Here is a 57671-nt window from a genome sequence, read left to right as displayed (position 1 = left end):
TCGGAGCACCGGCCAAACCGGTTGTCCGTCGCGGGGACAAAGTCAAGGTGGGCACACTGATTGCCGAAGCCGGAGGCTTTGTCTCTGCTCCCATCTACTCCTCGGTGTCGGGCACTGTGGCCAAAGTGGACATGGCCATAGATGCCACGGGGTATCGCCAACCGGCCATCTATGTCAACGTGGAGGGGGACGAGTGGGAGGAACGAATCGACCGTTCGGAGCGGCTGGAGACGCTGGCCGCCCATCCGGAGCTTACCCCAGAAGAGATCGTGGCCCGTATCAAGGAGGCCGGCGTTACGGGTATGGGCGGCGCCGGATTCCCTACCTTTATCAAGCTGACACCGCCGCCCGGCAGCAAGGCCAGTTGTGTCATCATCAATGGGGTGGAGTGCGAACCCTACATCACCTCGGACTATCGGCTGATGATGGAGCACGCCGGCGAGATCATGGTAGGCATACAGCTGCTGATGAAAGCCGTTGGCGTGGACCAAGGCTATATCGGCATTGAAGAGAACAAACCGCAAGCCATTCGGCTGCTCACGGAACGAGCACGCGAAGATGCTCGCATCCAGGTGGTGCCTTTGGCGCAAAAATATCCACAAGGAGGAGAAAAACAACTGGTGGATGCCGTGATACGCCGACAGGTTCCGGCCCCGCCGGCCATTCCAGTCAGTGTAGGTGCAGTGGTGCATAACGTGGGAACGGCCTTTGCCGTCTATCAAGCCGTGATGAAGAACAAGCCTCTTTTCGAGCGTTACACCACGGTGACAGGCAAGGGAATCGCCCGGCCGGGCAACTTCTTAGTGCGTATGGGCACCCCCTTTGGCCAGCTCATCGAAGCGTGTGGAGGCATGCCCGAAGGCGACAACAAGGTGTTGGCGGGTGGCCCCATGATGGGCAAGGCTGTCAGCAGTCTGGACGTGCCCGTGTGCAAAGGCACCAATTCGATTACCGTACTCACCGGGCAGGAGGCGCATCGCAAACCTGTGCAGCCCTGTATACGCTGCAGCAAGTGCGTTGCAGTGTGCCCCATGGGGCTGGAGCCTTACCTCATTGCAACACTGTCGGCCTTGCAGAAGTATGAGCGGCTCGAAGCCGAGGCGGTGACAAGCTGCATTTCCTGCGGCTCCTGCCAGTTCACTTGCCCGGCCCATCGTCCTTTGCTGGACAATATCCTGCAGGGCAAAGCTGCTGTCATGAACATTATCAAAGCGAGAAACAAGAAATAAAAGAAACATCAACGATTGCATACAATCGGATTTAAACATGAGTAAATTAGTCGTTTCACTATCGCCGCATGTCCATGGCACGGACAGCATCGAGGCGAATATGCGGGGAGTCATTCTTGCCCTTCTCCCAACGCTTTTGGTTTCCTTTTACTATTTCGGGCTCGGTTCCGTGGTCGTCTGCCTGACAAGTGTGGCCGCCTGCATGTTTTTTGAGTGGTCGATCACCAAATACCTGCTCCGCCGTCCCACCACGCTCACCGACTGCTCGGCCATGCTTACCGGCTTGCTGCTGGGTATGAACCTCCCCAGCAACTTCCCCATCTGGATGATTCTGGTTGGGGCACTTGTGGCCATAGGCGTGGGCAAAATGAGTTTTGGCGGGCTGGGCTGCAACATTTTCAATCCGGCATTGGTGGGCCGTTGTTTTTTGCTGGTCAGTTTTCCGGCGGCCATGACCAGCTGGCCCATAGGCGGACAGCAAGCTGCCTATACCGATGCCACGACGGGCGCCACCCCGTTGAGCCTCATGAAAGAGGCCATCAAAAGCGGCGATTCCAGTCTGCTCGACAAGGTGCCCAGTGCGATGGATATGTTGCTGGGCAATGCAGGAAATGGGCTCGGTGCAGGCACGTTGGGAGAAATATGTGCGCTGACCCTGTTGCTGGGACTGGGCTACATGCTCTGGAAACGCATTATCACATGGCACATCCCTGTAAGCATCATCCTCACCGTCTTCATATTCAGTGGGCTTCTGCATGCGGCCAACCCCATTTATGCCAATCCCATACAAGTGATTCTGAGCGGCGGACTCATGCTGGGAGCCATCTTTATGGCCACCGACTACGTATCGTCGCCCATGACCCACAGGGGACAGCTGATTTATGGAGTCGCCATTGGCTTCCTGACAGTGGTCATCCGCAACTGGGGCAGCTATCCGGAAGGCATGTCGTTTGCCATCTTGATGATGAACGCCTGCACCCCGCTTATCAATTTTTATGTGAAACCCAAGCGCTTTGGTGAAGTGCCGGCCAATAACAAGTAGGAGAAATGTCATGAAAAAAATCAGTTCTTCACTGCAAAACCTCATACTTGTGCTCGTGGGCTGTGCGCTAATCACGGGTGTGCTGCTGGCGTGGGTGAATCATATCACCGAAGGCCCGATTGCCGAAAAGGCTGAAAAAACGCTGGCCGACGGCATTCAGGAAGTCATGGGGACGACAGGACTCACCGTGACGGCCAACGATACGCTGAAACTATCCATGGATGGAAAGGAGGCTACTTTCGTTGTTCACCAAACTGCCGACCGAAACGGACGCCCTCTCGGCGCCGCTGTGGAAAGCACGACACTGGGCTTCGGCGGAGACCTCAGGGTGCTGGTGGGATTCAATCCGCAAGGTGCCATACTGGGCTATACCATTTTGCAGACATCGGAGACACCCGGCTTGGGAGCCAAGGCTCAAACTTGGTTCCAGAAAGGAGGCAAGGGCGACATCATTGGCATGCGTCCCAACGAGGCGCTCCTCTCCGTGAGCAAGGATGGCGGACAGGTGGATGCCATTACAGCCTCTACCATTACAAGCCGTGCTTTTCTCAAGGCTGTGAATCAGGCCTATGCAGCTTATAGCCAGTCGGTGAAGCATGAACATCGGACGGTCAATGCCAACAAGTAAAAGAAAGGGATAAAATCATGAATCATCTTCAAATCATAACCAACGGCCTGGTCAAGGAGAACCCCACCTTCGTCCTTTTGCTGGGCATGTGCCCCACGCTGGCCACGACGACAAGCACCGTCAACGGTCTGTCCATGGGACTGGCAACCATGCTGGTGCTGGTCTGCACCAACACCGTCATTTCGTGCATCAAAAGCGTCACCCCCGACAAAGTGCGCATTCCTGTCTTCATCGTGGTGATAGCAGCCTTTGTCACCATCCTGCAAATGTTCATGTCGGCTTATGCTCCCGACAGCATTAACAAGGCATTGGGCATCTACATCCCGCTGATCGTGGTCAACTGCATCATCCTCGGACGTGCCGAGAGCTTTGCCTGCAAGCACACACCCTTGGAGAGCTTTTGCGACGGTTTGGGGATTGGCCTTGGCTTCACGTTGGCACTGACGTTGCTGGGAGCCATGCGTGAGATTCTCGGAGCGGGCAGCCTCTTTGGCTTCCAGCTGCTGCCCGAGACCACCAACATACTCCTCTTCGTGCTGCCTCCAGGTGCATTTCTTTCACTGGGCTTTCTGGTAGCTATATTTAATAAGGTGAGAGCCAACTAACGTAGTACCCCTCAATCAATGACCAAATGGAATATCTCTTAATATTCATCAGCGCGATATTTGTCAACAATATCATTCTCAGCCAGTTCCTGGGCATCTGTCCGTTCCTTGGCGTCTCCCGCAAAATCGAGACCGCCATGGGCATGGGGGCTGCCGTGGCCTTTGTGCTGACACTATCCACTGTCGTCACCTGGCTGGTGCAAATCTATATACTCAACCCCTTGGGACTCCAATATTTGCAGACGCTGACTTTTATCCTCATCATCGCGGCCTTGGTACAGATGGTCGAGATCATCCTCAAAAAAGCAAGTCCGGCTCTTTATCAGGCCTTGGGCATCTTCCTGCCCCTCATCACCACCAACTGTGCCGTCTTGGGTGTAGCCATCCTTGTCATCCAGAAAGACTATGACCTGCTTCAGAGTGTGGCCTATGCTTTCTCAACGGCCCTGGGTTTTGCCCTTGCCCTGACGGTCTTTGCCGGCATTCGCGAGCAGTTGGAACTGGTCAGAATCCCCAAGGGCATGCAGGGCATGGCCATTGTTCTGGTCACGGCAGGTCTGCTGTCGCTGGCTTTCATGGGCTTCTCCGGCGTCGACGGCGGCCTGAAAGTATTGTTTGGTCTGGATTAGATTTAAATGCGACGGCACTTTGCCCGTATTGAGTTTTTTTCTTAACTTTGTGGCAGATTCATCAATTATTCCACATATACAATGAAACAAACCATTCTCGTTACCGGCGGAACCGGCTTCATCGGTTCCCATACCACGGTAGAGTTGCAACAGGCAGGTTACAAGGTTGTCATCGTCGACGACCTCTCCAATTCCAACATTCAGGTCTTGGATGGCATTGAACAGATTACCGGCGTCAGGCCGGCTTTCGAGCAGGTAGACCTTCGCGACAAGGCCGCTACGGAGGCTGTGTTCCAGAAGTACCCCGACATTGAAGGCATTATCCACTTTGCAGCCAGCAAGGCCGTGGGCGAGAGCGTGCAGAAGCCCCTGCTTTACTACCGCAACAACATCGTTTCTCTGGTCAACTTGCTGGAGCTTATGCCCAAATATCACGTCAAAGGCATCATCTTTTCATCCAGCTGCACGGTCTACGGCCAGCCCAAGCCCGAGAACCTTCCCGTCACCGAAGACGCCCCTCATCAGAAGGCAACCTCTCCCTATGGCAACACCAAGGAGATCAACGAGCAGATTATCTTTGACTATATCCACAGCGGTGCAGACATCAAGAGCATCGTATTGAGATATTTCAATCCTATCGGGGCCCACCCGACGGCCTTGATTGGCGAGCTGCCCAACGGCGTGCCGGCCAATCTGATTCCGTTCGTCACGCAGACGGCCATGGGCATTCGCAAGGAGCTGACTATCTTTGGGCACGATTACGATACGCCCGACGGCACCTGCATCCGCGACTACATCTATGTCGTCGACCTGGCCAAGGCGCACGTGGCAGCCATGGCCCGCACGCTGGACCAGGACACCGAGCCCATCGAATACTTCAATATTGGTACGGGAAACGGCAATTCCACCTTGGAAATTGTCGAGACTTTCGAGAAAGCCACCGGCGTAAAGCTCAACTGGAAATACGGTCCCCGTCGTGAGGGCGACATCGAAAAGATTTGGGGCGACTGCTCCAAAGCCAACCGAGTGCTTGGTTGGAGGGCAGACACGCCCTTGGAAGACGTGCTGCGCTCCGCATGGGACTGGCAGCTGAAACTGCGCGAACGGGGACTGATGTAAGCGGGGGCGGCCGGGTTTTGTCCTCGCGCATCCCCCGCTCTTTCCAACGAGAAGTGCAAACCCCAGCAGTGTTCGGGACTATGAAAACACTGCTGGGGTTTTTCTCGTGGCCATTCCCGGGAGCCTTTCGGGAGTTTCCGCAAGGCTCCCGGCCATCCTTTTGAAGCTTTCGGGTGTTCCCGCAAGGCTCCCAGCCATCCTTTTGAGGCCTTCGGGTGTTCCCGCAAGGCTCCCAGCGATCCTTTTGAGGCCTTCGGGAGTTCCCGCAAGGCTCCCAGCGTTTCCTTTGAAGCTTTCGGGGCTCCCGCAAGGCTCCCAGCGATCCTTTTGAGGCCTTCGGGAGTTCCCGCAAGGCTCCCAGCGTTCCCTTTGAAGCTTGCGGGGCTCCCGCAAGGCTCGCGGCGATCCTTTTGAGGCCTTCGGGTATTCCCGCAAGGCTCGCGGCGATCCTTTTGAGCCTTGCGGGAGCCCCGCAAGGCTCCCGGGCATTTCTTAAAAAAATGTAATCACCAACGGTTTACGGCTCCCCGGTCATGCGGTCAGAATAAAAAAGCGTACCTTTGCAGCCGCTACCACGAGTTGGTGGCATTAGTTCAAACCAAATAAAGTTATTTAAACAAATGGCAACAAAAATCAGATTACAGCGTGGCGGTCACAAGAATTACGCATTCTACAAAATCGTTATCGCTGACGTAAGAGCTCCACGTGATGGTAAATTTACAGAGAAGATTGGTACTTACAATCCCAATACCAATCCTGCAACCGTAGATTTGAACTTTGAGCGCGCCATGCACTGGGTAGAGTGCGGTGCACAGCCCACCGACACCGTGCGCAATATCCTCAAGTCCGAGGGTGTTTACATGATGAAGCATCTCAAAGGCGGTGTCAAGAAAGGTGCTTTCGACGAGGCAACCTGTCAGAAGAAGTTCGATGCTTGGAAAGCCGAGAAAGACCAGAAGGCCGCCGCTACACGCAATGCTGTAGCCAAGAGCCGTCAGGAGTCTGTGGCCAAGGAACTCGAGGCCGAGAAGAAAATCAACGAGGCCATTGCCAAGAAAGTGGCCGACAAGAAGGCCGCCGAGGCAGCTGCAAAGGCAGAGGCCGAAGCTGTAAAGGCTGCTGAAAATGCAACAGAGACTGAAGCACAGGCCGAGGCTCCTGTTGAAGCACAGACCGAGGTTCCCGTTGAAGCACAGGCCGAGGCTCCTGCCGAAGCACAGACTGAAGCTCCTGCCGAAGCACAGACTGAAGCTCCTGCTGAAGCATAAGGTGCACTTTTACAAGAAGATTCATCAAGCTGGATTCCTCATGGAGTCCAGCTTTTTTATGTTCCGATGCAAGACCTTGGCATGTATTTTGCTAAGAACAGGGTAGACTTATCACCATTATAAGGAGGACAGATTATGGCATTTATAGACTATTACAAGATACTGGGAGTGGATGCAAACATCCCACAGAAAGATGTGCGCGAGGCGTACCGCAAGCGTGCCAAGCAGTTCCATCCCGACCTGCACCCTGACGACCCCAAGGCGAAAGCCAAGTTTCAGGCACTCAACGAGGCATACGATGTCATTGGCGACCCGGAGAAACGAAAGAAATACGACCAGTTTGGGCAGAACTGGCGGGAGGCGGATGCTTTCCGCCAGGCGGGGCAGGGCGGGGGCTCCTATCAGGGAGCAGGCGCCGGTTCGCCCTTTGAGGGCTTCGATTTCTCGAATGCAGGTGGCGGAGACGGCATGTTCTCCAGCTTCTTTCAGGATCTGTTTGGCAACATGGGTGGCCGACGCGCATCCCGGCAGACTGGCAGTCGTATGAACAACGGCGAGATGAACCTCAAGGTCAACATCGATCTCTATACCGCATTGTTGGGTGGTGAGGTGATTCTTCAGCTTCGTAATAACAGTAAAATCAAGCTGAAAATCAAGCCCGAAACGCAAAACGACACCAAGGTTCGTCTGCGCGGCAAGGGCTACGACAGGGGCGACGGCACCTATGGCGACCTCATCATCACCTATCATGTCAAGCTCCCGACCAATCTCACCGCACATCAGAAAGAGCTTCTTCAGGAAATGCGTAAGGGTTAACTCCCTTACGCTTTTTTCTGCTTGCGCCAGAAAGCCTCCGCCCGTTCCAAATCGGCCGGAGTGTCTATGCCTATCGTCTCTACATGGGTCAGCCCCACCTTGATGCGATAACCCTGTTGCAGCCACCTCAGCTGCTCGAGGCTTTCGGCCAGTTCCAGTGGCGACTGGGGCAACCGCGTGATTTCACGCAACACCTCGCGCCGATAGGCGTAGATGCCCAAGTGTTTCAAATAAGGAAAATGTTTCAGCCATTCGTCGTGCACCTTGCCCCGCACGAAAGGAATGACCGACCGCGAGAAGTAAAGAGCAAAGCCCCTCACGTCCGTTACAATCTTCGGCGAATTGGGATTGTCCACAGCTTCCATCGTGTCGAAAGGCTTGCCCAAGGTGGCAATCTGGGTTTCGGCATCCTCAAACAGCTGGCATACCGTCCGGATTTGCGAAGCCTGCACAAACGGCTCGTCGCCCTGAATGTTGATGATGATGTCCGCATCGCTGCCTATCTTCTCTACAGCTTCCTCAATTCTGTCCGTCCCGCTCTGATGGTCTCGGCGCGTCATGACGACCTTGCCGCCGAAAGTCTCCACGGCATCCTTGATTCGCTCGTCATCGGTCGCAACCCACGTCTCCGGAACAACCCGGCTCACCTGTTCATACACATGCTCTATCACTGGCTTGCCACCCAGCAGGGCCAAGGGTTTGCCCGGGAAACGCGACGAAGCGTACCGGGCTGGAACAACAGCTGTTATCTTCATGCTCTTACGATTTTAAAGTGTGAAGCAAAGTTACAAAATAAAGAAGAATGGTGTCTATTTAATAATGTTAAATAGCCTCCCCGTTGTCATAAAAACCTCAACTGCCCTTTCCCGTTCCAATTATTATTGCTATCTTTGACCAAATTAAACGCTTGAATGGTGAGAAATAAGATATTCAATTTGTTACTATTGCTACTTCCTGTTTCCGGCATGGCGCAAAAAATTACGCTTGGCTCATGCACGATAGAAGAAATGGGCATTCACGGTACCTACAAGGGCGAGATGTCGTCGGGCAAGCCTCACGGCAAGGGGAGTGTGCTCTTTGAGAACGGCAACGTCTACGAGGGCGATTTTGTCAAAGGCAAACGTCAGGGCTTTGGCATCTATACCTTTTCAGACGGCGAGAAATACGAGGGCGAGTGGTTGCTGAACCAGCAGCATGGCCGCGGCATCTATTACTTCAACAACAACAACAAGTACGACGGGCTCTGGTTCCGTGACTATCAGCAGGGTCACGGCATTATGTATTATTTTAACGGTGACAAGTACAATGGCGACTGGTATCGTGACATACGCCAGGGTAAGGGCCGTTACACCTATGCCAGCGGAGCCTATTACGAAGGCCAGTGGAAAGCCGACAAGAAAGAGGGCAAAGGCTTCTTCGACTGGGGGGACGGCACCACTTATGAAGGCGAATGGGCCAACAACCAACGCTCGGGCTATGGCATCAACAAGTATGCCGACGGTGATGTCTACAAAGGGCAGTGGCGAGACGATATACAGCAAGGCCGCGGCATCTATCATTTCCAGAACGGCGACCAGTATGAGGGCGACTACGACCAGGGCGAGCGCACCGGAGAGGGCATCTTCAAATATGCCAATGGCGACCGCTACACCGGTCACTTTGTCGAGGGCAGCCGCAACGGGACTGGTACTTTTGTCTGGAACAGCGGCGACAAATACGAGGGTTCCTGGAAGAACGACCTGCAGAACGGGCATGGCAAACTCACCAAAAAGAACGGCGACATCTTCGAGGGCGACTTTGTCAAAGGCAAGATCGAGGGCGAGGTCATCATTCATTATGCCAACGGCACTCGCTTCAAAGGCACTTACCAAAACGGCATGCGCAACGGCAAGGCCATTGAAGAGGGCAAGGACGGCAAGCGCTTCGAGGGCACTTACATCAATGACATTCGAGACGGCCGGTTTGTAGAGAAAGACGGCAACGGCCGCGTCGTCTGCACCGGCCACTACGAAAGCGGCCGCCGATTCAACGACAACTAAGTCACTTTCCCCATTGTCCGCATCCCATTCATCCCATCAAGATATTACCGCTATGATTATCGACACGTTAGACTATTTGGAGAAGTATGCAGCCCTGAACCCGCTTTTCCCCGAAGTTGTCAAGTTTCTGAAACAGCATTCATTGGAACATTTGCCCGAGGGCAAGCATGCCATCTTGGAGCAGGACCTTTTTGTCAATGTACAGACGGCCCAAGGCAAGACCCGCGAAGCGGCCGTTTTGGAATGTCATCGCCGCATGATCGACATCCAGATTCCTCTCAGCGGCAGCGAGACCTACGGCTATACGCCCGTGGCTGCACTTCCTCCTGCCAGCTTCAATGAGGAGAAAGACATTGCCAAATACCCGGGGTCACCCTGTCAAACCTATGTCACTGTCCACCCCGGGCAGTTTGCCATCTTCTTCCCGCAGGACGGACATGCCCCTTGCATCACCGACCAGCCACAGCTTCTCAAGGCCATCTTCAAGGTCAAGGCATAGCCGTATGCCCATCCGTAACAGCCCTATCGACTAACTTTTATCATGATACCCTATGGCAACAAAGAACCCCAAACCATCCACGTCTGCCTCTAAGCCGGCAGCAGCCAAGACCACCAATCGCAGGTCTCCTCGCCACATCGGCATCGTTGCTCATGATTCCTATCTCGAACCTTATGAGTCGGCCATCCGTGGCCGTCACGACCATGCACAGTGGAAAATCAATCAATTGACGCAGAACGGCAAGTTGCCGCTTTCCGAATTTGCCAACGGCTACGAATATTTCGGACTGCACCGTAGCAGTCGCGGCGGCTGGGTTTTTCGCGAGTGGGCGCCCAATGCCACCGACATCTATCTTGTGGGCGACTTCAACGGATGGGCGGAAGACGAAAAATACCGCTGCAAACGCATCACCGACTCCGGCAATTGGGAATTGAAACTACCCGCCAAAGCCATGAAACACGGCGATCTTTACAAGATTCATGTCAAGTGGAATGGGGGAGAAGGCGAGCGCATTCCGGCCTGGGCCCAGCGCGTGGTGCAGGACGAGCAAACCAAGATATTCTCGGCTCAGGTATGGGCCCCACAGGAAGTCTACGTCTGGAAAAAGCCCAAGTTCCGTGCCCAGAAGAATCCTTTGCTCATCTACGAATGCCACATTGGCATGTCGCAGGATGCCGAAAAGGTGGGCACCTACACCGAATTCAAAGACAATATTCTGCCCCGCATAGCCCGGGACGGCTACAATTGCATTCAGGTCATGGCCATTCAGGAGCATCCTTACTACGGCAGTTTCGGCTATCACGTCAGCTCTTTCTTTGCTCCCTCCAGTCGTTTCGGCACGCCCGAAGAGCTCAAGGCCCTTATTGACGCTGCTCATGGGATGGGCATTGCCGTCATCATGGACATTGTCCACTCCCATGCCGTAAAGAACGAGGTCGAGGGGCTGGGCAATCTGGCCGGCGACCCCAATCAGTATTTCTATCCCGGCGACCGCCACGAGCATCCGGCTTGGGACAGTCTTTGCTTTGACTATGGCAAGGACGACGTCATTCATTTCCTGCTCTCCAACTGCAAATACTGGCTTTCAGAATACCACTTCGACGGTTTCCGCTTCGATGGTGTCACCTCCATGCTCTACTATAGTCACGGGCTGGGCGAGGCATTCACCAACTATGGTGACTATTTCAACGGTCACGAAGACGACAATGCCATCTGCTACCTCACACTGGCCAACTGTCTCATCCACGAAATCAACCCTTCGGCCATCACCATCGCCGAGGAAGTGAGCGGCATGCCGGGACTTGCCGCCAAGTTTGCCGACGGCGGTTACGGCTTCGACTATCGGCTGGCCATGAACATTCCCGACTATTGGATCAAGACCATCAAGGAGTTGCGCGACGAAGACTGGAAGCCCAGTAGCATCTTCTGGGAGGTCAAAAACCGACGCTCCGACGAGAAGACCATCTCCTATTGCGAGAGCCACGACCAGGCACTCGTGGGCGACAAGACCATCATCTTCCGTCTCATCGATGCCGACATGTACTGGCATTTCAAGAAAGGCGACGAGAACGATGTGGTACACCGCGGCATAGCCCTGCACAAGATGATACGCCTCGTCACGGCATCGGCCATCAACGGCGGTTACCTCAACTTTATGGGCAACGAGTTCGGCCATCCCGAGTGGATTGATTTTCCGCGCGAGGGCAACGGCTGGAGCTATAAGTATGCCCGCCGCCAGTGGAACCTCGTCGACAATCAAGAGCTTGACTATCACTATTTGGGCGACTTCGACCGCGAAATGCTGTCTGTCATCAAGAGCGAGAAGAACTTCAATACCACCCCCGTTCAGGAGATTTGGCACAACGACGGCGACCAGGTGCTGGCTTTCATGCGCGGCGATCTCGTGTTCGTTTTCAACTTTTCGCCCACCCGTTCGTTTGTCGACTATGGCTTCCTTGTGCCCACAGGCTCCTACAGCGTGGTGCTCAACACCGATGCCAAGGCCTTTGGCGGAAACGGACTGGCCGATGACAGCGTGACGCATCTCACCAACTACGACGAGCTCTACGCGAAGGATCACAAAGAGTGGCTCAAACTCTACATCCCTGCACGCTCGGCCGTGGTTCTCAGACGCAACTAAACTTTTCCGGGGGTGCCCGCGTTCAGGGCTCCCTCTTTCTTGTATAGACCAACCAATCAGACACGCAATGTTGTGGAACAGCAAAAATGGCGCAGTGGTCCAGCGACTCATCTGCGCCATTTTTTTCATTCTTTTTTCAGTTCTCTACCTCCAGAACTATCAGGACAGCATTCTGGCCGTCACCCAGCACGTGCTCTCTCACGGAGCCACCCACTACAACAGCATCGTCGGCACCGTGCTCATCACGCTGGTGCTGCAGCTTGTTCAGGTGGGCGTCTGCGCCGGCACCCGGCTCCATGGGCAGTTCCATGCACTCACCTATTTTCCCTCGCTCTTGTTGCTGGCCATGCTCACCGATGTTTCTCCCCATGTGGACATTGAGGGCTATCTGGGCCGTTGGCTGTGGCTGCTTCCCTTGCTCATCGTGATATTTGTCGTTGCGGTGTGGGTGTGTCATCAGTTCGACTTCCTCGAACAGGTGCCCAACAGCCGTTGCTCGCCTTTGCAAACGCTGTGGCTCAACATGCTCTTGATGCTTGTCATGACCTCTGCGACGAGTGCCGTCGGCTGTTCCGACAAGGTGTTTCACATGCGCATGCGCATGGAGAGCCACCTATTGGCCGGGCGTTTTGCCGCCGCCACGGGCGTAGGCGTCAAGGAGGCAGCTACCGACAGCAGCCTCACCATGCTCCGCATCTGGGCCCTCTCCGAGCAGCATGCCTTGGGCGAGCGTCTGTTCGAGTATCCCCTGACGGGCCGGTCGGACGCCATGCTGCCCAACGGCAGTTCGGTCAAACTCATGATGGTGCCCGAGTCTCGGCTCTATCGCCACCTGGGCGTGGTCTTCCGGCAGAAGCTGCGGCCTGCCGCCTATTTGGCCAAACTGCACGAAAAGCGGTGGGCCACCCCTGCCGCTCACGACTGGCTGCTCTGCGCCTGTCTGCTGGACAGGCGGCTCGACGACTTCGTCAGGCTTCTGCCGCGATACTACAAAGTGAACGGTTCCTTGCCCAAACACTATCGCGAGGCCCTCACGCTCTACACCCATCTGCACGCCCATCCTTACATCGTCTACCACGAGGCCGTGATGGATGCCGACTATGACGACTATACCGAGCTCGAAGCCCGGTATGCCCATTCGCCCGAACGCTATGCCGCCTTACGCGACAGCTACGGCAAAACTTATTGGTTCTATTACGACTATCTTGCCCGTCGCGATTCCTGAGGATACTGCCGCAGCGCGCTCAGTAGCTCGGCATTCTCGCTCTTGGTGCCGACCGTCACGCGCAGACAGTTCTCGCAAAGCGTCACCCGGGTGCGGTTGCGCACAATGATGCCCTTGGCCACCAGATAGTCATAGATGGCTTGGGCATCCGTCATTTTGGCCAGAAAGAAGTTGGCATCCGTGGGATATACCGCCCGGCAGATGGGCAATTCCCTGAAGGCGGCCGTCAGGCGGCCGCGTTCCTGCAGCAGCAACGTCACCCATTTCTCCACATCCTCGCGGCCGTTCAGGGCTTCAAGCGCCTGTTGCTGGGTGAGCAGGTTCACGTTGTAAGGGTACTTCACCTTATTAAACAGTTCCACACACTCCCTGCTGGCAAAGGCCATGCCCAGACGGATGGCGGCGCAGCCCCACGCCTTGCTCATGGTGTTGAATACAATCAGGTTGGGATATTGTGCAATTTTCGTGCGGAACAGCTCGGCCGACGAGAAGTCGCTGTAAGCCTCGTCCACCACCACCATGCCCTCAAACTCGCGCATCACCGTCTCGATGGCCTTCTGCTGCATGCTGTTTCCCGTCGGATTGTTGGGCGAGCAAATCCAGATTACCTTTGTGTTTTCGTCGCAGGCATCCAGCAATGCCCGGGCATCCATCTGATAGTGTTCGTCCAAAGGCACGGGCCTGTACTCCACATCGTTGATGTCGGCACACACGGCATACATGCCGTAGGTGGGTTCAATGGCCACCACGTTGTCGATTCCGGGGCGGCAAAACACGCGGTACACCAAGTCGATGGGCTCGTCCGACCCGTTGCCCAGGAAGATATTCTCGGCCGGCACTTTCTTGATTTTGGACAGTTGAGCCTTCAGTTCCCGCTGCAACGGGTCGGGATAGCGGTTGAAAGGCCGGTTGTAGGGATTCTCGTTGGCATCGAGAAACACATGCGCCTCGTGGCCGGAATATTCGTTGCGTGCCGAACTGTAGGGGGCCAGCCGCCAGATGTTGGGTCTGACCAGTGATTCCAAACTTTTCATCTTTTCGTTCTCCTTTGCTTTTTGATGGTGTGGCGGGTCTTTGGGGTCAGGCTTCCGGCTGTTGCTCCACGCGTTGCAATCGCAGCCGCATGGCGTTGGCATGTGCCTCGAGCTGCTCGTTCTCGGCCATGCACACCACGGCCCGCCCGATGCTTCTCACGCCCTGTTCCGACAGATACTGGAACGTTACCTTGCGGTTGTAGCTGTCCAGGTTCACCCCATTGTAGGCCAGCGCATGCCCGTGCGTGGGCAGCGTATGGTTGGTGCCGCTGGCATAGTCGCCCGCGCTTTCGCAGGCCCACTTGCCCATGAACACGCTTCCCGCATTCACCACCTTGGCCGCCAGCTCCTCATAGTTGTCTGTAGCCAGGATGAGATGCTCCGGGGCATAGGCGTTGCTCAGGGCCATGGCCTCGTCTTCGTCGTGTACCAACACCAGTTTGGAGTTGGCGAGCGCCCGCTCGGCCATTTCCTTGCGGGGCAGCCGGCCCAGCTGTCGATCCAATTCGGCCTTCACCCGTTCGATCGTTTCCTCCGCCGTGGTGATGAGCAACACCTGCGAGTCGATGCCGTGTTCGGCTTGCGAGAGCAGGTCGGCCGCCACGAATGCAGCGTTGCAGTGGGCATCGGCCACAATGCACACCTCGCTCGGGCCGGCCGGCATGTCGATAGCCACGTCGTGCAAGCTCACCTGCTGCTTGGCTGCCATCACGTATTGGTTGCCCGGTCCGAATATTTTGTACACCTTTGGCACGCTCTCCGTGCCGTAGGCCATGGCTCCTATGGCTTGCACGCCGCCCGCCTTGAAGATGCGGCTCACCCCGGCCACCCTGGCTGCGGCCAGTATGGCTGGGTTCACCTTGCCCTGTCGGTCGGGTGGGGTGCAGAGCACGATCTCGCGGCATCCCGCAATCCTCGCCGGCGTGGCCAGCATCAGCACCGTGGAAAACAGGGGGGCCGTGCCGCCGGGAACATAGAGCCCTACTTTCTCTATGGCGATGCTCTTCTGCCAGCAGTCCACGCCCGCCACCGTTTCTATCTTCTTTCCGGCAAAAGCCTGGGCCTCATGAAACCGTGCTATGTTGCGATGGGCCAGTTCGAGGGCGGCTTTCAGCTCGTCGTCCACGAGTGTCATGGCCTCGTCTATCTCGGCCTCGGTCACGGCCAGCGCGTCGAGCGACACGTGGTCGAACATCTCCTCGTATCGCTTCACGGCCGCGTCTCCGTGCTGTCTGACGTCGTCCAGCACGCTGCACACCGTGGCCTCCAGCTGCGACACGTCCAGGCGGGGCCGCTCCACAATGGCTGCCCATTCGCTCTTTTGCGGGAATCTTATCGTGTTCATGTTTCTCGTCAAAGTATCATCTTCTCAATGGGCGACACCAGAATGCCCTGCGCCCCCAGGTCTTTCAGCTTGCCTATGATTTCCCAGAAGCGTTTCTCGTCGAGCACGGTGTGGATGGCACACCAGTCGGGGTCGGAAAGGGGGATGATGGTGGGGCTCTTCATGCCCGGCAGCACCTCGGTGATTTCCCGGATTTTGTCCTTGGGCGCATTCATCATCACATATTTCTTGTCCTGCGCCGAGCGCACGGCCTCGAAGCGGAACAGCATTTCGTTCAGGATGCTGTGTTTCTCCTCGTCCATCTTCCAGTTGCCAATGAGCAGGGCTTCGCTCTGCATCACCACCTCCACTTCTTTCAGATTGTTGTGCACCAGCGTGGAGCCCGAGCTCACAATGTCGAAGATAGCATCGGCCAACCCGATGCCGGGGCTGATCTCCACCGAGCCCGTAATCACGTGAATGTCGGCCCGAATGTCGTTCTTGTTCATGAACCGCTGCAGAATGCCGGGGTAGGAGGTGGCTATTTTGCGGCCGTCGAACCACGACAGCCCCGAGTAGTTCACGCCCTTGGGGATGGCCAGCGACATGCGGCACTTCGAGAACCCCAGCCGCGATATGATGTGCGCGTCCTCCTGGTGCTCCTCAAACTCGTTTTCTCCCACCACGCCAATGTCGGCCACTCCGCTGGCCACGCTCTGCGGAATGTCGTCGTCGCGCAGGAAAAGCACCTCCAGCGGAAAGTTGGAACTCTGTACCAGCAGGGTGCGCTTGCTGGGATTCACCTTGATGTCTGCCTCGGCGAGCAGGTTCATTGTGTCGTCATAGAGACGGCCTTTGGACTGAACGGCTATTCTTAACATAGGGCCTTGAACTTGGATTGCTTTTTAATAATTATCTTAAAAATACGTGCAAATGTACGCTTTTTCGTGTTATTGTGCAATAAAAATAGTACTTTTGTGCCCAAATGATTTGTGTATGCGAGTTTTATTCCCTGTATTTTCCCTGCTGTTCCTCTGCGTGGTGATGGTCTCCTGCACGGAGCAATCACACCGGGAGACCACTCCCTGGGGCACCACAGTGGGCGAAGACTCGCTTCCCCAAACGGCTGCTTTCGGCCTGAACGACATTGTGAACAACGGCGAACTCATCGTGCTCACCCTCTCGGGTGCCGACACTTACTACGATTACCACGGGCGCAGTCTGGGCGTGGAGTACATGCTCTGCGAGCGGTTTGCCCAGTCGCTGGGGGTGTCGTTGCGGGTAGAGGTGTGCCGTGACACCACCGAACTGGTGCGTCGTCTCAGGCGCGGCGAGGGCGACATCGTGGCCGTGCAGCTGCCCCGCACACTCCGGGGCGTGGCCTTTGCCGGAGCCCGCGTCGATTCGGCCCGCACGGCCTGGGCCGTCCAGACGGGCAACCGCGAACTGGCCGACACGCTCAACCGCTGGTTCCGGCCCGTCATGATGGCCGCCATGCAGCGCGAAGAGCGCTTTCTGCTCTCCACCAAGAGTATCCGCCGACACGTCTACTCGCCCATGCTCAACCGTGCCGGGGGTGTCATTTCGCGCTACGACCATCTGTTTCAGCAGTATGCCGCGCTGGCCCGTTGGGACTGGAGGCTGCTGGCTGCCCAGTGCTATCAGGAGTCCACTTTCGACCCGCAGGCCCGCTCCTGGGCGGGGGCATGCGGCCTTATGCAGATTATGCCCGCCACGGCCAGCCACCTGGGGCTCGACCAGGGCAGCCTCTTCGACCCCGAACACAACATTGCTGCCGCCGCCAAATACATACGCGAGCTGGGCGGTCTCTTTGCCGACGTGCCCGCTACAGACCGCATCTACTTTGTGCTGGCCAGCTACAACGGCGGCCATTTCCACATCCGCGACGCCATGGCCCTGGCCCGGAAAAACGGGCGCAACCCCCATAGCTGGGCCGAAGTGGAGGAGTTTGTGCTCAAGCTCGGCACGCCGGCCGGCTACAACGACCCCGTGGTGCGCCACGGTTACATGCGCGGAGCGGAGACGGCCGACTATGTGTCGAAGATTCGGGCCCGCTGGGGACAGTACCGCGGCTCGGCCCGTGCAGGGGGCGGCAGCCACGATTTCATGACCCAACCCGAGCGCGCCCGCCGCCGATACAAGTGGCATCTGTAGCCGCGCCCACACACTTCATCCCGACCATTCCTCAGAAACATGAAAAAGAAGATACTCCTTTTGTTGTCGCTCGCAGCCGCACTTCAGCTCCAGGCCAAGTCCATGGTGGAGCTGTGGAACGCCATGCCTGACTCCGTGATTCCTTACATCGACCGCAACCACAGGCTGGAGATGACCGAGTTTATCGGCATGGGACTCAGCGGCGACGTGGACAACGGCCTGCAGGGCAAGAGCAAGATGGACACCATCACGGCCGACTACATCCGCCTCACGCTCAACGAGTCGATGGTGATGCAGCTCAAGCGGCTGCCCTCTGTCACGGGCGACTCCCTGCTCTGTGTGGTCAAGACGTGGCTGGCTCCCGAACCCGAGAGCGAGCTGACGCTCTACACGCAGGACTGGCAGCCCCTGGAGCAGCCACAGCTCGTGGGCGACCGCCCTTGGGCCGATTGGCGCACCGCACTTTGGACACGGCCCGACACCATGGCCGTGGCCGATTTTGACGCGCTGCGCACCGCCACAGACCTGGTGCTTGTGGCCGCCACACTCGCACCGCAGACGGCCACAATCACCCTGCAGGGCACGGCCCCGGTGGCCCTTGCAGCCGACAAACCGCGTCTGAAGGCCGCCCTGCCGCCCCGCACCTTTACATGGGACGGGCGGGCATTCCGATGAAGCGGTCCTGCATTGACGGCAGAAACGCTTTTCTTTTACGGCGAAATCGCGTTGCGTTTACGGTGAAATCGAGCCGTGTTTACGGCGTTGTCGCAAAGCGACAACGCCGTAAACATTTGGCATTCACAAGGAAAAGGGAGGGCGAATCCTGTGGATTCGCCGGTTGTTGCCGGTATCAGATGGCGCCGCCCGTGCGGTAGGCGGTGGCCGTGCTACCCGTCATGCGCTTGAAAAACTTGCAGAAAGAGCTCACCGAGGGGAAAAAGAATTCGCCCGCCAGCACTTTCAGCGACTTGTGTGTCTGCTTCAGTTCCACCTGTATGGCTATGAGAAGCGCCCTGTCTATCCATGCCTTGGCCGTCTCGCCAGTCTCCTGACGCACGAGCATTCCCAGATAGTGAGGGGTGATGCACAGCTGCTGCGCATAGAATTCAAGCTCGTGCTGCTGCCGTGCATGGGCCACAACGAGCTTCATGAAGCTGTTGTTCAGTTGTCGGCGACGGGGAGAGAAGCCCTCGGGCGGCACCACCTTTTTCTGATAAAGTGTCTCGATGAAATGTAGTGCAGAGGCAAACAGCGTTCGTACGGCGTTGCGGACGTCGATGCCCTGGTCCATCAACGTGACCAGATGGAACAGCGTTTCCAGGTAGTTGCAGAAGATGTGCAGCTCTGCCGGCTTGAGATGGACCTTGAAACACTGGGCTGGCAGCAGGAATGCCCGGGGAAGCTCGTCCCCAAAGATGTGCTTCATGTATGTCTCGTTCATGGCAATGCCGTCGAACTGGGCTTCCACAGAGAAATGGTCTTCAGTAATAATTGTGCCCCAGTTCATGAACAGCAGGTCGCCCTCTCCGCAGGGATAACGCCGGTTGTTGACGACCGGCGCGCAGGAGCCGCGACGAACGATGCCCACGCGCACACAGTCTACACGCGTGGATACATGGGGGGCCAGCATCGACTTGAAAAGCGCATTGCCACCTAGTAACACGGAATAGTTGTCATTCGCGAAATACTTGTCTGCAAATCCGTGTTCCCCATTGGCAATAGAATCTCTTATTTCTTGATAGGTCGTTACTGTGGTTTTTAGGTCTAAGTTCTCCTTGTCCATGTCGGTTTATCTTTGTGCTAATTTACAAATTTTCCATTCACCCCCCCCGTTGTTATATATTATTAACATGTTTAACATGTTATTAACATCGTTTTTGCTGGAAGACGGAGCTCAATTCAGTTCTAATTAAAAAGGGAAACTTCCTTGCCGTTATGGGAAATTATCAATCCCTTTTGGATAACAACCCTGTCATGGAAATCGGTTACCTTTGTCCCGCCATTCAGAAATATGCCTCCAATCAATGGTTGAAAAACATAATCGGTTCCAAAGATTGGTGTAGACGAAGAGATATTATAGATATAAATACAACTTATTATTAAAATGAAACAAGCAAAACAGCTGTTGTTAAGCCTGTTGTTTGTGGCATTTCCCGCACAACTCCTGGCTTACACATTGAATGAAATCGTAAGGAACGATGGAATTATCTATCAGGTGATAGATGTGGGTGCCAACAAATTGTCTTTCGTAGGCGTAGAAGACAACGTTAGTGGGCCCGTTACCATTCCTGCAACTTGGAGCGACGGCAAGGGCGTTACTTTTACCGTAACCAAAGTAGGAGGCAATGAAACTTTCTATTGCCGTAATATTACTGCGGTGACACTGCCCGAAGGGATCACGGAAATTGCATACTCTTCTTTCAGGTCGGCCTATCTGACGGCATTGAACATTCCGGCTTCGGTGACCAAAATTGCCGACAATGTGTTTTACAGGGTGAACAAAATGCCATGGATTACCGTAGACCCGGGCAACACCAGCTTCTCTGATGATGGGCACGGAGCACTCTACACGAATGACAAGACCGAGCTGTTTGCCGTACCGTCCAATCCTGACAATCTTAGCCCGGACGGAACCTACACGGTAAACACGGCGGTAAAAACCATTCATTCTGCGGTCTTCATCAATACCAATGGAATGAAGAAAATGGTGCTGCCACCCAACCTGCAACATGCAAGAACCACATATCCAAGCTTCTCGCAGACCAACTCTCTGGAGGCCTATGGGATTGCTCCGGGCGGGTTGACCCCTTACACGGTCGACGCGGGTGTGCTGTTCTTGAACCAAGCGCTGGTTCAGTATCCGCGCAACAAGCCCACCAAGGACTACGTCGTTCCCAATGGCATCACCGAAATTACCGGGCGTGCCATTGATATGGCCCAGAAAATGGAGAGCATCGTGATGAACCAGGTCACCAAATTAGGCGAGAACTCCATCAATGCCTGCCCGATTCTGAAGACCGTAACTCTGCCCAAGGATCTTCAAATACCCGGTACGGTGGGTGCCATTTCCAGCTGTGTGCAAATCAAGGAATACAAAACCGCTCCCGGTTGTGTCAACTTTATTGCAGAAGACGGGGTGGTCTACAGCAAGCCCAACAAGGAACTTCTCTACTTCTTTCCACCGGCAAAGCCTATCGCCGACGGAAATTACGCCATCCCCTCTTTCGTAAAAACGGTAGGAGACTTTGCCTTTTCTTCCAACCGCTATATCAAGCATTTAACCATTCCCGGCAATGTGGAAATCATCAAAAAGCAGGCTTTCGGCGGGTTCAGCGAACTGCTTACGGTTACTTTTGAGGAGCCTTCCAGCACTTCTACAATAGGAAGCGGTGCCTTTGGCTGGAATCCCAAGCTCCAGGAAGTGACCCTGCCATCGACATTGACGGAGTTGAACCTTATCTTTACGGATTGTAAGGCTTTGGAAACCATCAATATAGCCGCTAATTCCAAGTTGAAAACCATCAAGAAAGGCGTTCTCCAGACCGTGAGCAATCTGAAACACTTCAACTTCTTGGGCGCATGCGACCTTGAGACTATAGAAGACGGCGCATTCCAAGACCTGAAATTTTTGGAGAGTTTTGCGTTCCCCAAAGGTGTCAAAACCATTGGTACCAATGCTTTCCAACGTTGCGAAAGAATGAAGACGGCCACTTTCGACGACGATGCCGTCATTACAACCATCAAGGCCGGAGCCTTGGCCGACTGTGGTCTGACCGCCATCAGCATCCCCAACAGTGTGAAGACGCTGGAGAAAGAGGCGTTTCGCGGCTGTGCTGCACTGACCGAAGTGAATCTTTCCAAGAATGTGGAGAGCATCAGTTCTGAAACTTTCAAGTATTGTGAAAACCTGACCGACATCAACGTCCACAAGGAGAACACCAAGTATTCAAGCATCGACGGCTACCTGCTGTCCAAGGACAAGCTGACGCTCATCCTCTTCCCGCACGGAAAGGCCAACGGCCACTTCACGCTGCTGCCTCCTTCCATCACCATGATTGGCGACTATGCTTTCTACGAGTGTACGGGCCTGAAGAATGTGGTAATACCCAACAAGGTGGCCTCCATCGGCGAGCGGGCCTTCAGTCTCTGCAAGAATCTGAACACAATTACGTTTCTTTGCGACCTGATGATCGACCCGGCCAACATCAATCAGGAGGACAATAAGCGCAGTTTCGACAACGGTTCGTCCGGAACAACGAACATGCCTGCCAACATCGACATCTATGTGCGCAAGAACCTGCTGGGCAATTACAACGCTTCGACGTTCTATCAGCAGTTCAAGAGCCGCAACACCTCTTTCACAGAGAACCATTTGGAATACATGCCGGTATCGGACAACAGCGTGGATCTACTGGACGTGCGCAGCACAGACAATACTTTCATTGTGCCCGAGACCGTGACACACGCCGGGAAAACCTACAGCGTCAACCTGATTGGCGACTATGCTTTCCAAAATACGACCAATGCCGTGCAAGAGGTTGTGGTGAAAAAGAATGTGGAATACATCGGTGCCAAGGCTTTCAAGACCGATATCAATGCCAACACATCTACGATAAAGAATGTGTTTTTCCTGGCTTCCAATCCTACCAAACAGATGCTGAGCACCACCCGCTTTGAGCTGGACGAGACCAATGAAAACTACAACGAGTTTGCTCCGACAACGAAAATCTACGTCAAGAAGTCGGCCCTGCCCACTTACCAGACGCAGTGGCACAAGCAGGTGTACGATTTAGGCACGCATGGATACCAAGAGAGTCAGTTCAACTTTACCGGCCAGCTTTCCTATCGGATTCCGGGCATCGAGATTACTCACAAGTATGGCAGCTTTGCCCGTGAGTTTGATACTGACCTCAGTGTGTACAAAACCGAGAAAGGAAACGGCGACATGGGCGCATTCGTGGCCAAGGTCGGCGAAGTGAAAGAGGGCCCCGGCGACTACGGAAACGCGACCTACATGGTGAAAATGACGAGTGTGGACATGAATGGCGGCTATACCGGGAGCTACGGTTACGTGCCGGCCTTCACCGGCGTGCTGCTGAAAGTGCTCGACTTGGAAGCCACACCAGCCGACTTCTACTATGCCATCGGCGAGCATGACGACGTAACCTATAACGTGACCAACGACATCATGCACGGCATCACCGTGAACAGTCAGACAGTGGCTGCCTCTATGACCGACCCCATCTACGTGATGTCGAAGAACAGCGGTATCTTCAAGAGGAGAACTTCACCGCTGCCCAACTTCCCCGTTCACAAGGCCTACGCCAAGATTCCGGGCGTGCCGGCAGGTGCCAAGATTCAATTTATCACCGGCGACGAGGAGCTGACGCCGACCGGCATCGAGGTGGCAGACGGTCTGGACACCAAACAAGATGAAGATGCGGCCTGTTACAATCTCTATGGCCAGCGCATCGAAAAGCCCACACGTGGTGTATATATCCATCAGGGCAAAAAGATTATTGTCAAATAACAAGCAGAAACCATTATGATAAGAAAGACATATATGACTCCGATGGCCGAGAAAATCCACCTCGAGGCAGAACAAGTAATGATTACGGCAAGCCCTGGCGTCTCCAATGATGAGTTCGATCCGAACAATGACGAGGTCGGTGCCAAGAGGAATTCGTTCTTCGATATGGAAGACGGAAACGGCTATACGGCCAATCCGCGCTTCTCTGCCTGGGACGATTGACCCACCCCTGTCACCTGCCGCTGTGGATTCAGCGAAGGTGCATGGCGGTAAAAGTCAGGCAGGGGGGCCAAGCCCCAACTGTAGTTCAAATGTGAACACTACATTCGTATTTTAAAAACATGCTCTTGACGAAAGGGGAAATTGCACGGCAACGCAATTTCCCCTTTCCTTATTTTACCATTGCCCCGACCTCAACTTTTTCCTGCAACCGGCATGAAATTCGATTATTTTGTGTAAGTTTGCAGCATGAATTCTAAAAAGAATACTGAATGAATCTGAAAGTGCGTTTGGCCCTGATGAATTTCCTGCAGTTTGCAGTGTGGGGCGCCTACCTGACTTGTATGGGAATCTACTTGGGCAGCATCGGCATGGCCTCCCATATCGGCCCTTTCTTTGCCATGCAGGGCATTGTCTCTATCTTCATGCCGGCCCTGATGGGCATCGTTGCCGATCGGTGGATTCCGGCACAGCGGTTGCTGGGCTTCTGCCACTTAGCGGCAGGTCTGTTTATGTTTGCAGCCGCATGGTATGGACACAGCACGGGAACCAACGCTGCGTTTGGCATTCTGTTTACCCTTTATTCTCTGAGTGTAGCTTTCTATATGCCCACGCTGGCCCTGTCGAACTCGGTGGCTTACAATGCGCTGGTGCAACAGAATATGGACACCGTGAAAGACTTTCCTCCCATTCGCGTGTTTGGCACCGTCGGTTTCATCTGTTCCATGTGGTTTGTAGACCTGATGGGGTACAAGTCGACGGAGATGCAATTCGTGGTGAGTGGCGTGTTAAGCATAGTGCTTTTTCTCTACACGTTCACCTTGCCCGCCTGTCCCATTTCGCACGACGGCGGGAAGAAGAGCCTGGTCGATGCATTGGGACTGCGTGCTTTCACGCTGTTCCGCCAGAAGAAGATGGCCATTTTCTTTGTCTTTTCCATGCTACTGGGCGTGAGTCTACAGATAACCAACGGCTTTGCCACTCCGTTTATTGAGAGCTTTGCCAGCATGCCAGAGTATGCCGACACTTTCGGCGTGAACCATTCGGTGATACTCTATTCCATTTCGCAGGTTAGCGAGACGCTGTGCATCCTGATGATACCTTTCTTTATGAAACGCTATGGCATCAAGAATGTGATGCTGATAGCCATGTTTGCATGGGTGTTGCGCTTTGCACTGCTGGGTGCCGGCAACCCGGGATCGGGTGTATGGATGTTCATTGCCTCCATGATTATCTATGGTGTGGCTTTCGACTTCTTCAACATATCGGGGTCGTTATTTGTAGATAAGGCAGCCGATCCCAAATTGCGCTCGTCGGCCCAAGGCCTGTTCATGCTGATGACCAACGGTCTGGGTGCCACCATCGGGTCGTTTGCCGCCCAAGCCGTGGTGGATGTGAACACCGTGAACAACATCACGGCATGGCAACCCTGCTGGTACACCTTTGCAGCATACGCCTTGGGGGTAGGCTTTTCCTTTGCTCTGGTATTCCGACCCAAGAAAGAGGAGGTGGCAGTCGACTGATGGCAAGGGTTAGACTCATATTCAAAAGCGTCTCCGAGATTGTCGGGTCAAAAGAGCTGGGGCTGCTGGTGCTGACTGACAGTGCCGAACAGCGTCAGGTGGCTGTGCCATGCGACAAACGCATACTGGAGGAGTTCGGCATGCGCCTGGGACATCGGGGGAACACCGACAAGATGTTGCCCGAAGTGTTGCAGAACCTCATCAAGTGGCAAACAGACCTTTCTCTGGAAATTCACATCGACTCCCTGCACGACGGGCGATACCAAGCCGTGCTGAGCAATACCGACACTTTGGAAGAATTGCCGCTCTATGCCACGGATGCCGTCCTGTTGCTGTATCTGAGTCGGGGAGACATACCCGTGCTCATGGACGAGGGATTGTTTGCCCGTCAGAGCACGGTCTACGACCGTGAGTCAACGGGAGTTCCCCTGCCTGTCAACACGATCAACGATGAAATGTTGCAGCGTGCACTCGAAAAAGCCGTGAAAAACGAGAACTACGAGATGGCCTCACACTTGCGCGATGAACTGAATCGCCGAAAGCAGCAACAGGCAAGTCGAAAAAACGACGGGGCCACAGAAGACAAACAACAAGCATGAAAGAAGCCAGATATTTCTATGTGCCTCATGCAGACCAGTCGTCCGAGCTTCCCGCCGACGAGACACATCACGCCGTCCGCGTGCTGAGACTGCAGCGTGGCGACGAGTTCTTTCTGATGGATGGGGCGGGAACCATCTATCGCGCCGAAGTGACGCTGGCTTCGGGCAAGCACTGCATGTATAAAATAGTGGAGGCGCTTCCCCAAAGCAAGACATGGAACGGACACATCCATTTGGCCATCGCGCCCACAAAAATGATGGAACGCATGGAATGGATGATGGAGAAGATAACAGAGATAGGGTTTGACGAAGCCAGTTTTCTGAATTGCAAATTCTCTGAGCGCAAGGAACTCAAACTGCCTCGACTGGAGCGCATCGTGGTGTCGGCTGTGAAACAGAGCCGCAAGCCTTGGATGCCCCAGTTGAATGGATTGATGAGTTTTTCCGATTTCATCCGTCAGCCACGGCAGGGGAAAAAATGGATTGCCCATTGTTATCAGGAAATCGAACGAGAAGACCTCTTTGACCAACTGCAACAAACGGCCCCTAACGAGGCCGTAACCATACTCGTGGGGCCTGAAGGAGACTTCTCGACGGAGGAGGTGAGGCTGGCCATGGAACATGGCTACGAACCCGTGAGCTTGGGCAACAGCAGACTCCGCACCGAGACCGCGGGAATGATGGCTGTGGCCATGAGCCAGATTGCAAAACGTAAATCATGAAAAAAATAGCTTATCTTGTCGTAACCATATTGGCTGCGATGTTTTCTTCGTGTTCGGACAGCGACTATCTGGATGCCATTCCCAGCGAAAGTACTCTCCTCATTTCGATGAATACAGCAAAACTAAGCGGTGCCGGCAGCCAGACGTTGCTGAAAACGTTGCTCCACATCTCGAATCTTGACCATACAGGGATAGATCTTTCGGCCAACCTTTTCTTTTTTGAAGATGCACAGGGAAATCTTGGTCTCTGTGCCAAAATGGAGGATCCCGACAAACTGGGAGGACTCTTGAAGAAAGCCGGGCTGGACATAGTGATAAAAAGAGACTGTCAGTTCGCAGCCCTGCCCAATCAATGGATAATAGGTTATACGGACAAGGCTGCCCTGCTCATGGGACCGGTGCTGGCGGAAGCACGGGAAGAGATGATGGGACAGATGGCCAAGTATCTGAAGGCCGACGAGGAGAATGGCATCCGTCACACACCTATATATAATAAGGTGGACTCTATTAATGCGCCTATGGCCATGGTATGCGAAGCCCGCGCACTGCCCGAACAGTTTGTAGCTCCCTTTACGCTGGGAGCCCCAAAGGATGCAGACCCCTCGCAGGTTTTGATTGCCGCAACGCTGGAGGTGAAAGACGGCTGTCTCTGGATGAGCGGAGAGACCTTTTCTTTCAACAAACGCATTAACGAGGCCCTGCAAAAGGCCACAAAGACTTATCGCCCCATAGAGGGGAAATACATCGGCACGATGTCCGACAAAGATGCCGTGGGTATGTTTCTGAACGTAGACGGCAGACAATTTATTGAGTTGATGCGTCGGAACCGAGGACTGAAGACCATGCTCTCAGGCATCAATTCGGCTATCGACATGGACAATATCATCAAAAGTATTGACGGTGACATGACCATTATCACCCCCTCATTGGGGAGCGACAGCTTCCAACTCATGATGGCGGCCCAGCTGAAACATGCAGATTGGCTGGCAGATGTGGATTACTGGAAGCAGAGCGTCCCCCAAGGTGGCTTCATTGGCGACTGGGGACGTGACTGTTATTATTATCATGGTGACAAGACCAACTACTATTTTGGTGTGACCGACGACAGGCAATATATGAGCGGAGGAAGCAAGGAAGCTGCCTTGCAGAGCATCAGGACGGCAGCTGTCCCGATGGCCCAGACGCTGCAGAATAAGATAAAAGGGCAGAAGTTGGTGATGGTCATCAATCTCACGGCTATGCAAGGAAGCAAGGCACAAGCTGTGACCTCCTTGTTGAAACCTATGTTCGGGCAGCTCAACACCATTGTATATACACTGAAATAGAGAGATGGACAGGATTCATTTACAGAAGGTTATCCCACAAGTATTCTCGCAGCGTGAAGATTTGGTGTCGGAGGTGTGGAACCATAACGTGACTTTTGACAAAGGAAAACTCTATTTGGTCGAGGCTGAATCGGGAAAAGGCAAGAGTACCTTTTGCAGCTATATCCTGGGTTACCGGCGCGATTACAGCGGAACGGTGCTGTTTGATGAGCGCAACACCTCTGACTTCCGCGTACATGACTGGGTGAGAATGCGTCGCACCCACATCAGCTACCTCTTTCAGGAACTGAGATTGTTTCCCGAACTCACGGCGATGGAGAATGTGCAAATCAAGAATAAGCTCACTGGATTCAAAACAGAAGCTCAAATCATGGATTGGTTCGATAGGTTGGGGATAGGTGACAAAGTGGATGCCAAGATAGGACGAATGTCGTTTGGACAGCAGCAACGCGTGGCCCTGATTAGGGCTTTGGTGCAACCTTTCGATTTCATTCTGGCGGATGAGCCCATCTCGCATCTGGACGACAACAACTCACGCATCATGGGAGAAATCATGATGGCAGAGGCCAAAGCGCAAGGAGCGGGGGTCATTGTGACGAGTATTGGCAAGCACATGAACCTGGACTACGAGAAGACATTGAAGTTATGAAACTGGTTTGGAAGTTATTGAGGCAGCATATCAGCATACCGCAGTTGGCCGGATTCTTCTTGGCCAACCTGTTTGGCATGCTCATCGTGTTGCTCGGGTATCAATTTTACAAGGACGTGATGCCAGTGTTCACGGCAGAAGACTCGTTCATGAAGACCGACTATGTAATACTGAGCAAGAAGATTGGTACGGGAAATACCATCTCAGGGCGAACCAACACCTTTTCCGTTTCGGAAGTTGACGAGCTGGAGCAACAACAGTTTGTCGATAAAGTGGGCAAGTTCACCTCCACAGAATACAAGGTGGATGCCCACATGGGGGTGAATGGAACCGATGTGCTCAATTCCGAACTCTTCTTTGAGAGCATCCCAGACGAATTTGTAAAGGCCTCGCCACGTATCTGGCACTATAAGCCGGGGGCCACGGAGGTGCCCATTATCCTGCCCCGCACCTATATAGCCATGTATAACTTCGGGTTCGCCCAAAGCCGTTCGCTGCCCAAAATCAGTGACGGGCTGGTGGGCATGATAGACTTCGACATCTTTGTGCAGGGGAACGGACACAAGGGAAGGTTCAATGGCAAGGTCATTGGCTTCTCCAGCAGACTGAACACTATCCTTGTGCCGCAGGCTTTCATGGACTGGAGCAACGGCTATTTTGCCCCCGACAGCCACTCAGAACCAAGCCGACTTGTGATGCAGATGGCCAATTCTGCCGACGAAACTGTAGCCAAATATATCGACAAAAAAGGCTATGAAGTGGAAGATGACAAGCTGGAAGCCGAGAAAGCCACTTACTTTCTGAAGATGATGGTGTCGATGATCATGGTGGTGGGACTGGTGATTTCGTTGCTGAGCTTCTATATTCTCATGCTGAGCATCTATCTGTTGGTTCAGAAAAACTCTTCCAAACTGGAAAACCTGCTACTTATTGGCTACAGCCCTGGCGAGGTAGCCCGACCCTACCAACTGCTCACTATTGGCCTGAATGGGGGAGTGCTGCTCATGGCCTGGCTGGCACTCTATGCAGTGAGAGACTATTATATGAACATCATCGAGACTCTTTTCCCAGAGATTGACGGCAGCGGCATGACCCCGGCACTGGCACTTGGTATCATCCTTTTTGCGCTGGTGAGCATCTGCAATATCTTTGTCGTTCGTCGTAAGATTGCCCGTATTTGGAAACGGAAAGATTAGGATTACATCCAGACAAGACAGAAAGAAAAAACATGATGAAAGCAAACAACAGCGAACAGGGGCAATACAGCTACTATGTCGTGGATGAAGAATCGCCTCTGCTGGAATGGCTTCTGGCCCATGTGGGTCTCAGCCATTCCAAAGTGAAAGCGACCCTCCAAGGACACGGCATCCGAGTGAATGGGAAATTCATCACACGCCACGACTATCCGCTGAAGCCCGGCATGAAGATTGCCGTAAGCAAGACGAAACGCAACGAGACGCTGAAAAGCCGATATGTGAAGATTGTCTACGAAGACAACTATCTGGTTGTAGTGGAGAAAGCTGTAGGCATTCTCTCGATGGCAGCAGGGCACAGCAGTCTGAATGTCAAAACTGTGCTTGATGGCTACTTCCATCAGACCAATCAGCCCTGTCAGGCTCATGTAGTACATCGGCTGGACCGGGAAACGAGCGGACTCATGATTTATGCCAAGGATAAGAAGACAGAGCTTTCACTCGAAGCTGACTGGCATCGCACCGTCTACGACCGACGTTACGTGGCCGTGCTCTCGGGCAGGATGGAAGACCGTGAAGGAACTATTGCCAGCTGGCTCAAGGACAACAAGGCCTACTTCACTTATAGTAGTCAGGTGGAGAATGGCGGTAAATATGCTGTAACCCATTTCTATGTGCTGGACGAATCGAAAGAATATTCGCTTGTGGAATTCAGACTGGAGACAGGAAGGAAGAACCAAATCCGCGTACATGCTGCTGAGATGGGACATCCAGTATGTGGCGATATGAAATACGGCAATGGCGACGATCCGATTGGCCGGCTCTGTCTGCATGCCTATACGTTGTGCTTCTATCATCCCGTGACACACGAATCCATGGAGTTTCAGACCCGAATCCCCCAAAACTTCCAGCAACTCTTCCTACACACGAACAAGTAAAAGACGCTTCCTAAAAGAATATGGACTCTAACTTCAGCTATTATCTCTCTGCACTCATTGCCATCATCATAGGCATCGTTATTATTAAAAAGGTGACGAGCTGTCTGTTCAGATTGGTGTGCACGGCCATCATCATTGCTATACTGGTCTGGATATACTTTGCGTTGACCTGATTCGAAGTCTGAGTGTGGGCCTTTCTACTTGCGAAAGGACTCCAAATTGGCATATCGACGCAACATCATTCGCCGATAGATGCTGCGAAGCCACCACCGATGGGTAGAAATAAAGCCCAGGCCAATAGCCATCATGACTAACCAGGCGTAGACTGGACTCACCACTAACTCCAACACGCTGATGATGACCATGGGCACCAAGAAAGCGAGAATTTCGCCAACAATCTGAATGTAATTGGTCTCGATGCCGCCCTTGCCCACAAAGTTTTCGTTCATGGGAATGCTCTTGTTGTTGTAGACAGCAGCCTGCATGAGCAAGCAATATTGGAAGCCTGCAGTGAAAGCTGCGTAGGACAGCAGCATCAGAATGCTCCATTTGCCTACAAATACCATGGGGAGCATAAGCACAAAGGGCAACAGAAGCAATGAGCAGAAAAAGTAATACTTGGCTGTCAGCAATTTGAGAAGCTCTTCATGATGTATCATGAGCAAGTCCATATAGTTGCCTTCGTAGCCCATAATCTTAATCAACAGGACTACTCCGAAAATTGCAAAATTGTAGAAACACCAGAAATTAGTCATGGTAGCAGTGTCGTAGACATCTGTCAGGACAATAATGAAGCTGATGAAAATAACCACGGCAGTCGCTATCAGAAAACTCTTTCTCGGATTTCTGTTGCGCAGCAAAGACTTGATTTCAATCTTAATATATTCTCCCAATACATCAAAATGCTCCAAAAAAGAAAAGCGACTGACGTGCTTGAGTGTAGAAGTCTGCTGACGCCCCAATTCTTTCCAGACCTGCTGATACTGCAATCGACGGTTTATCATGAACAGGGTGGTCAGCAAGGCCAAAACAACGACGTGGGGAATGATATTTCCGTGCTCCAATCCTGTTCCGGTATGGGCATAGAATCTAAAAAAGGAGGCCCAGTTGCCCAGAAGAAGAGGGAGGGCGACAAGGGCGGTGACACCCATAGGCAGCAACCACCATAACGGATGAGAGATAATCAACGTGCGTGCAATGGAATACCATTGGCTGTCTGCCAGAAACAGCAGATAATAAAGAAGCAACAGAGACAAAGCCGGAAACGGCCCATAGCCAAAGATTACAGACATGAGACAGAAAGGAACCAACAGGACAAACCAAAGCAGATTGCCCCAACTCAAGAGGGAATTAATCAGAAACGTGTCTATGCAGACGAAGCGTGGAATGGGCAACAGGATGTAGGGGCGGATGAGCTGAACCGGTGTATGCTGAACTACGAAGCGCCCCCAAAAGTCAAGCATGATGATAATGGGGGAGGCTCCCATGATAAACTCGACAGCTGTATATCTGCTGGATGCGTTGGCCCCAAGAGACAGCATGACGGCAAACATCAGCAGGTAGAGCACCATGAATGTCATCATAAAGCCTAACAACCATTTGGCAGTCTTGTTTGACTCGAAGATAGCATCACGACGCTCGGAGATCCGACGATGGTGACGCAGTATGCAGAAGAGCTGATAGAAAGATAAATGGGACATGGTGACGGGTTGATGTGGGAAACTGGACGGAGGCTTATCTCAGGTCGATGACTTCGGCCGAGGGGAAGTCCTTGGCCTTGAATACAAACAGTTCATTGGACAGTTTGCCGGTGCGGAAGTTGGAGATGGATATAGTCATCCATTTCTGCCCCTCGCGCATCTTGATGGTGCTTGGCTTATAGCTACGACTGTCGATAGTCAGAAAAACTTCCTGCACCGAGCGTTGTTTGTTTTGAGCCACCATGTGAACCTGATAGTTTGTACCCTTTTGGGTCATGCTGAGTGCATAGCCATTCTTATACATCGTGATGAACGTGTAGGGATTCATGCGCATGCGCTGGGCCTCGGTTGGCGTGGTGACATTTACCTCATTGGTAGACTTGAGATAGGTCCACTGTGTCTTTCCATTATACCAGACCGTAGCGTCACCGGTATGGGCGTAAAACTTATTGCCCTTGATGGAAATGGTACCAGAGGCAGAACTTATTTTGGTACCCGAAATGCTGAAATTGGCCGTGGCACCGCCGCGGTTGCCCACAAAGGATGCCGTTTTGTCCAACACCTTTCGCGCCTCTTCTGCCCGCTGGGCAAACGTGCTCAGTGTTATGAAAGACAACAAAATCAATAAATATGTTTTCTTCATATCATCATCTTTTTAAAAGAATGTATTATAGATTGTGAAACAGTTCTCAAGCGTATTTAGTTACCATGAATCTGATTCAGCAGCACATTCAGGCTGTTCTCATCAGTAATAAGCACTTCGCGTGGCTTGGAGCCTTGGGCGGCTCCCACGATACCGGCGCTCGCCAACTGGTCCATGAGGCGGCCGGCACGATTGTAGCCAATGGAAAAACGCCGCTGGATCATGCTGGTAGAGCCCTGCTGAGAGATAACGATGGCGTGGGCAGCTTCATCGAAGAACGGGTCGAGGCTCTTGGAATCGGTACCTCCGGCGGCTCCTCCCATCCCGCCATTATTGTCGTCGGGTTCGGGCAACTCCATAGAATCGACAGGGCCCGGCTGCCCGGCTATGTAGTCGTTCACAGCCTCAATCTCCGGTGTGTCGATAAAAGCACACTGGACGCGCACCGGCTCTCCACCCGCCAGGAACAACATGTCGCCACGACCCACCAACTGGTCGGCCCCCGTACAATCGAGAATGGTACGAGAGTCTATCTGCGAAGTAACGCGGAAAGCCATGCGACCAGGGAAATTGGCCTTGATGTTGCCCGTGATAATCTTGGTGGTGGGACGCTGGGTGGCAATAATCATGTGGATGCCCACGGCACGGGCCAGCTGGGCAATGCGCTGAATGGGAAGTTCAATCTCCTTGCCGGCTGTCATGATGAGGTCGCCAAACTCATCAATAATCACCACGATATAAGGCATATAGTCGTGCCCGTCTGTCAGTCGGAGGTGATGATGAATGTATTTGTCGTTGTATTCGTCTATTTTCTTAACCTGAGCCTTTTTCAGCAAGTCATAACGATGATCCATCAGTTTACAAAGAGAATTCAGCGTGCGCACCACCTTTTGCACATCTGTGATGATGGGCTCTTCCTCGTTCTCGGGCAAGGCCGCCATATAGTGAGGCGTGATCTTATTATAGATGCTGAACTCCACTTTCTTGGGGTCGACCAATACAAACTTGAGCTCGTTGGGATGCTTTTTGTAAAGCAAGGAAGAGATGATGGCATTGAGAGCTACAGACTTGCCCTGGCCCGTGGCACCGGCTACAAGCAGGTGTGGAATCTTTGCCAGGTCGACCATGAACACCTCATTGGTAATGGTCTTGCCCAAAGCCATGGGAAGGGACATCTTGGTGGTCTGGAACTTTTTGGTGTTGAGCACACTCTCCATTGACACAATCTGCGGATTCTTGTTCGGCACTTCAATGCCAATGGTTCCCTTTCCCGGAATCGGCGCTATAATACGAATGCCCAAGGCCGAAAGGCTTAAGGCTATATCTGCCTCAAGTCCGCGAATCTTGCTGATGCGGACACCCTCGGCCGGCGTTATCTCGTAAAGGGTGATGGTGGGGCCAACCGTAGCATTGATTTTGCTAATCTTGACTCCAAAGCTGTTGAGTACCTCTACAATGCGTGCGTTATTGGCCTTGATTTCATCCATGTCAATGACTGGTTTGTTGTTGTATTTCTTCAACAACTCGCAGGTAGGAAACTTATATTTGGTGAAAGGTTCCCAAGGATTGATAGGGGTATCCAGACGGTCATCGCCCGCAAGAACCTTGCCTGCCGCCAAATCTTCAGAGTGAACAGCATCGACCACAAGTTGATTCTCTGGCTCGGAGGAGGAATGCCCTGCATTGGCAGCAGCCGGATCAAGTGAAGCGACATTGGCAGCCGGTTCCTTGTGGGCTTGGGCCATGTCGGTGAGATCGACCACTGTGGGAGATACTTCGGCGTCAGACTGAGCGTCTCCCTCCTGTTCGCCGTCATCTTGCACCTCAAATATATCGTCTGCAGACTGATGCTCCTCGGTATGCTCGTGGTTGGTGACAGTCAGTTTCACCTTATCCGTAATATACCTTACGGGGTTTATGGCCTTGCGAATCACTTCTATTGTCTCCGCACTCAAATAGGTCAGGAATGCAAGTGCCACGATAAGCAATACCGCTGTGAGGCCCGGAGGTCCTATCAGATTCTCCAGCTTCTGAACGCAAAAAAGCCCGTGATTGCCACCTGGATTGTAAACTTGGTTGCTCATGAAAGGGGTTACGAATTTGGCAAAAGTTACAGATGTCCATACCATAACCAAAGCCATGCCGAAGAACCACTTCAGCAGATTCACCCGATATGCCCGCATCAGCTGAAGCGAGACCAGCAGCAAGAAAGCCGGAATGAGAAACGAGGGCAGACCAAAATTGGCAGTAATCAGAAAATAAGACAGCAAGGCACCAAGTGAACCGCAATAATTGGTAAACTCATGATTCGTATTAGTCCATTCGCCCGGGCGCATTCCCTCGAGCATGCTTTGGTCAGCCTGCCCCGTTGAGAGATAGGACACCATGGCAATAACCATGTAAATGGCAAATGCCATTAGAAGAAGTCCTAAAAAGAAGTCTGTGGTCTCGTTGCCCCATATATTCCGTATGCCGATGGCTTCGCCAAAATTCTTTGTCCTACGCCCGCTTTTCTTTCTTGCCATTCTCAATTTTAAACTACTGATTCTCCTTGCAAAATTAATGGATTTTCGTCGAATCGCAAAACAAAATCAGGCATAGTTTATTGAAAATTGGCATGTGATGGGATTTGCCTTGCCCATCAACTGTAAGCACATGTCCCCGCCACCTCGGATGAAGCGACGGGGACATGCACAAATGGATTGTAAAAGCTGGTGGTTACTGATGCGTATCACGCAGCAAATCGTTGACGGTCTTGACAGGATTGAACGTGGTAAGAGGTACCTCCACAAAGATGGTATTCCAATCGCTCATGGCCCCGTTCCACAAGCCTGGCAGCTCCAATGCTTTCAGTTCGCGGCCGTTCTTGCTCTTTGAACTGATAAAGCCGGTAAGCTCATCCACATAGTCGGGCAAATGGAAATGCTCTCCCTGATAGTTCCTTACAGCACATACCAAGTCTACAGGATTGAAATGAGTGCCATGTGCAAACATTTCCATGTATTCATGATTAGTCTTGTCTATCTGGCTGCTCTCCAGAATCTGTGGACTCACACTGCCATCCGGATTGTATGCCATGAAAGGACCGCCGCCTGGTTCGCCCACATTCTTCACCACGCCACATACGCGCATGGGGCGATTTAACTTTTTACGCAGGTAGACTACGAGTTCTGCATCTTCCAGGTCCTTGAGCTCCACATGCCGGCAACACAGCTCGCGCTGGACAAAACGAATGATTTCTTCGAGCTTGGCATGGTTGTAGGCCCCACTGTCAAGCACGTGCAAATACTCAAACACCTGTTGTTGCAGCTGCACCAACACCCCTGCAATGATTTGCTTCCACCTCACGGTGTCGCCTTTGATTCTGTCGGGCACCACGTTGTCGATGTTCTTCACGAAGATGATGTCAGCGTCTATGTCGTTAAGATTCTCTATCAACGCGCCGTGGCCTCCCGGGCGGAACAGCAACGTTCCGTTTTCATTGCGGAATGGTGTGTTGTCTGGATTGGCGGCAATGGTATCTGTACTCGGCTTCTGCTCTGAGAAAGAGATTTGATAATGAATGCCAAACTTCTTTTCGTATGCGCCTTGCTTCTCTGCGACCTGTTGCTTAAAGAGGGGCAGATGGTCGTGAGAAACCGTGAAGTGAACACAGGCCTCGCCTTGGGATTCTGCATAGAGGGCTGCCTCCACCAGATGCTCCTCCATCGGTGTACGCGCCCCATCTTCATATTGATGGAACAGAAGCATACCTTTAGGCAACTGTCCATAATTGAGTCCCTCGGGGTTCAACATGTTGGCGACAACCGTCTTAAATTGGCCGGAAGCGATGAGCTGGTCTATCGTCTTGCCATTGTTGGCCACGCATTGGGCATCCAGGGCCTCGTAAAAAGCAAACTGATGAATGTCTTGGAAAAACTTTTTCTCAAAGTCGGTTGTCGGTGTATCATAATCGGAGCCAAGGAAAGCAAACATGTCCTTGAACATTCGGCTGGCAGCTCCGGAGGCTGGTACAAACTTGACCACCTTGTGCCCTTCGGCCTTGTAAGCCTCCCATGCTTTGACGGCATGCTGACAGGCTTGCTCGTCAGGGGCTACAACGCCTTTACCCACAGAGGCAGGGGCCTCTATCCGAAGGAAAGGAAATCCAGTGGCAAACTGCTCCAACTGATGCTCAACCTGGGCCATGGTCATTCCACGCCCCTCAATCTGTTTTCTGTCTGCGTCTGTAAACATAGATGTTGAGATTAAATAGATGAATTGATGATTGACTCAACAAAAATAAAGAATATTTCGCAAACGGTGCCATACTGTGGCTTAAATTATGCGAAAAACAGCAGAATCTTTCAGATACGGGCCTCAACGGGAGATCATCAGGGCACGTTGAGACCGCCCTGGCACAATGGCGAAGCGATTGTCTATGCGCAGACCTACAACCCAGATGATGTTTCCCTGTGCGTCTGTCAGCACCAATTGATGACGCCGTGCCGGGAAAGGAATCTTCCTGTCCTTGAGGAAATCACAGACCAACTTGGTTCCTCGCATGCCGAAAGGGCTGAAACGGTCGCCCGTTTGCACCGTGCGCAACGTTAAAGGAAACCGTATTCGCGCCGCGTCTACGGCTGCAACGTCCGGCGATTTACGGATGATGAAATCTGGTGTTACGTCTTCCACGCAAAGCCGGAATCTGGTTTCACTCTCTCCCTTAGTGCCGCCGGGATAAACATAAACGCCTGTTTCGGGAATGACAAGCATGGGGGGCAGGGTCTCCCACGATTCCCTGTCCAGTATATAAAGTTGTCCTTGATGGATCAAAACAACCGTTGTTGCCGACTTCCACGTGCCATGCTCAAGTCCGTGACGAGCGATTTCATCGATCTGGGTTGGGTTAAACCCACGGCCGTGCAGCAAATGCCACAGCACATAGTGTGGGGCGGGGTAGGAGGCCAAACGCCTTAAATCATAGCCGTCACCGTCCAATCGAATCGCCTTGAGAACATCCGATACGGCATGATCTACGATGGCCGCCGCCTCTTGCAGGTGCTCGGACATGTGCAGGATATGCTCTCTGGCCGATGAGTTTATCTCTTCGAGCAAGGGAAGAACACGAAGACGTAACTTGTTGCGCTTCACGTTGTCTTCCAGATTTGTGCTGTCTGTCACATACGATTGGGAGAGCCCTGTAAGATAGTCGAGGATTTGCTGGCGCGACACCGACAGCAATGGCCGGACGACGGTTCCGTTACGCGGCTTCATTCCCTGTAACCCGGCAAGCCCGGTGCCTCGTAAAAGATGCAAGAGAATGGTCTCCACTTGGTCGTCGCTATGGTGGGCCACGCACACGGCATTGGCTTGAATGTCCTGCCGCAACTGTTCAAAATAGCGATACCTCAAGTTGCGGGCAGCCATCTCAACGGATACTCCGTGTGCCTGGGCATAGACTTCTGTCTCGAAATGAACCCGGTGCAAACCTACATGCAGACTTTCACACAATGCCACGCAGAAAGCTTCGTCTCGATTGCTCTCCGTTCCACGAAGATGAAAATTGCAATGAGCGGCTTCCACCCGATACCCCAATGCCAGGAGAACTCGCAGCAACGCAACGCTGTCCGCCCCGCCGGAGAGTGCAACGACGTAAAAACCGTCATGACGCAGCAAGTCATGACGGCGAATATAGCTTTCGATGGAATCGGAGAAAATCATCGTGAAACGATTTTTATTCCACATACAACACCAATCCTTTGAGATATTCTCCCTCTGGATGGTAGATGTTGATGGGATGGTCGGCAGGTTGGTGAAGCTGGTGCAGGATGCGGACCTTTCTTCCTGCCTGGGCAGCCGCGGTGAAGACAGCATTGCGGAAATTGTCTTTCGTCACCACTTGCGAACAACTGAAAGTAAAGAGAATGCCTCCGCGCTTAATCCGTTCCATTCCCTTAACATTCAAACGCGTATATCCTTTCAAAGCATTATGCAGGGCACCACGGTGCTTGGCAAATGCCGGCGGGTCGAGAACAATCAAGTCATACTTGTCGTTATTGGCATCAAGATACTTGAACGCATCGTCACAGAATGCCTCATGACGTCCGTCTCCGGGGAAATTCAAGCCAACATTACGATTGGTGAGCTCGATGGCCTTGGCACTGCTGTCCACGGAATTCACCAGTTGTGCCCCTCCACGCATGGCGTAAACCGAAAAGCCACCCGTGTAACAGAACATGTTGAGCACCCGTTTGTCTCGGGAATACGATTCCAGCAGCGCCCGGTTTTCCCTTTGGTCGATAAAGAAGCCGGTCTTCTGCCCCCGCAACCAGTCCACATGGAATCTGAGACCATTCTCCACTGCCGTGTTGTCCTCGGTGGAACCGAAGATAAAACCGTCTTCTTGATTGAGCTGGGCTTTATAGGGAAGCGTTGTCTCACTCTTGTAATAGACATGCTGAATACGAGGGCCCATCACCTTGAGCAGGGCTTCGCAAATCTGCTTGCGGCACAGGTGCATGCCCACACTGTGGGCCTGCATCACGGCCGTAGTGCCGTAACAGTCGATTACCAGCCCCGGAAGCAGGTCGCCCTCGCCATGTACCAACCGATAAGTGTTGTTCTGCGGATTGTCTGCAATACCTATGCGCTGACGCATAAGCAAGGCGGAAGACAGGCGGCTTGTCCAAAAATCCTCATCAATCACGACATCGCGGAAAGAGAGCACCCGAACCGTAATACTGCCAATTTGGTAATGGCCGACGGCGATGAAATCGCCGTCGGCAGTGGATACTCTTACAATTTCACCTTCTTCGATGCCCTCGTCTGCTCGCAAAATGGCTCCGGAGAACACCCAAGGGTGAAAACGCAATAAAGATTCTTCCTTTCCTCGTTTTAGATAAATGATTTTATACATGAGTATCCTTGTTTTCTTGGTTTGATAATTCTGCTTTCTTCCTTGCAGTCTTTTTGTTTGTTTTTGCAGCCGAATTGACTTTCTTCCGACTTTTTACCCTTGGCTTTCGCGCTGTTTTCTTGGATTGATGAACCTCCGCCTTATCCTTGCCTGTTGCTCTTGCCCTTGCCTTGGGCGTAGCAGACTCCGGCTCTGGTACGACAACGAGTTCGTAATCATGTGTTTTCTCAAGCCTGACGATCTCCTCATACAGATGGATACATGCCCAGGCGTCAATGGCTGCATACTGCTTCTGCCTTTCATCGAGTATGGGAGCCTCCCAGTTGGACAATCGTTGCCGCTTGGATATTTTCCGCCCAAAGAAGTTGGCATAGAGTTTCTGCAAGCTCAGATCTTCGATTCCCATCTGTGGCACCATGTCTTGAAGGTCTATGAACAAGCCTGGTGCAAAAGGCTCTTTTGCCTGAAGCCCTCTTAGGTCATCATGCCATGACAGGCCCACTTTCTTGACACTGGTGTCTTCCAGCAAGCGTTTGATGGCGGGGGTGATACCCGTAAGATTGAGTCTGAAGAGGAAACAGGTGGTACGATTAGACACCTGCAACAAGCCCACTTGATGTTGTTCTCCACGATGAAAGGCAGGTTTTGTTTCCGTATCTACACCAAGAATATCGCTCGAAAGCAGATAGTTCACAGCCTTTTCCGTCTCTCCGGGAGAGATGATGGAGATGATGCGTCCGGGAAAAGAGACTTGTGGCAATGCGGTAATCTCTTTCTTGTCAAACTTGCTATATAGCGTTTTCTTCATGATTCTCTCATGTTGTTGAGCTGCAAAAGTATAAAAAAAGCCTGAAATAGACGTGAAAAGGCAGAAATTAATGTCTTGCGAGTTGGATATGATGATCTATGCACGCCGGCAAATCACTTTCGTCGTGGGAGACCATGACCAGAGTCTTGTTGTGCCGATGGCAGAATGTCTCTATAATGTCCTTGACCAGTCGGCGATTTCTGTTGTCAAGGCCGTGCAGGGGTTCGTCAAGTATCAGAAGCTCCGGGTCCTTTACAAATGCCCGCGCCAGGAGTACCAGCCGCTGCTCGCCACTCGACAATTTAAGGAACGTCTGATTTTCCAAGCCACTTAGCCCAAAGACCTCCATCCAAAATCGACACGCCGCATATTCTTTTTCATCCGGCTTGACATAAAGTCCTATACTGTCTTTGAGCCCACTGGCTATTATACGAATGGCGGGCAAATCCCGTCGATAGGCCCGGTGCATCTCCGGCGACACATAGCCTATATGCCGTTTGATGTCCCAGATGCTTTCTCCCGACCCCCTTTTTTGACCAAACAAGGTGATGTCACAGGCATAGCTCTGTGGATTGTCTGCACAAACGAGGCTTAGAAGCGTGGATTTTCCTGCACCGTTCGGTCCGCTTAAAGCCCAGTGCTCTCCATTACGGACGGTCCACGAAAGGGCATTCAAAATGGTACGGTTGCCATAGCGAATAGAGACATTGTGCATATTTACCACTTCTTCACAGTGATATTCCCCGGCCTTATAGGGAAGATTTAGAATCTTCTTCTCCTCTTCTTGGCCAAGCACATGCTCAGGAACTTCCGGTTGTGTGTTCAAGTATTCTTCAAGTGTCATCTTTGGGCCGACCACCTTGCCTTTTACTTCCACAACGTGGGTGATGAAAAAGGGAATGTCGTCGCTTTTGGGAAGAACCAGCATCATCTGCAGAGACTGTTCCTTGACAATGGTGGCCAACAGCATGCGAAGCTGTTCGCGGGTTTCGGTGTCCAGTCCAATAAACGGATTGTCTATAATGAGTACCCGTGGGAGGGAGAGCAAGGCTTCTATGAGTTTTAGTTTCCGAAGTTCGCCACTCGACAACAGGATTATGTATTTATCCAGCAAGGCATTCATTTGAAACAGCTCATACAGGCGACGCTGCAACGCACGACGGGCAGTTGTGTCATCGCCTGCCCGCAAATAGGATTCCTCCAGTCTTGAACTCACCGTTGGTGTCGATTCGTCTATTTCCATTTGATTCCATCGTTGCTGGAGAAAGAAAGTGCGGTCGTTGTCACCGCCATAGGCATCGCGAAACTCGATATACTTGATATTGTCCGACACCAAAGGCTGCAGACTCGGAGAGAAATCATACATGGGTCCGGTTCCGAGAAGTGGATGACGCCCGGTAATAATGTCTACCAACATGGATTTTCCGCCTCCATTGGGCCCGACAATGGCAATTTGTTCCCCTTCACAACTTTCAAAATCAACGGGGGAAGCCATTCTCCATGCCGGCATCGTACAGATACCCTTGGTAATCTTAACCAAGGATTGTCCCGAATTCACCTTTTGCGAAGAATCAGAATAACATTCGTTCATCATCATATCATGATTTTGGAATCTTAAGAATAGGCTCACCCTTTCACCCTACTTGGGTTCTTGCCTACAAAGTCTTTCCAACTTCCATAATGGCGAGCCCCCGTATCAGGCGTGGACAACTGCAGAAAATGGCAATAGGCTGCCCCAAGTGCGTCGGTTGCATCCATGAACTTGGGCATGTCGCCCTCTTGAATGTGCAGCAGTCGCTGTAGCATGCCGGCCACCTGCTCCTTGGAAGCCTGTCCTTGGCCCGTGATTGCCATCTTGATTTTTAAAGGGGCATATTCGTGAATGGGGATGTCACGATGGATGGCTGCCGCTATGGCGACCCCCTGTGCACGTCCCAGCTTGAGCATGGACTGAACGTTTTTTCCAAAAAAAGGAGCTTCAATTGCCACTTCGTCTGGCAAATATTCATCAATAATGCCCGTAACCCGTTCAAATATACGCCCCAATTTCAGATAGGGATCTCCGATTCTCCGAAGGTCAATAACCCCCATTGCCACCATGTCTGCCTTGTTGCCGTGCACATGGATCACCCCATATCCCATAACGTTGGTACCAGGATCGATGCCAAGGATATACGAATCGTGGGTGAGGCCGTTAGATATGGACATACGATTGCAATTGTCAGGTGCAGACTAACGGTCAAGATAAGGATTCCCGGCCAGCTCTGTCCCAATCGTTGTTTCTTCTCCATGGCCTGGGTATATCCGCGTCTCATCCGGCAGCTGGCAAATCATGCGCAGACTTTGTATCAGCATGAACATGGAGCCTCCGGGGAAATCAGTACGTCCAATGCTATAATGAAACAAGGTGTCACCAGAAAAAGCGACATTCTCCTCCGCACAATAGACAAACACACTCCCCGGAGTATGGCCCGGAGTCTCCAGAAGTGTAAACCGATGGGAACCAAAACAAATCACATCATCCGCGGCCAGGAATTTGCCTACAGGTGAAAAATCATCATCGGACATCATGATTCCACATAATGACGAGGCCTGCTCTGGCAGACTTTTCATCAGCTCTTCATCCGACCGGTGCACCTCGGGCTTCAGCCCCCAGCTTTCCCAAACAAACCGATTGCCCAAATTATGGTCAATGTGCCCATGTGTAGCGACCAAATGCCGCAGGACGATGCCTTTCTCTGAAATGTATTTTTTTATAGCCTTTCGCTCACTTTCATAGAATGCCCCGCAGTCAATGATGATTCCTTCATGAGTTTCATCACTAACCACGTAACAATTCTCTTGAATCATGTTGCATGCAAAGCACTTGATTTCCAACATCTTTCTTTAATAAATTATTCGTTCACTTAGGATTAAACTACCTAATAGGAAGATAAATCACGCTTTTCCCTTTGAACCATTCATCATCAAAATAATCAGAGATAGGGGTCACTTCTGCTACCTTGGTAAAGGGTTTCAACTCTTCTTGCAGGTCTCCTCCTTTGAGCACCAAGAGTCCATTGGGTAGTGCATTGCGCTGTTCTCGGGCCATATTCTTCCTCACTATCTTGGATAACTCCATCAATGGCATCACGGCACGGGACACTACAAAATCAAATCTGCCCTTCTCCTCTTCGCCTCGTCGATGTACCGGCTCCACGTTGTGCAGGTCGATTGCCCCCGCTACTTCTACCGCCACCCGGACTTTCTTCCCCGTTCCGTCAATCAACCGAAACTTGCATTCTGGAAACAGGATGGCTAAGGGGATTCCAGGGAACCCGCCCCCCGTGCCAAAATCCAGAATCTGGGAACCCGCCTTGAAACGGATTACTTTAGCTATTGAAAGCGAATGAAGCACGTGGTGGATATACAAATTATCAATATCTTTCCGTGAAATGACGTTAATCTTGCTGTTCCAGTCGCGATAGAGTGCGTCCAAAGCTGCAAACTGCTCTATCTGTACTTCCGTCAGATTGGGGAAATACCGGAGTATGTCTTTGACAATATCTTTATTCATGTTGTGTATCATGGAGACCAATCCCTTTCTTTCCTATAAGGAATTCTTTGGGATACTCTGCAAAGTTACGACTTAATTTCGTAACTTTGTCACCAAATTCTTGAAATAATGATTAAAGCAGCTTTATTCGACCTTGACGGAGTGGTATTCGATACCGAAACACAATACACCCAGTTCTGGGGCTCCCAGTTCCGTCTTTATTTTCCCAACCAGGATGGATTGGAGCAAAAAATCAAGGGCATGACTCTGGTTCAGCTTTACGAGCAATACTTCCCCGACCAGAAAGAAGAGCAAAAACTTATCACGCAGCGTCTTAATGACTTTGAGCAAAAGATGAGCTACAACTATATTCCCGGGTTTGAATCCTTTATTCAGTCCTTGGGCGAGGCCGGTGTCAAGCGTGCCGTGGTGACGAGCAGCAACCGTGAGAAGATGGAAAATGTCTATCGCAAGCATCCTGAATTCAAACACTACTTTGAAGCTATCCTTACCAGCGAAGACTTTGAGCGTAGCAAGCCAGATCCATGTTGCTACCTTAAGGCTGCATCTGTTTTTGAAGTAGATCCCAAGGAGTGCGCCGGCTTTGAAGACAGTTTGAATGGGTTGCGTGCCGTTCGTGCCGCCCGGATGTTGACCGTCGGGCTGTCCACCACCAATCCCCACGAACTCATTGTCCCGTTGGCAGATGCTGTCGTTGCCGATTTCACTCACCTTTCCCTGTCCCAAATCAACGTCTGGCACGACAACACGAAGTAATGGATACTCAAAATACACCCATACACTTCCGCCTGTGGCATAAGAACTTCCTGCACATTGCTTTGGCAAACCTTTTGCTCACAATGTCAATGTACATGCTTCTGCTCGTTCTGCCTGTCCATCTGCTGCATCATGGCTATCCCAAAATCTTCGTGACATTGTGCTTTATAGCCTATGCCGTCGGAATCTATTTGCCTGGCGGCTTCCTATCTGGACTTATCCAACGCCACTGGCGCAGCCATGTTTGTATCGTGGCCATCCTGGCCCAGACGGCCATTCTGGGGTATTATTACCTCATGGGCAGCCATTATCATCTGCTCACTCTTTTGGCAGGCATGGGGGTGGGCTGCTGCTACGGGCTTGCCCAAATGACCATGACAAGCACATTGGTCATTGACACCTGCGAGTCTTTCCTGCGAACAGAGGCCAATCATGCCTCTTCCTGGTTCGGGCGGCTGGCCCTTTCCGTCGGTCCTTTTCTTGGCTTTTGGATTTATGCTCACCTTGGCTTCAAGGAAATGATTCTCGCATCCTCCGTCTGCTCTTTGCTCTCGGTACTACTGGTCATGAGCATCAAGTTCCCTTTTAAGGCACCTGAGGATTTTAGACATTGGTTCGGCCTCGACCGTTTCTTTCTGGTTCACGGTACGCCACTCTATTTAAACTTGATTCTTATCACGCTCACCATGGGGCTCATTATCTCCACACAACTCTCCAACTATTTCTTTATGGTGATGATTGCAGGATTCCTCGTTGCCATTCTGGCCGAGAAATACGTCTTTGCCAATGCTGAACTCAAGAGCGAAACTACAGTAGGAAGTCTTCTCATAGGGTTTGCCATCCTGCTGTTGCTCCTGCGCTATGAGAATGCCTCTCAAGCGCTGGCTGCCATGTTTTCTGGCTTCGGCATCGGTATTATTGGGTCACGCTTTCTGCTTTTCTTCATCAAACTGGCTTGCCATTGTGAACGGGGCACCTCGCAGAGCACCTTCTTCCTGGGATGGGAGACGGGGCTGGCACTTGGGTTGGCACTGGGCTATCTCTTGGGCAACTCCGATTGGGTTCTGTTAGCGGCACTTGCGGTCTTGGGTATCGCATTCCTTCTCTACAATTTTGCCATCCATCCTTGGTATATGCAAAATAAAAGCCGGTAGTTTTCGTTAGTTTACCATGAAATCAATATTGGCGATTCCTATGGTGTTTGCCGCCATCTCCTTGGCGAGTTCCTGTGCAGACGATGACACGTTCTCCACTTCGTCGTCACATATTCTCACTTTCTCCACAGACACGGTCATGATGGACACCGTTTTTTCCAATGTTCCTTCGGCTGCCAAATCCTTTTGGGTCTACAACAAATCCGGCGACGGGCTCCGTGCCATCCGTGTCCGATTGGAAAACGGGAGCCGTTCGGGCTATCGCGTCAATGTCGACGGCGAGTATTTAGGAGCCGCAACAGATTATTCCATTTCTGATATTGAGGTGAGAAACAAAGACAGCATCCGCGTCTTTGTTGAACTCACGTCGCCCTCCAATCACGCTGTCTCTCCCCAGCAGAGCTTGGACAATCTCGTTTTCACATTAGAGAGTGGGGTAGAGCAAAAGGTTCAACTCAACGCTTGGTCTTGGGATGCTACGCTTTTGCGCAACGTGCACATCACCAAGGACTCGACTCTGAACAGTTCCACTCGTCCTGTCGTTATCTATGGCGGAATTCAGATAGACAGTGCAGCTACGCTCACTCTTGCTGCCGGGACCACGCTCTATTTTCATGGCGATGCTGGGCTGGACGTGCGTGGTTGTCTGAAGAGCGAGGGAACAGCCAGCCAGCCCGTGACACTCAAAGGCGACCGACTTGACCGAATGTTTGACTATCTGCCTTACGACTTTGTTCCAGGACAATGGAAAGGCATCCACTTCTACCCCTCATCCTACAACAACTCTCTTGCCTATACTGACATTCACGGAACCTACGACGGTATCCTCATCGATTCCTCGGCTGTCGACAAGCCGAAGCTCTCTCTTGCCAATTCCACCATCCATAATTGTCAAGGCTACGGTCTTCGCGCCATCAACAGTCAGTTGACAATAGAGAACACCCAAATCAGCAATACACTTAACGACTGCATGCGGATTGATGGTGGCAGTGTCATGATGACCCAATGCACCTTGGCGCAGTTCTATCCTTTTGACTCTAATCGGGGAGCCGCCTTTCGTTTCACGTCGCAACACCCGCTGGTCAACTTATCCATACAGAACAGTCTCATTACAGGTTATGCTGACGATGTACTGATGGCCCATCTGCAAGATACTACCCGAGTGGCCAACTACGCTTTCTCCGACTGCATCATCCGCACCCCACGCATAGTGACGAAAGACAGCCTTCACTTCACCCGCGTGGTCTACGAGGACATCAAGGACACCACAACCTGCGGTGTCAAACATTTCAAACGGATAGATACCAAGCTCCTGCGTTACGACTTTCATCTTGATAGCGTGTCATCGGCTATCGACAAGGCCAATCCAGCCACAACGTTGCCAATCGACCACGACGGGGACGAACGTGATACACGTCCGGACATAGGTGCTTACGAATATAGACCGAATAAAACTTAAACCAATATGAAGAAAGTCAATCTGAATATTCATATGGAGTTCTGCACGCTGGATGAGCTCTCCGAAGAAGAAAAGACGTTGGTGCTGCGTGCTGCCGAAGCCACACAAAATTCCTATGCCAAATACAGCCATTTCTATGTGGGGGCTGCGCTTCTACTGGCCAATGGACAAATCGTCATTGGTGCCAATCAGGAGAATGCAGCTTTCCCCTCGGGCTTGTGTGCAGAGCGTACAGCCATTTTTGCAGCCCAAGCCAACTATCCTGACCTGCCTGTCAGAATGCTGGCCATAGCTGCCAGCGACGACCGTGGGCTGCGCCAAGAGCCTGTAAGCCCCTGTGGAGCCTGCCGTCAAGTCATTTTGGAGATAGAAGACCGCTATCAGCAGCCCGTCGAGATTCTGCTCTATGGCGAGTCAGGTGTCTATCGTATTCAAAGCATCAAGGACTTGCTGCCGCTCTCTTTCGTAGATGCCAACATGCACTAAATGCCCTCATGGGGCCAGTCAGCCCTACTTCCGCCTAATCATGAAGAAGCCCAGCCGATGGGCTACTCCTTTGGCTCCCAATGATTTCAACACATAGCATCCCTCGGGAACCAGAGAAACATCCAAGAATCGCCCTTGATAGGGTCGTGTACAGACCATGCAACCTTGCAGCAACTCTATCAGCAGCAAGTCTGCATCAAGCATGCTGCCCTTGGCAGGGAGCCGAAGTTGGCGACCATCGCAGGGCAGCAACAAGCGAGAGGAAGGCACGGCAGCTTCTTCTTTGACACTTTGCAAAGCCTTGCTCTCACAGCCATAGCGATTCATTCCTGTCACTGCAAAATACCTGTTCTCCGTAGGAACCGTCAGCCTGTCACCTTGTTGCCTCATGGCAATCAGGTTTGCAGCATCTTCCGTATCCACCGGCCACGTCCGGCTACTATATATATTATAATAAGGTGTGGTTCCTTGCCACCTCAGTCCATTCTGTCCCACGGTCAGCATGGTTGGTGTAGCAGGAAGTTCCCGGCTTTGCCACGTCATGGGCGGAACCAAAGCCAGATACGAGTCAAAGTGCCCGGCATAGTCGTAAATGCCTTGCACATTGTCCGTCAAAAAGCGGCCACGAAAGTAGGCATGCCCCATCCCGTACATCCGCAGCACCTCCATCTGCCGCTTCACGTCATCCAGTTTCCAGTTTCCCTCCTTGGGATCCAAAAAGTAAATGCCCAGCCCCGGTGCCACCATCCTGCCTTCGCTCTGCTCTGCCCAGTCAATGGCAAAAGGGAAAAATTGGTTTTCCCGGAAATACATCATCGGAAAGAGAGCATCCATCAGCCCCTCGCGCAACCAACCCTGTGCGTCCTGACACACCTTGCTGTACGCATTCCAGCCATGACTCCAATATCGACTCAAATCATCAAACTTGCCAATAGGCGAACAGCTCATCTTTACCCAAGGCTTCAATGCTTTCACCCTGTCGTGAATCGCCCGGACTATAGTTGTGATGTTGTGTCGTCCCTGATCTCCCGAAACGCGCAGCTTCCAGGTCTCCGGGTAACGAATATAGTCCAGATGAACACCATCCACGTCATAGTTGCGCACTATTTCCTCACATACATCTGCCAGATAAGTTGCCGTCTTGGCGTTTTCTGGGTTCATGTATCCGTCCGTTCCGATTCGCCTGATGAGGCCCGGGTGCCGTTTGCGGAGCGACTGGCACCCCAGCTTCTCCCATCTGCCCACAGGAATGGTCACCACCCAGGCATGGAGTTCCATGCCCCGCCGATGACACTCGTCCACGGCAAACTTCAGGGCATCATAACCCGGCGATTTCCCGGGGAAGCCGCTCAGGCAGCCATCCCAAGGCTCCATGGCCGACGGATAAATCACGGTTCCCCGTATGCGCGTTTGCAGCAATACGGTATTGATGCCTACTTTCTGATAATCGTCCAGGAGACGACGCAACTCTTTCTGCTGTTTCTCAATGCTTCGTGAACTCTGCGCATAGCTGTGCGGCCAGTCCAGACCGCCAATCGTGGTCACCCATACGGCTCGCATCTCGTATTTGGGAGAGCTTTCGTATGCGCGTGCGTCGGAAACAAAAAACAGGAGAAGAATAGATATAGTGGCAAAAAATCGTGTTTGCATTTCGATATTATTTGGCACAAAGGTAGTGATTATTTTTCGTTATTTCAAAAATTACCATTACTTTTGCAAGAGTTATAAACCGAACGAAAGAGATGATTTCTTTTACTATTTCCCTCCTGGCCCTGATTGTAGGGTACTTGCTCTACGGAAAGTTTGTAGAACATGTCTTCGGCCCCGACAACCGGCCCACGCCTGCCATAGCGCATGCAGACGGTGTGGATTACATGGCAATGCCTAATTGGAAAGTCTTCATGATTCAGTTCCTCAACATTGCAGGTACCGGTCCCATCTTTGGCGCCATTATGGGAGCATGGTATGGTCCCAAAGCCTACTTGTGGATTGTGCTGGGCTGCATCTTTGCCGGGGCCGTGCACGACTATCTTTCAGGCATGTTGAGCGTGCGCCACGACGGAGCCGGACTGCCGCAGCTCGTAGGTGATTACCTTGGCAAAACGGCTAAGCGCGGCATGCTGGTTTTCTCCGTTTTTCTGCTGATGATGGTGGGAGTAGTCTTCGTTTACAGTCCGGCCCTCCTGCTCAAGGACCTGGGTGGAACCACCATGGGCTGGGTGAGTGCTATTTTTGTCTATTACATTCTGGCCACCATGCTGCCCATTGATAAGATTATTGGCAAGTTCTATCCCATTTTTGCCTTTGCCTTGCTCTTCATGGCCGTGGCCCTTATGGTATGCCTGTTCATTAAAGTGCCCGACCTTCCCGAGCTCTGGAGCAATCTTGGCGAGAGCAATCGCAATGTCCCGGCCGCTCTTCTGGGCACCACTGCCTACATGGCCGAGAATCCTCTTTTCCCCTGCCTTTTCCTTACCATTGCCTGTGGGGCCATTAGTGGTTTCCATGCCACACAGAGCCCGTTGATGGCCCGGTGCATCAACAGCGAGCGGCATGGCCGTCCCATTTTCTATGGAGCCATGATTACCGAGGGCGTGGTAGCCTTGATTTGGGCTACGGTTTCCATGTATTTCTTCTATTACGGAGGCTGGCGCGAGTGTGTAGACGCACAGGCCGTCAATGAATTTCTGGGCCAATATCAAAACGGTGAGGGCAAGACACTGATACAGTTCTTCACGGCCCCCAACGTGGTCGAGAAAGTCTGCACCGGTTGGCTGGGCTTCTTCGGCGGCATTCTGGCCGTCTTCGGTGTAGTGGCAGCCCCCATCACCAGTGGCGACACAGCTTTCCGCAGTGCCCGCTTAATTATTGCCGAAGCCCTTCATCTGGAACAGCGGAGCATCGCCAAGCGCTTCTACATTGCCGTCCCTATGTTTCTGCTGGCCATAGCCCTGCTTGTATGGCAGATGGAGAACCCCAATGGGTTCAACACCATCTGGCAGTGGTTCGGCTGGTCCAACCAAACATTGGCCGTCTTCACCCTTTGGACCCTCACCGTTTATCTGGTTCGGCAGCACAAGCCTTATTTCATTACCTTTGTCCCTGCCGTCTTCATGACGGTGGTCTGCTTCACTTTCCTGCTCATTTCGCCCATGGCACTGGGACTCAACACCACGATAGGCTATGTGGGTTCGGCCGTCGCACTCGTCATTGCCTGTGCATGGTTTGCCGTGTGGCACCGCAAGCAGCAGCAATAATACAGATTCCAACAACACCAATAAAAAGAACATGAAGAGATTTTTTACGGCCCTTGTGGCCATGACGATGGCCGTCTGTGCCCACGCGCAATTTGAAGAGGGCAAGATGTATGCCGGAGCATCCCTTTCGGGATTCGACTTGAGTTACAACGGTTCCAAGGAATTGAGCCTGGGCATTCAGGCCAAGGCCGGCTATATGGCTGCCGACAACCTGATGGTTCTGGGCGAAGCCGGCTTCCAGCACGACGGCAAGGGAGCTGCCAATGCTTTTCAAGCCGGTGTGGGCGGACGCTATTACATCACCCAAAACGGCATCTTTCTGGGGGCCAACTGCAAGTTTGTCCATGCCAGCCACAACTACAACGACCTCATGCCGGGCGTAGAAGTGGGCTATGCTTTCTTCATCAGCCACACGGTAACCATTGAGCCCTCCATCTATTACCAGCAAAGTTTCAAGAAACACTCCGACTACTCCACCATCGGACTGAAACTCGGTTTCGGTATCTACCTCTAACTGCAAGACAGGCACCGGCGATGGAACAATATCCCTCCGCTTTACTCGAAAAGGCTGTCGAAGAGTTCAGCCGCTTTCCGGGCATAGGACGCAAGACCTCCTTGCGCCTTGTGCTCCATCTGTTGCGCCAGCCCGTGGAGCGTGCCGAGGCCTTTGCCGATGCCGTGCAGCGGGTGCGGAAAGACATTAAGTATTGTCGGGTGTGCCATAACATCAGTGATACTGATGTGTGCCCCATCTGCTCGGATGCCCGACGCGACGCCACCACCGTGTGTGTGGTGGAGAACGTGCAGGATGTCATGGCCGTGGAGAACACACAACAGTACGACGGACTTTACCATGTGCTGGGTGGAGTCATCTCGCCTATGGACGGTATTGGTCCCGGCGACCTGCAAATCGACTCCCTCGTCAAGCGGGTGGCGCAGGGAGAAATCAAGGAGGTGGTGTTGGCTCTCAGCTCTACCATGGAGGGCGACACCACCAATTTCTACATCTCCCGCCAGCTCAAGCCCTATCCCGTCAAGCTGACTGTCATTGCCCGCGGCATTTCGGTGGGCAACGAACTTGAATATACCGACGAAGTGACACTGGGCCGTTCCATTCTGAACCGCATCCCATTGTCCTAATTCCTCCATCATGAATCACACCCGCAACATTCTGTTGGCAGAGTTTCTGACCCTTATTATCACCTGTCTCATCCTCGTGGCGCTCTATGAAAACGACATTCTGTTGAGTGGTTCCTGGACTGCCGACACGACCCTGGACTATTATGCCGCCCTCTGTATGGAGCTGGTCACCATCTGCCTGATACCCTTGGCCCTGCGCCTGTTCCGGTTCGGCAGCATTCGCCGCAGGCTCACGGGCAGCCCTGCACGCAGTCTGACCCGGTGGGGCAGCTGCCGACTCATGATGATTGGACTCCCGATGGTGGCCAATACCTGGCTTTATTACCAGTTCATGAACGTGGCATTTGGCTACATGGCCATCATTGGCCTGTTGAGTCTGTGCTTCATTTATCCGTCCCATGCCAGATGCAATCAGGAAGTTTCCGCCCATTGAAGCTCTCGGTCATCATCGTAAGCTATAACGTCAAGTTCTATCTGGAGCAGTGTCTGCAGTCTGTAATGCGGGCCTTGCAAGGGATGGAGGCCGAGGTTATCGTCATCGACAACCACTCCCGAGACGGTTCCATCGAATATTTGTCGGAGCGTTTCCCATCCGTTGTCTTCATGAGCAACAATCATAATCTGGGTTTTGCCAAGGCCAACAACAAGGCCATCCGGCAAAGCCAGGGCGAGTACGTGCTGCTGCTCAACCCCGATACGATCGTGGGTGAGGAGGTGTTGCAGGCTTGTGTCGACTTCATGGACACTCATCCACAGGCTGGCGGGGTGGGGGTGCGCATGCAGAAGATTGAGGGTTCCGACGCCTTGGAGTCGCGACGGGGGGTTCCCACCCCCATGACCTCTTTCTACAAGATGGTGGGACTCACCAAGCACTTCCCGCATCACCGCCGTTTTGCCAAATACTACATGGGGCACCTCTCCTGGGACGAGCCGGCCCAGATCGAGATTGTCAGCGGCGCTTTCTGCTTCCTCCGGCGCACGGCGCTTCAGGAGATAGGACTGCTCGACGAAGACTTCTTCATGTATGGCGAAGACATCGACCTGAGCTACCGGCTGCTCAAAGCCGGATGGCAAAACTGGTACCTGCCCCTGCGCATCCTGCACTACAAGGGAGAGAGCACGCAGAAGTCCAGTTTCCGCTACGTGCACGTGTTCTACGAAGCCATGCTCATCTTCTTCCGCAAACACTATGGCAACCTGCACCTACTGCTCACCCTGCCCATTCAGGTGGGCATTTATGTCAAAGCCTCCATCGCTCTCTGCTCCACGCTGATGGTCAAGGCACGGCGGAGCCTGGGATTTGTCAGCGTCCGCAGACAGGCAGACCCGCTCTATCACTTCCATGTCGCCCCCGAACACGAAGGACAATGCCGCCAGCTGGTGCGCAAGCACGCCCTGCGCAGCCTGTTCGACAGCCACGACACCACGCCCCCAAAGGAAGCGGATGCCGCCGGAAACGACTTGACCTATCTGGTCTACGACAGTTCACTGTTTACGTTCCACGAGATTCTGGAGTTCATGGCTGCCCGTCAGCAGGACAACGTCCGCATTGCCATCTTCAATCCTGCCAACAACACCATCATCACCGATGCCGAAATCCTGCAATAACACAGCCGATCAATTGCCCTACGTCGCCCTCAGAGCCATGGAGCCGGAGGATTTGGACACCCTTTACAGCATTGAAAACGACTTCGAGCTCTGGAATGTGGGCTCCACCAACGTGCCTTATTCGCGCTATGCCCTGCACGAATACATTGCCAATGCCTCGGGCGACATCTATACCGACCGGCAGGTACGGCTCATGATAACCGGCAGTCGGGGCGAGACCATCGGCATCATCGACCTGGTGAATTTCAATCCCCAGCACCAGCGCGCCGAGGTGGGCATCGTCATCCAGAAGCTCTACCGCGACCAAGGCTACGGTCGGGCGGCCATGCACAAGCTCATAGACTATGCCCACAGCGTGCTCCACATCCACCAACTCTACGCGCTCATCAGCGTGGACAACGCCTCTTGCATCAAGCTCTTCGAGCATCTGGGGTTCCAAAAAGGTGTAGAACTCCGCGATTGGCTCTACGATGGAGACGTGTATCACGATGCTGTCGTGATGCAAACTTTTTTATGAAAAAAGCCGTGAATTGTTTGGCGGTACAGAGATTAATTGCTACCTTTGCAACCGCAAATCAGAAATGAGGTGCCGGAAAGCCCAAAAGGTGCGTTAGTTCAGCTGGTTAGAATGCCTGCCTGTCACGCAGGAGGTCACGGGTTCGAGTCCCGTACGCACCGCCTCTCACCTCATTTTTGTATGCAGGGTGCGTTAGTTCAGCTGGTTAGAATGCCTGCCTGTCACGCAGGAGGTCACGGGTTCGAGTCTCGTACGCACCGCTTTAAATACTCTGAAAATAGCATCAGAGATTTCTAAAGAAAATCGTAAGTATCATAACTTCAAGGAGTTATGATACTTTTGTTTTGTATCACTTCTTCTTTTCGGAGTATGTGTAGATACACAAAAATATCCCAAAATACTCCACAACGGCTACAATTCAGCTACAGAATTTTTTGAATTTCAAAAATTGTAGCCAAGAGTGGCTACAGAGTACATCAAGAGTACGTAAGAATTGCTCATCATTTGGAAATTATGTTGAACTTTGCAGCATAGCAGTGGATACAAATGGCTACACTGTTTTTTGGTTTTGGCTACACAAAATCCATACTATGGCTACAATTAAAAACAAGTATTTATGAAGTCAATTTTTAAGTCAACCTTCTATCTTAGAAGTAATTACGTGAACAAAGAAGGGAAGAATCCTGTGATGTTGAGAATCTATCTCAACAATGAGCGTCTCTCGATCGGCTCAACGGGAATCTCTGTTTTGAAGTCTCTTTGGGATATTGACAAAGAACGTCTCAAAGGTCGAACAACTGAAGTCCTGAGGACGAATTTGCAACTCGATAATATCAGTAATGGGTTGCTTAATATCTTCCGCCGTTTGGAGTTTTCAGATGATTTGTGTTTGGAACGAATCAAAGAAGAGTTTTTAGGAAAGAAAGGAGACATAGATACATTTATGGCTCTTTTCGAGAAGCATAATGAAGACTTCCGAAAGCAAGTAGGAGTTTCTGTATCTGCTACTACTTTGCGAAAGTATGAATTATGCAAGCGCCACTTTGCAGAGTTCTTGAAGCAGAAATATAGTCGGACAGATATAAAGTTGTGTGAATTAACTTATACTGTCATCTATGATTTTGACCTTTATCTGCAAACAGCTGCCGGGCAATGTCGTAACACAGCAACAAAGACAATGAAGATTTTTAAGACAATAACCATTTTAGGTCGGAAATTGGGTGTGCTGCACCATGATCCGTTTGCTAATTACCATTTTCACTTGGAGCTTGTCGACAGAGGATTTCTCACTGATGAAGAAATTCTCAAAATTGTGAATAAAAAACTTACGATACCTCGTTTATCCCTTGTCCGTGATATATTCATATTCTCATGTTTCACAGGCTTGTCATACATAGATGTTGCCAATCTCACACCGGAACATTTAGTTAATATGGATGACAAACAGTGGATTATGACGAAGAGACAGAAAACAAATGTAGAATCTAATATTCTGCTTCTTGATATTCCAAAGCAGATTATAGCTAAATATAGCAATAAGACTTATCGTGATAGTAAACTGTTTCCTGTATTAAGTAATCAAAAAATGAATGCTTATCTAAAGGAAATAGCTGACATTTGCGGTATTGGCAAAAATCTTACTTTCCACATGGCTCGCCATACATTTGCTACAATGTCACTGAGCAAAGGCGTTCCAATGGAAAGTGTGTCAAAGATGCTGGGGCACACCAACCTAAAAACCACCCAAATCTATGCTCGCATCACCAACAAAAAGATAGAGCATGATATGGAAGAACTGGCTGGAAAACTCAGTAAGTTCAATACAGCCATGGGCATATAATATATTAATGTATAACCCTAAAATAATAGACGATTATGGAAACAAAGAAAGAAATGTCTTACTTCCGATTGAAGTTAGAGACTTATCTTGGAGAGCATTTCCCCGAAATGCTGAGTGACAAACCATTTGTAACGGCAAGAGCCGATGAAGCTCTTACTGCCTACTGTGATGCAGTAGCGCAAGGCTTTTCTCATCCCGAGGCAGAGACAATGGCAAGCGAAGTCCTGTATCGAGGGCTGCACTTTTCCAAGTACGACACCCTTGTATCCGTCTTAGAGAATGAATTTGAGAAAGAACTCCCTTCTCCTCTTCCTGAAAGATTAGCACCAATGCTTCTGAAGAATAAGGCTGTGCAAAGCGTTTTCAACAAGTATGAACTGACAGACGACTTTGGCGCAACTCCGGAGTATGAGAAACTCTACACCGAACTGACAGGGACAGTCGTTCTGCTCATCGAGGTTAATGGTCTGCCAACCGTCAATAGTGAGAACATGACTTTGATGTAACACCATCGGGAGCTTTTGTAGTGTCAAGAGCCAAGATAAACGCTCCGCTCCACACGCCAAGAGTTTGTACTAACACTTGTCTTTGTGTAGCCTGCGCATCTTGTTATTGCTCTTGAAACTATTAAAAGCTCCGATATGAATACATTTATCATGAATCAAGATGTCCACACACCTGTCTTCATCAAGGCAGACGCATCAAACAAAACCGATAATATCAAGCAGCAGCCGACTTCTCTCAAGCAAGTCCGCCGCTTCTCTTGGACACGCTTCATCGAACTCGCTATCCTGCTTTCCATCATTATCGGTGCCATTTGGCTTATCTCGAAGATGGTAACGCCGCAAGTCGTAACTGCCGTCTCTGTCATTGCAGGTTTTCTGATACTACGCTTTATAGTCAGGGTAATTCTAAAAGTGACAATTACGCTGCTGAGCATTCTCTTCTGGTTGGCAATTCTCTGTGCCATCCTGCTATGCGTGCTTTGAGAAGCATAGTTCTGTAAAAACTTTCATTTTATTTCATCAGGTGGTTATCTCGCATTTTGAGATAGCCACCTTTTCTATTTTCCACTACGGCTGTTGCACTTTCGCTTCTTTTCCAATGCTCCACGATATGCGATGACAAGGAGACGGATGCTGTTCCCTTTTTATCCGCAAAGGTAGTACGGGGCTTGTGGCTTTCAAAAGGTCTGTGCCGCTTGGTTTGTCTGGAAAATCTCCACACCTACGGGTTGTATTTTCCGCCAAAACCTTGTGCAAGCCCACCCCGCTACCTTGATTTTGCTACAAAAAGGAATCAGCATACTCCGATCTTTGGACGCATAAAAAAAATGTCGCTATGGATAAGCAAAAAGTAAATACAACATCTTCGATGAA

General features: G+C 52.0%; 54 protein-coding genes and 2 tRNA genes (1 of these 56 running past the window's edge). 39 read left to right on the top strand and 17 right to left on the bottom strand.

The genetic code is table 11. The features are described 5' to 3' along the window. The 8 genes from rsxC to L888_RS0106540 all read left to right on the top strand — a co-directional run. Window positions 1–1229 carry the 3' portion of an electron transport complex subunit RsxC gene (rsxC, locus tag L888_RS0106575; protein ID WP_005843287.1) on the top strand. Its footprint begins 121 nt before the window's first position, so 1229 of the gene's 1350 nt are visible here — the last part of the coding sequence; its start codon lies off the left edge, out of view; it ends in the stop codon at window positions 1227–1229. 37 nt (window positions 1230–1266) lie between these two features. Further along, entirely contained in the window at window positions 1267–2271 is a 1005-nt protein-coding gene (locus tag L888_RS0106570; RefSeq protein ID WP_027952315.1) for an RnfABCDGE type electron transport complex subunit D, read from the top strand. 10 nt (window positions 2272–2281) lie between these two features. Then, window positions 2282–2899: an RnfABCDGE type electron transport complex subunit G gene (locus L888_RS0106565; RefSeq protein WP_027952314.1), complete on the top strand. Its 618-nt coding sequence runs from the start codon at window positions 2282–2284 to the stop codon at window positions 2897–2899. Between the two features lie 17 nt (window positions 2900–2916). Further along, window positions 2917–3504 (top strand): electron transport complex subunit RsxE, encoded by a 588-nt coding sequence (gene rsxE, locus L888_RS0106560; RefSeq protein WP_005843293.1) that lies wholly within the window; start codon window positions 2917–2919, stop codon window positions 3502–3504. Between the two features lie 26 nt (window positions 3505–3530). Further along, a complete protein-coding gene (rsxA, locus tag L888_RS0106555; RefSeq protein WP_005843295.1) occupies window positions 3531–4133 on the top strand; it encodes an electron transport complex subunit RsxA in 603 nt (200 codons plus the stop codon). Between the two features lie 81 nt (window positions 4134–4214). Next, a complete protein-coding gene (galE, locus tag L888_RS0106550; RefSeq protein WP_005843298.1) occupies window positions 4215–5252 on the top strand; it encodes a UDP-glucose 4-epimerase GalE in 1038 nt (345 codons plus the stop codon). A 620-nt stretch (window positions 5253–5872) separates the two neighbouring features. Continuing rightward, window positions 5873–6520 carry a 30S ribosomal protein S16 gene (locus L888_RS0106545; RefSeq protein ID WP_027952313.1) on the top strand — a complete coding sequence of 216 codons (648 nt, stop codon included), beginning with the start codon at window positions 5873–5875 and terminating at the stop codon, window positions 6518–6520. 135 nt (window positions 6521–6655) lie between these two features. Then, entirely contained in the window at window positions 6656–7336 is a 681-nt protein-coding gene (locus L888_RS0106540; RefSeq protein WP_005843302.1) for a DnaJ domain-containing protein, read from the top strand. Window positions 7337–7341: 5 nt separating this feature from the next. On the opposite strand, the gene kdsB is transcribed toward L888_RS0106540, so the two are convergent. After that, window positions 7342–8091: a 3-deoxy-manno-octulosonate cytidylyltransferase gene (kdsB, locus tag L888_RS0106535; RefSeq protein WP_027952312.1), complete on the bottom strand. Its 750-nt coding sequence runs from the start codon at window positions 8089–8091 to the stop codon at window positions 7342–7344. Between the two features lie 156 nt (window positions 8092–8247). Here kdsB and L888_RS0106530 point away from each other — a divergent pair, with 156 nt between their 5' ends. The 4 genes from L888_RS0106530 (at window position 8248) to L888_RS0106515 (ending at window position 13239) form a co-directional block, all read left to right on the top strand. Next, the gene (locus L888_RS0106530) at window positions 8248–9375 is read left to right on the top strand and encodes an MORN repeat-containing protein (RefSeq protein WP_005843305.1); all 1128 of its coding nucleotides are present in this window, start codon (window positions 8248–8250) and stop codon (window positions 9373–9375) included. A 52-nt stretch (window positions 9376–9427) separates the two neighbouring features. After that, complete coding sequence (locus tag L888_RS0106525) at window positions 9428–9874, top strand: YhcH/YjgK/YiaL family protein (protein WP_027952310.1); 447 nt, start codon at window positions 9428–9430, stop codon at window positions 9872–9874. Between the two features lie 52 nt (window positions 9875–9926). Beyond that, window positions 9927–12014 carry an alpha amylase C-terminal domain-containing protein gene (locus tag L888_RS0106520; protein WP_027952309.1) on the top strand — a complete coding sequence of 696 codons (2088 nt, stop codon included), beginning with the start codon at window positions 9927–9929 and terminating at the stop codon, window positions 12012–12014. A gap of 94 nt (window positions 12015–12108) precedes the next feature. Then, window positions 12109–13239: a DUF6057 family protein gene (locus tag L888_RS0106515; RefSeq protein ID WP_245594836.1), complete on the top strand. Its 1131-nt coding sequence runs from the start codon at window positions 12109–12111 to the stop codon at window positions 13237–13239. On the opposite strand, the gene hisC is transcribed toward L888_RS0106515, so the two are convergent. The 3 genes from hisC to hisG are packed head-to-tail and all read right to left on the bottom strand — an operon-like array spanning window position 13215 to window position 16478. After that, on the bottom strand, window positions 13215–14273 hold the full coding sequence (hisC, locus tag L888_RS0106510) for a histidinol-phosphate transaminase (RefSeq protein ID WP_027952307.1): 1059 nt from the start codon (window positions 14271–14273) through the stop codon (window positions 13215–13217). The two genes, L888_RS0106515 and hisC, sit on opposite strands and share 25 nt — an antisense overlap. Window positions 14274–14319: 46 nt before the next feature. Next, the gene (gene hisD, locus L888_RS0106505; RefSeq protein ID WP_027952306.1) at window positions 14320–15618 is read right to left on the bottom strand and encodes a histidinol dehydrogenase; all 1299 of its coding nucleotides are present in this window, start codon (window positions 15616–15618) and stop codon (window positions 14320–14322) included. A gap of 8 nt (window positions 15619–15626) precedes the next feature. Continuing rightward, a complete protein-coding gene (hisG, locus tag L888_RS0106500) occupies window positions 15627–16478 on the bottom strand; it encodes an ATP phosphoribosyltransferase (RefSeq protein WP_027952305.1) in 852 nt (283 codons plus the stop codon). Window positions 16479–16593: 115 nt separating this feature from the next. Here hisG and L888_RS0106495 point away from each other — a divergent pair, with 115 nt between their 5' ends. Together L888_RS0106495 and L888_RS0106490 are read left to right on the top strand one after the other, a co-directional pair. Beyond that, complete coding sequence (locus L888_RS0106495; RefSeq protein WP_044248835.1) at window positions 16594–17772, top strand: MltF family protein; 1179 nt, start codon at window positions 16594–16596, stop codon at window positions 17770–17772. Between the two features lie 39 nt (window positions 17773–17811). After that, window positions 17812–18447 carry a DUF3256 family protein gene (locus L888_RS0106490; protein ID WP_027952303.1) on the top strand — a complete coding sequence of 212 codons (636 nt, stop codon included), beginning with the start codon at window positions 17812–17814 and terminating at the stop codon, window positions 18445–18447. Window positions 18448–18622: 175 nt separating this feature from the next. On the opposite strand, the gene L888_RS0106485 is transcribed toward L888_RS0106490, so the two are convergent. After that, window positions 18623–19555, bottom strand: coding sequence for a helix-turn-helix domain-containing protein (locus L888_RS0106485; protein WP_027952302.1), 933 nt, complete (start codon window positions 19553–19555; stop codon window positions 18623–18625). Between the two features lie 321 nt (window positions 19556–19876). Here L888_RS0106485 and L888_RS0106480 point away from each other — a divergent pair, with 321 nt between their 5' ends. From L888_RS0106480 to L888_RS14650, 10 genes are all read left to right on the top strand, one after another. After that, complete coding sequence (locus L888_RS0106480; RefSeq protein WP_027952301.1) at window positions 19877–23302, top strand: leucine-rich repeat domain-containing protein; 3426 nt, start codon at window positions 19877–19879, stop codon at window positions 23300–23302. Between the two features lie 15 nt (window positions 23303–23317). Further along, complete coding sequence (locus L888_RS0106475; protein WP_027952300.1) at window positions 23318–23524, top strand: hypothetical protein; 207 nt, start codon at window positions 23318–23320, stop codon at window positions 23522–23524. Window positions 23525–23793: 269 nt separating this feature from the next. Next, on the top strand, window positions 23794–25044 hold the full coding sequence (locus L888_RS0106470) for an MFS transporter (protein WP_027952299.1): 1251 nt from the start codon (window positions 23794–23796) through the stop codon (window positions 25042–25044). Beyond that, window positions 25044–25643, top strand: coding sequence for a UvrB/UvrC motif-containing protein (locus L888_RS0106465; protein WP_027952298.1), 600 nt, complete (start codon window positions 25044–25046; stop codon window positions 25641–25643). The genes L888_RS0106470 and L888_RS0106465 overlap by 1 nt, the downstream gene beginning before the upstream one ends. Continuing rightward, window positions 25640–26365, top strand: a complete 726-nt coding sequence (locus L888_RS0106460; protein WP_027952297.1) for a 16S rRNA (uracil(1498)-N(3))-methyltransferase — start codon at window positions 25640–25642, stop codon at window positions 26363–26365. The genes L888_RS0106465 and L888_RS0106460 overlap by 4 nt, the downstream gene beginning before the upstream one ends. Further along, window positions 26362–27690, top strand: coding sequence for a DUF4836 family protein (locus L888_RS0106455; protein ID WP_027952296.1), 1329 nt, complete (start codon window positions 26362–26364; stop codon window positions 27688–27690). Before L888_RS0106460 ends, L888_RS0106455 begins: the two co-directional genes overlap by 4 nt. Window positions 27691–27694: 4 nt before the next feature. Next, complete coding sequence (locus tag L888_RS0106450; protein ID WP_027952295.1) at window positions 27695–28339, top strand: ATP-binding cassette domain-containing protein; 645 nt, start codon at window positions 27695–27697, stop codon at window positions 28337–28339. Then, window positions 28336–29535: a cell division FtsX domain-containing protein gene (locus L888_RS0106445; RefSeq protein WP_027952294.1), complete on the top strand. Its 1200-nt coding sequence runs from the start codon at window positions 28336–28338 to the stop codon at window positions 29533–29535. Before L888_RS0106450 ends, L888_RS0106445 begins: the two co-directional genes overlap by 4 nt. Window positions 29536–29570: 35 nt before the next feature. After that, window positions 29571–30470 carry an RluA family pseudouridine synthase gene (locus L888_RS0106440; RefSeq protein ID WP_044248851.1) on the top strand — a complete coding sequence of 300 codons (900 nt, stop codon included), beginning with the start codon at window positions 29571–29573 and terminating at the stop codon, window positions 30468–30470. A gap of 20 nt (window positions 30471–30490) precedes the next feature. Further along, window positions 30491–30643: a hypothetical protein gene (locus tag L888_RS14650; protein WP_005843338.1), complete on the top strand. Its 153-nt coding sequence runs from the start codon at window positions 30491–30493 to the stop codon at window positions 30641–30643. Between the two features lie 24 nt (window positions 30644–30667). Here L888_RS14650 and L888_RS0106430 read toward each other — a convergent pair whose 3' ends face one another. From L888_RS0106430 to rsmG, 11 genes are all read right to left on the bottom strand, one after another. Continuing rightward, on the bottom strand, window positions 30668–32170 hold the full coding sequence (locus tag L888_RS0106430; protein WP_027952292.1) for a DUF5687 family protein: 1503 nt from the start codon (window positions 32168–32170) through the stop codon (window positions 30668–30670). Window positions 32171–32204: 34 nt separating this feature from the next. After that, window positions 32205–32813 (bottom strand): LolA-like putative outer membrane lipoprotein chaperone, encoded by a 609-nt coding sequence (locus L888_RS0106425; protein WP_027952291.1) that lies wholly within the window; start codon window positions 32811–32813, stop codon window positions 32205–32207. A 56-nt stretch (window positions 32814–32869) separates the two neighbouring features. After that, entirely contained in the window at window positions 32870–35338 is a 2469-nt protein-coding gene (locus L888_RS0106420; protein WP_027952290.1) for an FtsK/SpoIIIE family DNA translocase, read from the bottom strand. A 193-nt stretch (window positions 35339–35531) separates the two neighbouring features. After that, the gene (locus L888_RS0106415) at window positions 35532–37049 is read right to left on the bottom strand and encodes a DUF4301 family protein (protein ID WP_027952289.1); all 1518 of its coding nucleotides are present in this window, start codon (window positions 37047–37049) and stop codon (window positions 35532–35534) included. Between the two features lie 123 nt (window positions 37050–37172). Continuing rightward, a complete protein-coding gene (tilS, locus tag L888_RS0106410; protein ID WP_084567347.1) occupies window positions 37173–38540 on the bottom strand; it encodes a tRNA lysidine(34) synthetase TilS in 1368 nt (455 codons plus the stop codon). Further along, the gene (locus L888_RS0106405; protein WP_027952287.1) at window positions 38530–39711 is read right to left on the bottom strand and encodes a class I SAM-dependent rRNA methyltransferase; all 1182 of its coding nucleotides are present in this window, start codon (window positions 39709–39711) and stop codon (window positions 38530–38532) included. The genes tilS and L888_RS0106405 overlap by 11 nt, the downstream gene beginning before the upstream one ends. Continuing rightward, window positions 39704–40519: a 3'-5' exonuclease gene (locus L888_RS0106400; protein WP_027952286.1), complete on the bottom strand. Its 816-nt coding sequence runs from the start codon at window positions 40517–40519 to the stop codon at window positions 39704–39706. Before L888_RS0106400 ends, L888_RS0106405 begins: the two co-directional genes overlap by 8 nt. Window positions 40520–40586: 67 nt before the next feature. Then, entirely contained in the window at window positions 40587–42116 is a 1530-nt protein-coding gene (locus tag L888_RS0106395; protein WP_044248848.1) for an ATP-binding cassette domain-containing protein, read from the bottom strand. Between the two features lie 29 nt (window positions 42117–42145). Further along, window positions 42146–42727, bottom strand: a complete 582-nt coding sequence (gene ruvC, locus L888_RS0106390; protein WP_027952284.1) for a crossover junction endodeoxyribonuclease RuvC — start codon at window positions 42725–42727, stop codon at window positions 42146–42148. A 24-nt stretch (window positions 42728–42751) separates the two neighbouring features. Further along, entirely contained in the window at window positions 42752–43399 is a 648-nt protein-coding gene (locus tag L888_RS0106385) for an MBL fold metallo-hydrolase (protein WP_027952283.1), read from the bottom strand. 37 nt (window positions 43400–43436) lie between these two features. Continuing rightward, entirely contained in the window at window positions 43437–44087 is a 651-nt protein-coding gene (rsmG, locus tag L888_RS0106380; protein WP_044248830.1) for a 16S rRNA (guanine(527)-N(7))-methyltransferase RsmG, read from the bottom strand. Between the two features lie 96 nt (window positions 44088–44183). Here rsmG and L888_RS0106375 point away from each other — a divergent pair, with 96 nt between their 5' ends. From L888_RS0106375 to cdd, 4 genes are read left to right on the top strand one after another with little or no spacing between them, the layout of a single operon-like run. Further along, window positions 44184–44831 (top strand): HAD family hydrolase, encoded by a 648-nt coding sequence (locus tag L888_RS0106375; RefSeq protein WP_027952281.1) that lies wholly within the window; start codon window positions 44184–44186, stop codon window positions 44829–44831. Next, window positions 44831–45985, top strand: a complete 1155-nt coding sequence (locus L888_RS0106370; protein WP_027952280.1) for an MFS transporter — start codon at window positions 44831–44833, stop codon at window positions 45983–45985. The genes L888_RS0106375 and L888_RS0106370 overlap by 1 nt, the downstream gene beginning before the upstream one ends. 16 nt (window positions 45986–46001) lie before the next feature. Continuing rightward, the gene (locus L888_RS0106365; protein ID WP_027952279.1) at window positions 46002–47444 is read left to right on the top strand and encodes a right-handed parallel beta-helix repeat-containing protein; all 1443 of its coding nucleotides are present in this window, start codon (window positions 46002–46004) and stop codon (window positions 47442–47444) included. A gap of 6 nt (window positions 47445–47450) precedes the next feature. After that, on the top strand, window positions 47451–47930 hold the full coding sequence (gene cdd, locus L888_RS0106360) for a cytidine deaminase (RefSeq protein ID WP_027952278.1): 480 nt from the start codon (window positions 47451–47453) through the stop codon (window positions 47928–47930). Between the two features lie 24 nt (window positions 47931–47954). Here cdd and L888_RS0106355 read toward each other — a convergent pair whose 3' ends face one another. After that, window positions 47955–49580, bottom strand: coding sequence for a glycoside hydrolase family 10 protein (locus tag L888_RS0106355; protein WP_027952277.1), 1626 nt, complete (start codon window positions 49578–49580; stop codon window positions 47955–47957). Between the two features lie 92 nt (window positions 49581–49672). Between L888_RS0106355 and L888_RS0106350 the strand changes: the two genes are divergently transcribed. The 11 genes from L888_RS0106350 (at window position 49673) to L888_RS0106300 (ending at window position 57281) form a co-directional block, all read left to right on the top strand. Next, entirely contained in the window at window positions 49673–51187 is a 1515-nt protein-coding gene (locus tag L888_RS0106350; protein ID WP_027952276.1) for a carbon starvation CstA family protein, read from the top strand. 31 nt (window positions 51188–51218) lie between these two features. Continuing rightward, entirely contained in the window at window positions 51219–51701 is a 483-nt protein-coding gene (locus L888_RS0106345; RefSeq protein ID WP_027952275.1) for an outer membrane beta-barrel protein, read from the top strand. 20 nt (window positions 51702–51721) lie between these two features. Beyond that, on the top strand, window positions 51722–52327 hold the full coding sequence (recR, locus tag L888_RS0106340) for a recombination mediator RecR (protein WP_005843377.1): 606 nt from the start codon (window positions 51722–51724) through the stop codon (window positions 52325–52327). A gap of 10 nt (window positions 52328–52337) precedes the next feature. Continuing rightward, window positions 52338–52760 carry a hypothetical protein gene (locus L888_RS0106335; protein ID WP_027952274.1) on the top strand — a complete coding sequence of 141 codons (423 nt, stop codon included), beginning with the start codon at window positions 52338–52340 and terminating at the stop codon, window positions 52758–52760. Beyond that, entirely contained in the window at window positions 52733–53935 is a 1203-nt protein-coding gene (locus L888_RS0106330; protein ID WP_044248823.1) for a glycosyltransferase family 2 protein, read from the top strand. The genes L888_RS0106335 and L888_RS0106330 overlap by 28 nt, the downstream gene beginning before the upstream one ends. Further along, entirely contained in the window at window positions 53916–54452 is a 537-nt protein-coding gene (locus tag L888_RS0106325; protein ID WP_027952272.1) for a GNAT family N-acetyltransferase, read from the top strand. Before L888_RS0106330 ends, L888_RS0106325 begins: the two co-directional genes overlap by 20 nt. Window positions 54453–54539: 87 nt before the next feature. After that, window positions 54540–54613, top strand: a tRNA-Asp gene (locus tag L888_RS0106320). 25 nt (window positions 54614–54638) lie between these two features. Next, window positions 54639–54712 (top strand) — tRNA-Asp (locus L888_RS0106315). 356 nt (window positions 54713–55068) lie between these two features. Next, complete coding sequence (locus L888_RS0106310; protein ID WP_027952271.1) at window positions 55069–56292, top strand: site-specific integrase; 1224 nt, start codon at window positions 55069–55071, stop codon at window positions 56290–56292. Between the two features lie 35 nt (window positions 56293–56327). Beyond that, window positions 56328–56798: a DUF1896 domain-containing protein gene (locus tag L888_RS0106305; protein WP_027952270.1), complete on the top strand. Its 471-nt coding sequence runs from the start codon at window positions 56328–56330 to the stop codon at window positions 56796–56798. Window positions 56799–56933: 135 nt separating this feature from the next. Further along, window positions 56934–57281, top strand: coding sequence for a hypothetical protein (locus L888_RS0106300; protein WP_027952269.1), 348 nt, complete (start codon window positions 56934–56936; stop codon window positions 57279–57281). Window positions 57282–57671: the final 390 nt, after the last annotated feature.

This window comes from Hallella seregens ATCC 51272 (assembly GCF_000518545.1).
Classification (GTDB): Bacteria; Bacteroidota; Bacteroidia; order Bacteroidales; family Bacteroidaceae; genus Prevotella; species Prevotella seregens.
Note: the sequence above shows the minus strand (reverse complement) of the source record. Positions and strands in the feature narration are given on the sequence as shown.

Coding starts and splice junctions, on each gene's coding strand:
- L888_RS0106570 (WP_027952315.1), top strand. CDS start 1,267: ATGAGTAAATTAGTCGTTTCACTATCGCCGCATGTCCATGGCACGGAC.
- L888_RS0106565 (WP_027952314.1), top strand. CDS start 2,282: ATGAAAAAAATCAGTTCTTCACTGCAAAACCTCATACTTGTGCTCGTG.
- rsxE (WP_005843293.1), top strand. CDS start 2,917: ATGAATCATCTTCAAATCATAACCAACGGCCTGGTCAAGGAGAACCCC.
- rsxA (WP_005843295.1), top strand. CDS start 3,531: ATGGAATATCTCTTAATATTCATCAGCGCGATATTTGTCAACAATATC.
- galE (WP_005843298.1), top strand. CDS start 4,215: ATGAAACAAACCATTCTCGTTACCGGCGGAACCGGCTTCATCGGTTCC.
- L888_RS0106545 (WP_027952313.1), top strand. CDS start 5,873: ATGGCAACAAAAATCAGATTACAGCGTGGCGGTCACAAGAATTACGCA.
- L888_RS0106540 (WP_005843302.1), top strand. CDS start 6,656: ATGGCATTTATAGACTATTACAAGATACTGGGAGTGGATGCAAACATC.
- kdsB (WP_027952312.1), bottom strand. CDS start 8,091: ATGAAGATAACAGCTGTTGTTCCAGCCCGGTACGCTTCGTCGCGTTTC.
- L888_RS0106530 (WP_005843305.1), top strand. CDS start 8,248: ATGGTGAGAAATAAGATATTCAATTTGTTACTATTGCTACTTCCTGTT.
- L888_RS0106525 (WP_027952310.1), top strand. CDS start 9,428: ATGATTATCGACACGTTAGACTATTTGGAGAAGTATGCAGCCCTGAAC.
- L888_RS0106520 (WP_027952309.1), top strand. CDS start 9,927: ATGGCAACAAAGAACCCCAAACCATCCACGTCTGCCTCTAAGCCGGCA.
- hisC (WP_027952307.1), bottom strand. CDS start 14,273: ATGAAAAGTTTGGAATCACTGGTCAGACCCAACATCTGGCGGCTGGCC.
- hisD (WP_027952306.1), bottom strand. CDS start 15,618: ATGAACACGATAAGATTCCCGCAAAAGAGCGAATGGGCAGCCATTGTG.
- hisG (WP_027952305.1), bottom strand. CDS start 16,478: ATGTTAAGAATAGCCGTTCAGTCCAAAGGCCGTCTCTATGACGACACA.
- L888_RS0106495 (WP_044248835.1), top strand. CDS start 16,594: ATGCGAGTTTTATTCCCTGTATTTTCCCTGCTGTTCCTCTGCGTGGTG.
- L888_RS0106490 (WP_027952303.1), top strand. CDS start 17,812: ATGAAAAAGAAGATACTCCTTTTGTTGTCGCTCGCAGCCGCACTTCAG.
- L888_RS0106485 (WP_027952302.1), bottom strand. CDS start 19,555: ATGGACAAGGAGAACTTAGACCTAAAAACCACAGTAACGACCTATCAA.
- L888_RS0106480 (WP_027952301.1), top strand. CDS start 19,877: ATGAAACAAGCAAAACAGCTGTTGTTAAGCCTGTTGTTTGTGGCATTT.
- L888_RS0106475 (WP_027952300.1), top strand. CDS start 23,318: ATGATAAGAAAGACATATATGACTCCGATGGCCGAGAAAATCCACCTC.
- L888_RS0106470 (WP_027952299.1), top strand. CDS start 23,794: ATGAATCTGAAAGTGCGTTTGGCCCTGATGAATTTCCTGCAGTTTGCA.
- L888_RS0106465 (WP_027952298.1), top strand. CDS start 25,044: ATGGCAAGGGTTAGACTCATATTCAAAAGCGTCTCCGAGATTGTCGGG.
- L888_RS0106460 (WP_027952297.1), top strand. CDS start 25,640: ATGAAAGAAGCCAGATATTTCTATGTGCCTCATGCAGACCAGTCGTCC.
- L888_RS0106455 (WP_027952296.1), top strand. CDS start 26,362: ATGAAAAAAATAGCTTATCTTGTCGTAACCATATTGGCTGCGATGTTT.
- L888_RS0106450 (WP_027952295.1), top strand. CDS start 27,695: ATGGACAGGATTCATTTACAGAAGGTTATCCCACAAGTATTCTCGCAG.
- L888_RS0106445 (WP_027952294.1), top strand. CDS start 28,336: ATGAAACTGGTTTGGAAGTTATTGAGGCAGCATATCAGCATACCGCAG.
- L888_RS0106440 (WP_044248851.1), top strand. CDS start 29,571: ATGAAAGCAAACAACAGCGAACAGGGGCAATACAGCTACTATGTCGTG.
- L888_RS14650 (WP_005843338.1), top strand. CDS start 30,491: ATGGACTCTAACTTCAGCTATTATCTCTCTGCACTCATTGCCATCATC.
- L888_RS0106430 (WP_027952292.1), bottom strand. CDS start 32,170: ATGTCCCATTTATCTTTCTATCAGCTCTTCTGCATACTGCGTCACCAT.
- L888_RS0106425 (WP_027952291.1), bottom strand. CDS start 32,813: ATGAAGAAAACATATTTATTGATTTTGTTGTCTTTCATAACACTGAGC.
- L888_RS0106420 (WP_027952290.1), bottom strand. CDS start 35,338: ATGGCAAGAAAGAAAAGCGGGCGTAGGACAAAGAATTTTGGCGAAGCC.
- L888_RS0106415 (WP_027952289.1), bottom strand. CDS start 37,049: ATGTTTACAGACGCAGACAGAAAACAGATTGAGGGGCGTGGAATGACC.
- tilS (WP_084567347.1), bottom strand. CDS start 38,540: ATGTGGAATAAAAATCGTTTCACGATGATTTTCTCCGATTCCATCGAA.
- L888_RS0106405 (WP_027952287.1), bottom strand. CDS start 39,711: ATGTATAAAATCATTTATCTAAAACGAGGAAAGGAAGAATCTTTATTG.
- L888_RS0106400 (WP_027952286.1), bottom strand. CDS start 40,519: ATGAAGAAAACGCTATATAGCAAGTTTGACAAGAAAGAGATTACCGCA.
- L888_RS0106395 (WP_044248848.1), bottom strand. CDS start 42,116: ATGATGATGAACGAATGTTATTCTGATTCTTCGCAAAAGGTGAATTCG.
- ruvC (WP_027952284.1), bottom strand. CDS start 42,727: ATGTCCATATCTAACGGCCTCACCCACGATTCGTATATCCTTGGCATC.
- L888_RS0106385 (WP_027952283.1), bottom strand. CDS start 43,399: ATGTTGGAAATCAAGTGCTTTGCATGCAACATGATTCAAGAGAATTGT.
- rsmG (WP_044248830.1), bottom strand. CDS start 44,087: ATGATACACAACATGAATAAAGATATTGTCAAAGACATACTCCGGTAT.
- L888_RS0106375 (WP_027952281.1), top strand. CDS start 44,184: ATGATTAAAGCAGCTTTATTCGACCTTGACGGAGTGGTATTCGATACC.
- L888_RS0106370 (WP_027952280.1), top strand. CDS start 44,831: ATGGATACTCAAAATACACCCATACACTTCCGCCTGTGGCATAAGAAC.
- L888_RS0106365 (WP_027952279.1), top strand. CDS start 46,002: ATGAAATCAATATTGGCGATTCCTATGGTGTTTGCCGCCATCTCCTTG.
- cdd (WP_027952278.1), top strand. CDS start 47,451: ATGAAGAAAGTCAATCTGAATATTCATATGGAGTTCTGCACGCTGGAT.
- L888_RS0106355 (WP_027952277.1), bottom strand. CDS start 49,580: ATGCAAACACGATTTTTTGCCACTATATCTATTCTTCTCCTGTTTTTT.
- L888_RS0106350 (WP_027952276.1), top strand. CDS start 49,673: ATGATTTCTTTTACTATTTCCCTCCTGGCCCTGATTGTAGGGTACTTG.
- L888_RS0106345 (WP_027952275.1), top strand. CDS start 51,219: ATGAAGAGATTTTTTACGGCCCTTGTGGCCATGACGATGGCCGTCTGT.
- recR (WP_005843377.1), top strand. CDS start 51,722: ATGGAACAATATCCCTCCGCTTTACTCGAAAAGGCTGTCGAAGAGTTC.
- L888_RS0106335 (WP_027952274.1), top strand. CDS start 52,338: ATGAATCACACCCGCAACATTCTGTTGGCAGAGTTTCTGACCCTTATT.
- L888_RS0106330 (WP_044248823.1), top strand. CDS start 52,733: ATGCAATCAGGAAGTTTCCGCCCATTGAAGCTCTCGGTCATCATCGTA.
- L888_RS0106325 (WP_027952272.1), top strand. CDS start 53,916: ATGCCGAAATCCTGCAATAACACAGCCGATCAATTGCCCTACGTCGCC.
- L888_RS0106310 (WP_027952271.1), top strand. CDS start 55,069: ATGAAGTCAATTTTTAAGTCAACCTTCTATCTTAGAAGTAATTACGTG.
- L888_RS0106305 (WP_027952270.1), top strand. CDS start 56,328: ATGGAAACAAAGAAAGAAATGTCTTACTTCCGATTGAAGTTAGAGACT.
- L888_RS0106300 (WP_027952269.1), top strand. CDS start 56,934: ATGAATACATTTATCATGAATCAAGATGTCCACACACCTGTCTTCATC.